We start from the raw sequence: 54,934 nt of genomic DNA on the forward strand, positions 1-54,934 counted from the left end.
CAGCCGAAGCCGATGAACAGCAGCTCCAGGACCAGGAAGACCGGAAGTGCCGTCAGGGCTCCGGCCCACACGGCCCCCCAGTGGAGACCCGTCCCCTCCGGCTCGTCCGGAGCGCGCTGTCCGCTCCTCTCGTCGCCTCCGGGCCGAACCGCGGTCGTCGCGCCCGACCTGTCGTGCGCGATGTGCGTCGTCATGATTCCTCCTCGTGATGACGTCGAATCGTCGTCGTACCGAGGGTAGACCGTTCCTGCCGAATTGGAAAACGTGCGTGATGCACGACATGCACAGCGCGTCGCTCACGGGCGCCGTGGCCATGACCAGCCGGAGCCGGTCCGGGTCGCCGTGGATCTCCAGGTGCTCCGCGCCGTTTGACGGTCACCGCGACCACTCGGGGCACCCCGAGGCGCCGTCCAGCGGCCGGGGCCCCACCCGGTGCTCCGCCGAGGTGGTGGCTCGGCCGCCCCTCTGTTTGTAGACTGGTGGTCGAACCACCGGTCGAGTAGGGAGGTCGTCGTGAAGGTGCTCGTGGTGGGAGCGGGGATCGCGGGTCCGACGTTGGCCTTCTGGTTGCTGCGGGCCGGTCACGAACCGGTCCTCGTGGAGCAGGCGCCCGCGCCGCGCCGCGGAGGGCACCTCGTGGACTTCTGGGGAGCCGGCTTCAACGTCGCGGAGCGGATGGGTCTCGTCCCCGAGCTGCGACGCCGCGGACACCGCTTCACCGAGGCGCGAGGGGTCACCTCGAGCGGACGGACGTTCGCGTCCTTCGAGCCCTCAGCGGTCATGCGCACGGACGACCGGTACGTCAGCATCGCCCGCTCCGACCTGGCCGCGGCGATCTACGAGGCCCTCGACGGACGCGTCGAGACCGTCTTCGGCGACACGGTCTCGGCGCTGGACGACGACGGCGACCGTGTACACGTGACCTTCGCGAGCGGGCACACGCGCGAGGTCGACCTCGTGATCGGCGCCGACGGGCTGCACTCGCGGGTGCGCCGACTGGCCTTCGGCCCCCAGGAGCGGTACGAGGACCGGCTCGGGATCGTCGTGTCCGCGTTCGACGTCGTCGGGTACGGCCCGCGGGACGAGCTCGTCGCGGTGATGTACGCGGAGGTCGGGTTCCAGCTGGTCCGCCTCTCGCTGCCCGACAACGTCACCATGTTCCTGATCACGATGCGGCACGCGGGGGATCTCCCGGAGCGCGACGTCGACGCGCAGCAGCACCTGCTGCGCGCGGGTCTCGCCGGCCGGGGCGGGGAGACCGCCGGGGCACTCGAGGCGATGTCCGCGGCGAGCTCGTTCTACGTCGACCGGGTCAGCCAGGTCCGGATGCCGACGTGGACCCGCGGCCGGGTCGGTCTCGTCGGGGACGCGGCGGCCTGCCCGTCGTTGCTCGCGGGGCAGGGCTCGGCGCTGGCGATGATCGAGGCGTACGTGCTCGCGGCCGAGCTGGCACGGTCCGGCGGCGACCACGTCGCGGCCTTCGAGCGCTACGGTGCCCGCCTGGCACCGTTCGTGCGGGCCAAACAGGACGCCGCGCGAGGGCTCGGTCTGGCCTTCGCGCCGAGGAACAGGGTGCAGCTGCTGATCCGGAACGCCGCCATGACGATGATGGGCCTGCCCGGCGTCGCCGACCGCGTGATGGGGCGCAGCTTCCACGACACCGTCGAGCTGCCCGCCTGGACGACGTCCGGCTCCTCGATCTGACCGATGGTCCGACCGCGATTCCGCAAGCTCCCCCCGGCGCAGCAGCAGGCGATCGTGCGCGCTGCGGTCGACGAGTTCGCCGCTTACGGGTTCCACGACGGCTCGCTCAACCGCGTCATCGACGCCGCTGGCGTGTCGAAGGGGTCGATGTACTACTACTTCGACGGCAAGGAGGACATCTACGCCTACGTGACGCGTCTGGAGTTCGAACGGCTCGTCGACGAGGTCGGGCCCCTCACTCTGTGGGACGTGGACGGCGAGGACGCGTTCTGGGCGGCGGTGGAGCGCTACTACGACGACCTGATGGCGGCGTTCACCGCTTCACCGCAGCTCGCGGCCCTGACACGGGGATGGTTGGCGGCCGCGGGGAACCCTGCGCTCCGGTCGGCCCAGCAGGAGCTCGAAGAGCTGACGCTGCCGTGGATCGAGCGGGCCCTCGCCACCGGCCAGGCCGTCGGTGCGATCCGCACCGACCTCCCGTCGGGTCTCCTGATCGGCGTCGTGCTCGGGATGGGCCAGGCGATGGATATGTGGCTCATCGCCGAGGAGCCCGGGGACGACGTCCGGCGAGGACTGGTCCACGCGTTCGTGGGGATGATCCGCGGTGCCCTGCGGCCTTGAGGCGTTGCCCCACCCCGCCGACCGAGCCGGGTCGGGCCACCGGCACGTCCGGGAGAGGGAGCGCCAGAGGGCTCGCCCCGGTCGGCCACGGCGACGTGGTGTCAGAGCTTCGCTTCCGGACGTGTCGGCTCGAACAGCTCGACGGGATTGCCCGACGGGTCCTCCACCAGGATCTGCTTGCCGCCCACGCCGACGACGATGTCGTTCCGGAACCGGGCGCCCGCCCGGCGCAGCTCCTCGACGGCGGCCTCGAGGTCGGTGACCTCGAGGACGAACCGGTTCCACCCTCCGGGTCGCGGTGCTCTCCCGTCCGGCGTCGCCTGGCCGCCGCCGGCCCCACCACCGGGAGCGGAAAGGACGAGGCGGAGGTCGCCGCGCGACAGCATCGCGAAGGTGGGAGCGGGGTGCATGTCCTCGTGGAAGCCCAGGTGCCGGCAGTAGAACGTGATCGCCGCACGGACGTCGTCGACGATGTACCTCACACCGACCGTGGCCATGTCTCGTCGGCCTCCACCGCACCGCCGTCGGGATGTCGAGGAACCGGATCAGTCACCGGTCCGGCCGACCTCCGGTTCGGGGATGTCCCGCTCCTCCGCCCGGGCCCGAGCGGCCAGACTCGTGCCGATGAGCCCGTCGTAGACGACGATGCCGACGGCGCCCCCGATCAAGGGGCCGACGATGGGCACCCACCAGTAGTCGTCGAAGTAGGTCCCGGTACCGGGGAACGCGAGCGGGCCCCAGCCCTCGATCAGGGTCCAGAGTCGTGGGCCCAGGTCGCGCGCCGGGTTGATGGCGTAGCCGGCGTTGGTGCCGTAGGTGAGGCCGATCGCCACGACGAGGAAGCCGATCAGCAGCGGGGCCAGGTTGCCGCTCGGTCCCTGGTTGCGCCGGTCGATCAACGCGACGATCAACGCGACCAGCAGGGCGGTCCCGACGATCTGGTCCAGGAGCGGCCCGAGGAGTCCGCCCCCGAAGTACTTGGCGGGGAAGGTCGCGAAGATGGCGAAGGTGTCGAGGGAGTCCGTGCGCGAGGGCACGTTGTTGGTGAGGTTGTAGGCGTTGATGGCGGGCCGGTACACCAGGTAGACGAGCGCCGCAGCGACGAACGCGCCGACGAGCTGGGCCAGCCAGTACGCGGGAACCTTCGCCCAGGAGAACCCTCGCCGTAGCGCGAACGCCAGGGTGACCGCCGGGTTCAGATGAGCTCCGGAGACCCCGCCGCAGATGTAGACGCCGAAGGCCACGGCGAAGCCCCAGCCGAAGGCGATGATCAGCCAGTTGGCGGGACCGAAGGCGTCGGCCTGACGGCCCGAGCCGGGCAGCCCCGCCACCGCCACCGCCACCGATCCGCATCCGAAGGCGATCAGGACGAACGTGCCGAGGAACTCGGCCAGACACTCACCGCCCAACCCGGCGAGGATGCGCGGTACGCCGACAGCAGGAGTCGAGCGGGTCATCGCCGTCCCCCCGTCCCGCGCGCCTCTGCGGTCCCGCACGTCGCCGCCGTCGGCGGGGAGTTCACGATCCGATCTCCGTCGCGGGGAACCCTCGTCGCGGCCTGTGCGGCGCGCACCACCGTGGCGAGCAGCCCGATCAGTCGCTCGTCGCGCTCGTCGGGGGGCAGCGGGGCCAGCACTGTCATCGTGCTGATGACCGCCTCGTGGACCACGGCGTGTGCGGGCAGGCGCAGCCACCTCGACCAGGAGTGGCGGAGCCTGTGGCGGGCACGCGCCCGCAACGCCGTCAGCCGGCGGTCGTGAGGATCGACGGCCAGCCCCGCCTCCGTGCAGCACAGCACCACGACGTCGTCGAGCCCGCGGTGTCGACCCACCGCGCCGATGAGGTCCGGGGCGCAGTGCGTGAGACGCGGCCGGGCGCGATCGGTGACGGCGTCGTTGACCCGACGGGCGACGACCGCCACGCCGCCCGCCGTGCACGCCGGACGGTCGGTGAAGCGCTGCCCCGCCAGCACCGACACGTACTCCATGAGGCACGCGCCCTGCTCGGGGCCCGTGTGCTTGCCGACCTCCAGGTGTGGCAGTCCTGTGACGGCCGGGCGCTCGAGAACCATCGCTGGGCCTTTCCCTCGACGACCACGAATCCTGGGCCCCCAAGGTCCCACACGATGTTCAAATGGGATATCGTGCGGTGCGGATGATACGCGATCGCAACGTCGTGCCAAGGTGGCCATGAGGCACCCGGCCGGGTCCGCGCGGTGATGAGACGGGGCGCCCATCCCGTCGTTGCCAGGAGGGACCTGTCCGGAGGACCGTGTGTCCACGTCGACGTGCCGCGGACGAGGAGGCGGTGGGACATGACCGACCGTGCAGAGCCGGCCACCGGCGTCGTCCCAGGTGTCGGCGGCAACCCCGCGACGTTGCGGGCGGTCAGGTGGGCGGCCCGGGAGGCCGACCGCCGCCACCTCGGTCTCGACCTCGTCCAGGTGTTGCCCCCGTCGCACCACGACCACGTTCTCCGGGCGCCGCAGGGACGCGCGCGGGCCCTGCTCGAGCAGGGCCGCGACGTGGCCGCCGCGGCTGCCCCCGACGTTCCCGTTCGCCTCTCCGTGGTCACCGGCGTCGCGGGCCCCGCCCTCGTCCACGTCGCGGAACGCGCCGAGCTCCTGGTGCTGGGCTCCCGCACCGCCGCTGGGGACCTCGACCTCACGGTCGGGCGCATCGTCGCCCACGCGACCGGGCACGCCACATGCCCCGTCGTGCTGGTCCCGCAGGTCTGGGACCCCGACGCAGCACACGCCGGCAACGTGCTGGTGCACGTCGACGGCACTCGCGAATCGATCGGCGCCGTGGCCTTCGCCGCCGATGTCGCCGACCGGTGGGGGGCGCCCCTCGAGCCGGTGGCGGTGGGAGCCCGTCGCGGCTCCGCGGCCGACGAGCAGCTCCACCGACAGCGGTTGGCGGCGGCCGTCGCAGCAACCCGCGACCAGTATCCCCACCTCGCACTGCACGAGACCGTGGTGTGGGGGAACGCCGCCCAGGCGATCTTGCAGGAAGCGCGCGGGCAGGCTCGGCTCATCGTCCTCCGCTCACGGGGGTTCAGGGCGCTCACGGCGTCGCTCCTGGGCGCGACCACCCAGACGGTGGTCCGCATGGCGTCCTGCCCGACCGCCGTCCTGCCGTCCGAGGTCGCCGGGGTCTGGGCCACGCGCGGGGTCGGGCAGGTGACGGAGGACGTGTGACGATCGGTGCTCCGCGCAGCTGGTCGCGCGGCGGCGGCCTCCCCGCCGACGCCTTCGCTGTCGTCATGGCCACCGGCATCGTCGCGATCGCCGCCCGGGACACCGACCACACGGTGGTGTCGGCCGTCCTCGTGGTGACTGCGAGCGTCGCGCTCGGGGTGCTGGCGCTGTGGTCGGCGATCGGCGTGGCGGCCACGGGCACGGCGGTCGCCGCCGGCCCGGACCCGCTGGCCCGCTCGCTGCTGCTGTTCAGCGCCGTGGCCGCCTGCGACGTCGTGGCGGCCTGCCTCGGGTCCGACCGGGTGGTGTCCGCGGTGCTCGGGACGGTGGCTGTGGTGCTGTGGCTGGTCCTCGTCCCGCGGGCGCTGGCGGCGCTGTGCTCGCGACCTCGCGGGTCGCGGGGCGAGGGCGCCCGTGGAGGATGGTTGCTCGCGGCGGTGGCGACCGAGTCGCTCGCGCTCACCGCCGCGCACCTCGCACGGGCGGGGGTGCTGGTCCCGGTCCTGCTGGGGGTCGCCCTCGCGTGCTGGGCGCTGGGGCTGGCCGTCTACGTGGTGATCGCCGTGCCCGTCGTTCGGCGCGTAGTCGCGTCTCGGGGCGACGTCGAGGTCCTCGGTCCCGACCTCTGGGTGCTCATGGGTGGCCTCGCGATCGCCACGGTGGCCGGGAGCAGTGTCGTCGTCGCGACCCGGGCTGCGGGCGTGTTCCCCGAGGTGCCCGGGGTGCTCGCTCCGGCGCTGGTGGGCCTGTGGGTGCTCGGCACGGCGTGGATCCCGGGCCTGGTCGTGGCGGAGGTCCGGCGCGTCCGGCGGGTGGGGTGGCACTACGAGCGCGGGCGATGGGCGACGGTGTTCCCGGTGGGCATGTACTCCGCGTCCTGCTCGTGGCTGGCAGGCGTCCTGGCCGGACCTCGTGCGGCCGACGACCTCGACGAGACGACCGCCGTCCTGCCCCCGCTGCTGCGGGGTGCCGGCCACGTCGCCTTCTGGGTGGCGCTCGTGGCGTGGTGCGTCGTCACCGTGGGGCTCGTGCGACGGGCCCGGCGGCACCCGTCGTCGCTGCCGTGACGTGCCCGTGCCGTCGCGGCTGGGACGGGTGGAGATCGGCCCCGGACCTGCCGGCCCGACCTCAGGGGCGCCGGCCGAGCTCGGCGGCGAGGGCCGGCGGCGGGTCGTCGAGCTCCACACGCGCCTCCCGGGTGAGGCAGCGGAGGCGCAGCCGGGCGAGCGCGTGGACGAGGAGCGGGTCGTGCCCGGCGAGGCCGGAGAGGTCGACGACCAGTTCACGGCACGCCACGGACGGCAGTTCGTCGGCGAGGGCCCGCAGGAGGTCCCGGGGGCACTGCTCGAAGCGCCCGTGCAGGGCGAGGGCGACGCACCCCGGGCCGTAGCGGCGCACGCCCATCGCCCCGCGACCGTCGGGGGTGACGGGCTCGACGTGGGTGCGGGCCTCGGCGACCGCGGCGCGCCGCCGCGCGGTCAGGTGGGCGGGCAGGTCAACGTCGCCGAGCACGAGCTCGTCCCACGGGCGGACGAGCGCGTCGGGGTCGAGGGTCATGGTCGGTTCCTTCTCGCGTGCAGTGATCTCACTCGCATATCGCTATTACTGTACGTCGTGCACAGTGCACGACAAGCGGCTAGCGTGAGCTACACGGGACGAGGCGGGAGGACGCGGATGCACCCCCGCGATCGGGGGCGTGTCCTCGACCTCGGCTCGGCGATGTCCCACCGCTCCATTACGCGTACTCGGCCTACTGCGGCGCCGAGCACGCCGTCCAGGGTCCACCGAGTCGCGTCCGCGGTCGCCCCTCGGAGGTCGATGGGCGTGCGCCGACCGGTGAGCCGTTCGGACCCGCGCTTGGCGTGCCGCGTGATGATCGTGCATGGTGCACGACAACGATCGGGGGCGGCCTGCGTCCGCGGTGCGGACCACGATGGGACGATGCGGGATGGGTGAGCCAGCCGGGAGGACCGTGGCCGGGGAGCGCGTCGACGACGAGGCGGACGCGTCGTTCGCCGGTCGGCTGGAGCTCGCCCTGCGGGGTCTGCTCGAGCTCAGCGTCGGTGTGCTCAGTGACATGGAGGAGAGCGTCTCCCCGTCGCACCTGCGGGCACTGCAGTCACTGGACCACCTCGGGGGCGCCAAGGTCACCGCGCTCGGCGACGCGCTCGACGTTCCGCCCTCGACGGCCAGCCGGATCAGCGACCGGCTGACCGCCGCCGGGCTGATCACCCGCGAGGTCGCGCCCGACAACCGGCGCGCCACCCTGCTCGAGCTCACCCCAGCTGGCCGCGAGGTCCTGTCCGACCTCGCCGACGCGCGGGCCAAGGCGCTGGAGCGCGTCACCGCCGCGATGACCCCGGGGGAGAGGGACGCCCTGCTGCTGGGGGCGGAAGGTTTCGCGCGCGCCTACGGAGCGCTCGACGACGGCGACGACGAGGAGCCGTCGGGCACCGACCCGTGACGGCTCGTCCACCGTCTCCCCGGGAGATCGCCGCGGAGCTGGCCGACACCGCCCGCGGCGTGCTGACACCACCGACGAGCTCGAGCTGGCCCGGTGCACGTACGAGGACGGCGTCGCCGCAGAGCTCCGGTGACGTCGGATCGTCGTCGTATCGAGGACAGGACCTCCGCCCTGCGAACCGCGGGACCGGATCGGGCGCCGCGATCGACTCGGGGAAGCCGGCTGGAGCGGCCGACTCCGGCCCTGGCTCTCACCGGATTCACGTACGTATCGACGATCGTTCCGGGTGTGCCGGGGAAGCCCGGTGCGCCAGCAGGTCGGCGAGCGGCCTGGGCGCAAGGGACGGGACGGACGATGACGCAGACCGCGGCGGCACACAGCACGACCACGAGCCGGGCGACGGGGGTGCTGCGCGCCTTCCAGGTCCTGGCCGTGCTGACGGTGGTCGAGCTCCAGGGCCGCGAGTTGCACGAGACCGGGGCGGTCGCGCTGCACGTCCTGTCCGGGCTGACCACCGTTGCGGCCATCGCGCTGTGGCGGCTGCGCCGGGCGCCGGTGTGGCCGGCGGCGCTCTCCGCGGTCGTCTTCGTCCTGACGTTCGTGCAGGCCTACCTGGGTGACGACGAGACGCTGTACCTGCACGTCCCGGGCGCGCTGATCCTCTCGGTCGGCAGTGTGTGGCTCGCGGTGTGGGGCCTCGTGGTGCGGGCCGGGTCGAGGAGGTAGGACATCGGCGTGCCCACCCGTGTCCTGGTCGCCGACGACGACCGCGCGATCCGCGAGGCGCTCGCCCGCGCCTTCGACCTCGAGGGCTACGAGGTCACGACGGTCGTCGACGGCGTGGAGGCGTTGACCTGCGTGCGTCGCGCCGCCTTCGACGCGCTCGTGCTCGACGTGGTGAGGCCGGGCGTGGACGGGCTCGGCGTCTGCCGCGTCCTGCGCGGCGAGGGCGACCGCACGCCGGTGCTCATGCTCACCGCACGCGTCGAGACCCCGGACCGGGTGGCCGGCCTCGACGCCGGCGCGGACGACTACCTGCCCAAGCCCTTCGAGCTCGACGAGCTGCTGGCCCGCCTGCGGGCGCTGCTGCGGCGGGCGTCGTACCCACCGGGGGAGGGCGGGGACGGCGACCGCCTGGCGGTCGGGTCGCTCGTCGTCGACCCGGCGGCGCGACGGGTGTGGTGGGCGGACGACGAGCTGGCGCTGTCCAAGACGGAGTTCGACCTGTTGGAGCTGCTGGTCCGCAACGAGGGCATCGTGCTCGACCACGCCACGGTCTACCACCGCATCTGGGGCTACGACTTCGGCGCCGACTCGAAGAACCTCGCGGTCTACATCGGCTACCTACGCCGCAAGCTCGCCGCGGCGGGCGCCCCACCGGTGATCCACACGGTGCGGGGCGTGGGGTACACGGTGCGGCGGCCGTGAGCCTGCGGACCCGCCTCGCCCTCGCCTTCGCGGTCGTCGCCGCCGTCGTGGCGGGGCTCGTCGGCGTGCTGAGCTACCACTCCGCGGGCGAGCGCACCGCCGACGAGACCGACCGGTCCCTCGGAGCGGCGACGACCGCGCTGCTCGAGGGCCAGACCGCGGTCCTCGGCGCGCTGCCGCCCGTCACCCCCACCGACCAGGACGGTCTCGACGGCGACGAGCCCGGCCGACCCGACCCGCGCCGCGAGGGCCCGTCCCTGGTGGCCCAGCAGGTCGCTGCCGACGGCACGGTGACCTTCCTCGGCGGGCCGCCCGGTCCGGCTGCCCGTCGACGACGCCACGCGCCTGCTCGCCGGCCGGGGCGCCGCCGGGCAGACCGCGACGACCGAGATCGACCTCGGCCGGGGCGCCTACCGCGTCCGTACGACCGCGCTGGGTGACGGGCGCGGTGCGGTACAGGTCGGCATCGACATCGACCTGACGCGCCGGGTGCTGGGAGGGCTCGCGACCGAGATCGCGCTGATCAGCGTCGCCGTGACGCTCGTGGCGGCGGGCGCGGGCTGGCTGCTGGCCCGTCGGATCACCCGGCGGCTCGTGCGGCTCGCCGCGACCGCGGAAGACATCGCCGACCACGGACGCATCGACGTCGCCGTGCCGGACGGGGGGCGCGACGAGGTGGGGCGGCTCGCGATCTCGTTCACGACGATGCTGACCCGGCTCGCCGCCTCCCGCGACGCCCAGGACCGTCTCGTGCAGGACGCGGCGCACGAGCTGCGCACGCCGCTGACCAGTCTGCGCGCCAACGCCAGCGTCCTGCGCCGCCTCGACGAGCTCTCCCCGGACGCCCGCGACCGGTTGGTCACCGATCTCCAGGGAGAGACCCGCGAGCTGTCGCACCTCGTCGACGAGCTCGTCGCGCTCGCCCTCTCGCGGCTGAGCGAGGAGCCCGAGGACGACGTCGCCCTCGGGGAGGTGGCGCAGCGGGCCGCCGATCGCGTGGCGCGGCGCAGCGGTCGGAGGGTCACCGTGGACGACGACGGCTCACGGGTCCGGGGGCGGCGCGGGGCGCTGGAGCGGGCTGTCGGCAACCTGCTGGAGAACGCGGTGAAGTTCGACGCCGACGGCACCGAGGACGTCGTCGTGCGCGTCCGGTCCGGGACGACGACGGTCACCGACCACGGTTCGGGCATCGACCCCTCCGACGCTGCGCGCGTCTTCGACCGCTTCTACCGCGCCGACACCGCCCGCGGCCTGCCCGGCTCCGGGCTGGGGCTCGCGATCGTGCGTGACGTCGCCGAGGGCCACGGCGGCAGCGCGTTCGTCGCCACCCCGCCCGGCGGCGGCACGACGGTCGGTTTCTCCGTCGCCTCCGAGCGGCTGTGGCCTGCGTAGGGCTCTTACCGGACTCCGACCCGCGCCACGTCGGCGCTTCACCCCTCGCGATCACCGTGGAATCCGTGACCGCCACCGTCGATCGTCCGGCCGCCCATCGTGCCCCGGCTCGTCGGGGATCGGCGGTGGTCCGTGACCGCCGTGTCCGCACGGTGACGGAGGCGTTGCTCGCCGCGTCGCTGACGCTCGTCGCCTTCTGGTGGGCGACCGGCGGCGGCCTCGCCGACCTCGGTGGCTGGGCGTCGGGGCTGGCCTCGGTCGGCCGCCTGACCGGCCTGCTCGCCTCGGTGCTCCTGCTCGTGCAGGTGGTCCTCATGGCCCGGGTGCCGCTCCTGGAGCGGGCGTTCGGCCAGGACCGGCTCGCCCGGACCCACCGTCTGGTCGGATTCACCTCGTTCACCGGGATGCTCGCCCACATCGGGCTCATCACCTGGGGCTACGCCGCGGGTGACCTCGCCCGGGTTCCCGGCGAGGCGTGGGACCTGACCGTCGACTACCCCGGCATGCTCCTCGCCGTCGCGGGCACCGCGTGCCTGGTCATGGTGGTCGTCACGAGCGTCAAGGCCGCCCGGGCCCGGCTGCGCTACGAGTCGCGGCACCTGCTGCACCTCTACGCCTACCTCGGCGTCGGGCTCGCCCTGCCGCGGGGCTCAGGTCTGGCTGGCGCCGCCCACCTCGACCCCCGATCACCTGCCCGACCAGTAGGCGCTGCGACGCAGCCACTGCGGTGATCGGCCCGCACCCGTCCACAGAGGGCAATTCCACCCAGACGGGCTCGCAGAATTCCTACGCTCTGGCACCTATGGGCAGGCCCAGATCGAGGCACAACGGCGTCCCGCGCGCGAGGCCCCGGCGGCGCCTCGCGCCACCGGCCTCGCGGGGTGGTATGCGGGCACCCTCGTTCCCGATCAACTCGTCAGCGGTGAGTGAAGGGGTCGTCCATGGCGATCAGCCACGTGCCATCGTCCTGCCGGCGCATGAGGACCGTTGCCTGGCCCTCCATCTCCGTCGGTCCCTCGGGGCCGGTGCCCCTGATCGTCCAATCCGAGTAGGAGAGCGCGTCGGTGTCCCGCTCGAGGAGGGCCTTGGGCCGGAACTCCACGGTGGCGTCCTCGATCGGGAAGTTCACGACGAAGTCACGGATGGCTTCCCGGCCGACCAGCGGTTTCCCTCCGGGCTCCGGAACGAAGATGGCGTCCTCCTCGTACAGCGCCAACAGGCCCTCTACGTCGCCAGCGTTGAACCGTTCCCTCCAGGCCTCGTCGCCCTGTGCTGGGCTCATGATCGTCATGCTCGCTCCTCGATTGTTCGTGTGCGTGCACCGGGAACGACGGGTGCCGAGCTCGACGGGCTCGAGGGCGACCGACGTCGCTCGTGTGTCGTGCATCACTCAGCGTGGCACCGATCCTGTGCTGCGGCGCCCCGGACCACACGGACGGCGCAGTGCGGCAGCACGGCGTGAGTGACTCGCTCCGGAGCCGAACCGCGATGAGCAGCGGCCGGGCAAATGCAGACCTTCCGGTGACGCACCCTGGCACCGGAGCGCACGCCTCGTCGCCCTTCCACTTTCACGACCTGCGCCACACGCTCGCGTTGTCCGCGATCGTCTCGGGTGCCTCCTGCCGTGCTTGGCGTTCCTCCTCGGCGAGCGCGTCGAGCAACGTCTCGGCATGCAGGGGCGCCAACTCTCGGAGCGGCCGCATCGACGCATGCGACGTCGAACTCGCTGCAGCGGCGACACGGCCCCGTGATCCGTCGCCGAGGTCCTCGCTTCGAGGACGCGCGTGTTGTTCCCGGGGGCCAAATCTCAGTTCGAATGTGTCCGCAGGCGACTAACCGGTCCCACGAGGCGAGAGCCATCCTGGGCGTACCGAGGGTCGGTCCGTCGGGCCTGGAGGTGGCGGCGGGTACGCCGACGCGAGCGTCAGCGGCTCCACGATCGTGAACACCTCCCGGCCCTCCGAGCCTCGGGAAAGCCAGGCGCGACCAAGAGCATCGTGTTACGATATTTTAAGAGTCGGCACGTCGTTGCAGCTGTTGCCGGTCCAGGGAGGTCGGTCATGCTCCATGACCGTGAACGCGAGCCGCTGACGTGGCTGGCGCGGTTCGTCCTTCGGGTGCGATTCGTCCTTCGGCCCTCCCCATCGCTGCGGACGTCTGCCGGCGCGGCGTGATGAGGATGTGACGCGGCGATGTCTTCGCGACGAGTTGTCCGACGCTCCGTCGAATCCCCGGCGGGGTGGGCGGGAAGATCGACGAACGGGCGCTGGTCCATCGGCGAGCCGTTCGGGGGCGACGGGGAGTCCGCTGTACACCCGCTCCGGCCGTGCTTCGCGGACGCGACGACCACGAGCGCAGCACCGGTGGTGTGTGCGGCGGGAGCGCTCGACCGCCGCGCGATCGACGAGTTGCGCGACACGCTGCTGGCTCATCTGCGCCACTGCGTCGAGGGCGCCGCGATCATCTGCGACCTCAGTCAGGCCCGGTTTTTCGAGCCCCCGCTCGTGACCCGCATGCTCTCCCGCATGGCGGTTCGCGCCGCGGGGCGGGCGGTCTGCCTGTTCGTGCTGCCGTGCCCGGGGCTGCGTAGGTCCTCCACGGCGACCGTTCCCGGTACCGGCGCTGCCGGGAGCTTCATATGGCTCGACGACATCGACGACGGGGTACGCAAGACCGGCGATCCCGAACTCCAACGCGACGAACACCAGGTGCGCCGGATCCTCGACCGGACCATCAGACACTGCTTGCGTGACCTGCGCGGCCAACCGCCCCACGACACCCTCGACCCGGCCACCCGCCAAGCGCTGCGGTGGCGACTCACCGATGCCGCGCACGCGGGCGTCAGCGCCGGTCCACGTCTGCTGTCGGTGGCTGCGGGGGTGCACAGGGCACTGACCTCGTTGAACGCCCGACAGCACCGGGACGCCTACTTCGCCGTGCTCGACGCCGAGGACCTCCTCGCCTGCCGTGCCGACCCGACCCCGGGCGAACCCACCCCGGGCGAACCCACCCCGGCCGAGTCCACCCCGGCCGAACCCACCCCGGCCGAGCCGACCTCGCTCGCATCCCCGAGCTCGGTACTCCTCACGCCGAGGGTGCCCGCACCCCGCGCGGCGAGCGCCCGCGAACTGCGGACGGGTTCCGGCCCGGTCGGTGGCACGCGGCGTCGCGTGGTCATCGCGACGCGGCCGTCGCGGCGACCCCAGCCGGCGGGAGGCAGCCGGTGACCAGGGTCGTCCCACAACCGGTGGCGCTGCGGGAGGCACCACCGCGCCGCTCGCTCCGAGGCGGTTCGGTGGTGCGCTACCTGCACACCACCGACCCGAAGGACATCGCGATCCTGTACCTGGTCACGTCGTTCGCGTTCTTCATGGTCGGTGGGCTGATGGCGATGCTCATCCGTGCGGAGCTCGCCCGGCCGGGGCTGCAGATCCTGTCCGTCGAGCAGTACAACCAGCTGTTCACCATGCACGGCACGATCATGCTGCTGCTCTACGCGACGCCGATCCTGTTCGGGTTCGCGAACTATATCGTCCCGCTGCAGATCGGCGCGCCGGATGTCGCGTTCCCGCGGCTGAACGCCTTCTCCTACTGGCTGTTCCTCTTCGGCGGCATCATCGTCGTCTCGGGGTTCTTCACCCCGGGCGGGGCCGCCTCGGCGGGCTGGTTCGCCTACACACCGCTCTCCGACGTGACCCACACCCCCGGCCTGGGTCAGGACCTCTGGAGTCTGGGCCTCGCGGTGGCCGGCCTCGGCACGATCCTCGGCGCCGTCAACTTCGTGACGACGATCGTCTGCCTGCGTGCCCCGGGCATGACCATGTTCCGGATGCCGATCTTCACCTGGAACATCCTCGTGACGATGTTCCTCGTCCTCATGGCGTTCCCGATCCTCACCTCGGCCCTGCTCGCGCTGGAGGCCGACCGGCACCTGGGCGCCCAGATCTTCGCGCCCGAGAACGGCGGGGCGATCCTGTGGCAGCACCTGTTCTGGTTCTTCGGCCATCCCGAGGTCTACATCGTCGCGCTGCCCTTCTTCGGCATCGTCACCGAGGTCTTCCCGGTCTTCAGCCGCAAGCCGGTCTTCGGCTACAAGACTCTGATCTACGCGACCGTCGCCATCGGGGCGCTGTCGATCGCGGTGTGGGCCCACCACATGTACGCCACCGGCGCGGTGCTGCTGCCGTTCTTCGCGTTCACCTCCTACCTGATCGCGGTACCGACCGGCATCAAGTTCTTCAACTGGCTCGGCACCATGTGGCGCGGCCAGCTGACGTTCGAGACGCCGATGCTGTTCTCCGTCGGTTTCGTCGTGACGTTCCTGTTCGGCGGCATCACGGGTGTCCTGCTGGCCAGCCCGCCGATCGACTTCCACGTCACCGACTCGTACTTCGTGGTGGCGCACTTCCACTACGTGCTCTTCGGCACGATCGTGTTCGCGACCTACGCCGGCATCTACTTCTGGTTCCCGAAGATGACCGGCCGCATGATGGACGAGCGCCTCGGCAAGCTGCACTTCTGGCTGACGTTCATCGGGTTCCACACGACGTTCCTGGTGCAGCACTGGCTGGGCAACGAGGGCATGCCGCGCCGCTACGCGGACTACCAGGCGAGCGACGGGTTCACGACCCTGAACACGATCTCCACGATCGGAGCGTTCATCCTGGGGGCCTCGACGCTGCCGTTCGTCTGGAACGTGTTCCACAGCTACCGGTACGGGCGTCCGGTGGAGGTCGACGACCCCTGGGGTCACGGCAACTCCCTGGAGTGGGCGACGTCCTGCCCGCCGCCGCGGCACAACTTCACCGATCTGCCGCGCATCCGCTCGGAGCGTCCGGCGTTCGAGCTGCACTACCCGCACATGGCCGACCGGATGCGGAGGGAGGCCCACACCGGCTCCGGCGCACCGAGCGTGGGCGAGGCCGCGGCCGGCGCCACGGGCCAGGAGCACTTGCCCGGGGGCGACCCCCGCAACCGTTGAGCTGACCGTCGGTCGTCGGGGCTCGGTCGCGGTGTCACGTGGCCAGCAGCAGGGCGCCGGTGACCAGCAGGGCGAGGACCTTCGCGATCTCCAGGCCGATGTAGGCGTGGTGCCCTCGCGATCGGGGCGGATCCTCTCCCGCGAGGACCCGGTCCGTCCGGCGGGACAGCGCCGGGCGCACGGCCCCCACCTGCACCGCCAGGATCACCACGGCGATGGTGCCGCCTGCCGCGACGCGGCCGGTGACGCCCCCGAGAACGCCCGCGACCACCAACACGACGGCGAGGGCGACTTCGGCGGCGTTCAGGGCGCGGAAGACCATGCGTCCGATACCCAGCCCGACGCGAAGGGTCACCTCGGGCGCGCGGAACTTCAATGGCGTCTCCAGGAACGAGATGGCCAGCACCATCCCGAGCCACACGAACGTCACCGCCGTGGCCACCGCCAGCGGCGGATTCATTGCTCGCTCGCGCCCGTGTCGGCGGAGGCGTCCTCGGGTCCGTCCAGCCGGCCGGGGGCGGTGGTGGCGAGATGCGCCACGCACAGGTCGGGTTCGACGAACGGCTCGAGCCGCTCGACCGTCACCGGCGCACCCAGGACGGCCATCGCGCCCTGCATCAGCCCCAGGTGCAACGAACAGACGAGCTGGGCCCCGCACTCCACCAGCTCCAGGAAGGGGCAGTGGCGCAACGCGAGCCGCCGGTCCGCGAACGAGGCTTGCTGCTCAGGCGCGAACCCCAGATCGTCGAGCAGGTCCACGAGTCGAGCGATCGCCTGCACATCGGTGAACCGCTCCGACGGAGCCGGCTGCTCTACCAGCTCTGCGCCCCAGGCCCGTCCGGCGTCCCGGGCCCTGGCTCCGGCACCGGGTTCGGCGCCGAGTTGGCCGGCGAGAATGCCGGCCAACAGTCGGTAGCTGCGAGGCCCAGCCGGGTCCATGCCGCGTCGAGCCCGGAATACCAGCGGCGGTCGGCCCGGTCCCACCACGGTGCCGTCGACCTGCTCGACGTGACGGCTTCGAAGCAGGGACTCGAGGTGGAAGCGCGCCGTGTTCGGGTGCACCTCGAGCCGATCCGCGATCTCCGCGATGGTCATCGGGGACCCCGACACCCGCAGCGCCGTCACGATCTCCCGTCTCCGTCCGCTCAGCGGTTCGGTGGCGCCGGCGTCGACAGACCTCCACCCGCTCCCCGTCGGGGACCCGCCGTCGGCTTCCGCGCGCCGCCCCGGGCTCGGCGGGATCACGCGAGCTGGGGCGGCAGGGCTGCCACCATCACCGTGTCGGCCCCGACGGCACCCAACTTGGCCGCGCCGCCCGGCGACCCCAACGGTCCACGACCGTTGACGAGGGGCTCGGTGAAGAACCGCTCGTTGTCGGCCCGGTATCCCGCCAGATCGCCTGGGAGGTCGTCCTCGTAGTAGATGGCCTCCACCGGGCACACCGGCTCGCACGCTCCGCAGTCGACGCACTCGTCGGGATGGATGTACAGGCTGCGCGCTCCCTCGTAGATGCAATCCACCGGGCACTCGTCGACGCACGCCCTGTCGAGCACGTCGACGCACGGCAAGCCGATCACGTACGTCATGAGGCCCAATTTACACAAGTTGCCCTAGTATCAATAGGGCGTAAGCGACGAGAGGAACCCATGTCCGACCCAGAGCTCGACGTCCGCCCGATGCGCAAGCCCGACAAGCACCCAGCCGTCTTCCGGACCTACGACTCCCTCGCCGCCGGCGAGTCCTTCGTGCTGGTGAACAACCACGACCCGCGCCACCTGCGTGAGGAGTTCGAGACCGAGCACCCCGGCGGCTACGCCTGGAACTACCTCGATCGCGGGCCCGCGTCCTGGCGTATCCGGATCAGCAAGCTCACTGCCGCCCCGTTGCCCCGCGTCCTGTGCGACACGATGGCCGCGGCCGGGGACGATTCAGACACTGCAGGGCCCGTGTGGTCGCTGCCGATGCGCCGTCGCGACCTCGACTCCAACATCATCCGACTCCGCGCGGGGTCCGGCATCGACCCCCACGTCGGTCCGGATCTCGACGTCCTGATCCTGGGCCTTGCGGGCGCCGGCCGGGTGCTCACCGAGACCGATCCACTCGAACTCCGGGCAGGAATCCTGGTCTGGCTCCCGCGCGGTTCCCGACGCGGCTTCACGGCCGGTCCGGAGGGTTTGAGCTACCTCACCGTGCACCAGGCACGGAAGGCCCTCGTCCTCGAACCGCCACCGGCTGCGGGCTGATAAGCGTCGAAGCTCATTCATCCATTCGTCGCCGTCGACAAACACTGGGTGGCTATTTGTATCGGTGGGACAAGTGGTGGCGGAACGGTGAGGTCCAGGCTAGGGCGCAGCGGATGGAATCTCCGTGAGGGGTGTCAACGGACGCCGCTGGACGGCCGTGTGAAGAATCTATCCGGACGCTGGAGGTGTCCCGTGTTTCACCGTCATCGTTCTCCCGGCGATCCGACGCGAAAGAGTCACGACGTCGAGCCCGGCACTCGTAGCGCCCTGGCTCGGCTGGGGGCGGCCGAGGCCAGTTGGGAGAACGAGGGCGGGCGCCTGCTCAGGTCCGTGGCGTCTCGGAGGACGCGGCACCGGGTCGGCCCGTGCGAGAAGCAACAGTGACTCCTCACCACGACGTCGAACGGCCAGGGAACACTGGACGGAGAGGACCTGGACATGACGACACGGTTCGGCGTGCGGGTGGGTCGGGTCTACGAGGACCGCACACTCGACGGCGAGGTCAGGGTTCTGGTCGATCGCGTGTGGCCGCGCGGGTTGGCCAGGGACGCGGCGGACCTCGACTGGTGGTGCAAGGACGTCGCACCCTCGAACGCGCTGCGCAAGTGGTACGGACATGACCCGTCGCGGTTCGACGAGTTCGCGCGCCGCTACCGGGTAGAGCTCGACGAACCGGGGCGGGCGACGGCATTCGCACACCTGCGCGGGCTCGCGGCCCAGCAAACGCTGACATTGCTGACTGCCACGCGCCGGCCCGAGATCAGCCAGGCCTCCGTCCTGGCAGAGCTGCTCGAGGGCGAGAACAGCACCGGCTGATGGGCGCGACGCCGATCGAGGACTTGCAGTTCGATGCTCATCTGGTGGACCCCACAGTGCGCGTGGGTTGGCCCTGACGGAGGTGGATGAGGCACTCCTCCGGATTCCTGACATACTCCTCGGCGCTGCGAGTTTGCGTGCCGCCCGTGGTGGTCGGCGCATTCATTGAATCGTCTCGTCGGGAACGCATGACCAGAAATATCGTGATACGATATGTAGGAGTACGGCGCGTCGGTCCGGGTGTGAGCGTCACCGGTCCGCGCGCTCGGCGAGGACATTCGGAGGAACGATGAGCGAGCGCAGCGATCCGGCCCCGGTGGTCGTCGGAGTTGATGGGTCTGAGTCCGGGCGAGACGCCCTGGACTGGGCGGTGGCCGAGGCCGCCACGCGGGTCCGACCCCTTTGGATCGTGCACGCCTGTCCAGCCCCGATCGACTCCGGTCCGCTCGGGCCGGTCCCATCACTCGTGCCGTGCACCGGCACCTCGGACGTCCTCCAGGAGGCGGCGCGACGCGCCCAGCTCATCGCACCCGAGGTCGAGGTGACCACCCGCCTGGTGTTGGGCGGTCCGGTACCGGCGATCCTCGGCCAGCGAGCTGGTCTGATCGTCCTGGGCAGTCGTGGCCAGCGCGGCGTGCGCCGTGCCCTTGCCGGCTCGGTCGGTGTCGCGGTCTCAGCACACGCCCGGTGCCCGGTGGTGGTGGTCCCCCCGTTGCACGACGTTGCCTCCGGCCCGTCGCGAGCCCAGGTCGTGGTCGGGGTCGACGGCTCGGATCTCTCGAGCCCGGCAATCGGCTTTGCGCTGCACGCCGCGGCGCAGCGCGGGGTCGGTCTCACGGCCCTGCATGCTTGGACCCCGCGGCCGCCGGCCGACATCGGTGCGCTCAGCGACGACTGGATCGCGTCCCAGGTTGCAGAACGTCGTGCGCTCGATCGCGCGCTCGCGCAGTGGCGTCTGCGGTTTCCCACCGTGGACATCACGCCCAAACTCGTTTGCGGCGACCCGGCGCACTGGCTAGCTGCGGAGTCGGCCGGGGCGGCGCTGCTGGTGGTCGGTTCCCGAGGCCGCGGCTGCATGACCGGGGTCCTGTTCGGCTCAGTCAGCCAGGTCGTGTTGCACGCCGCTCATTGCCCCATCGCCGTGGTCCGGCCACAGGCAGTCAAGGTCGGTCGGACCCGAGCAGCGTGACGGGCGCGCCAAACGCGCCCGCACGATTCGGCGACTGTCGGTCGCCGAGCACGAGGCCACCATTATCCCACGAGGAGGTAGCAGCGATGGCTCAACCGTTCTATCCGCAGCCCACACCGGAGCTCTCCGAGCGGCGCAAGGCTCTCGCCCCGGATATCCACTCCGCGTTCGAGGCGTTCAGTCGCGCGGTGTTCGCCGATGGCGCCCTGCCGCAGAAGACCAAGCAGCTCATCGCGGTCGCCGTCGCGCACGTCACCCAGTGTCCCTATTGCATCGAGGGTCACACGCGAATTGCCCACCGGAAGGGAGCCAGCTCAGAAGAAGTCATGGAAGCGATCTGGGTGGCTGCGGAGATGCGGGCCGGCGGTGCGTACGCGCACTCCACCCTCGCCCTGCAAGCGTCGGGCGAAGCCACCGCGCACGGGCATTCGGTGACCTGAGCCGCGCAGGCCAGGCTTCGGACCCGTCGGATCGACGGTGTGGCGCCGCGTCCGGCGGGCTTCGTGGTCGGTGGGCTCAGGTCTCGACGGACCTGTAACGGTATGTCGGCACATACCGGGCCTGGGGCGTGCCCTCGGTGTTCCGGTTCGTCGGCGGCGTCGACCACGACACCTACGACACCGCCGCCCGCGAGGGCCGGCCCTCCGACCTGTACACCAACCACAGCCCGCAGTTCGTGCCGGCGCTGCACCCCACGCTGCCCACTGGCGTCGAGACCCAGCGACGACCGCTGGAGCGACGCCGAGCATCGAGACCCAGATCCAGTGGATTACCGAGCTCGTCGGCACGGCGAAAGCAACGGCCTCCGGACTGTCGAGCCCGCCCAGGAGGCCGAGGACGGCTGGACCGCCACCCGCCAGGAGGTTGCCGAAAAGACGTTCTCGCCCCGGGCCGGATCGTGGATCTTCGGCGCGAGCATGCCGAGCAGGAAATGACCCGTGATCGTGAGAATGGGCCGGGATCTATCGCGAAGCCTTCCACTCCTCCCGGCCCGTGCTTCCCTTGCCGGCGCGTGCGGGAGGGGTGGGTAGTCGCACCACAGCGCCCGACTCCGCTGAGGGCGGGCATTCCGCCCTTGCCCGCCCGAGCCACCAGCGCGAAGCTCATGCCCAGGATTAATCGGACGGACCGAGGAGCGCGATCATGGTCGACACGCAGGAGGGGGCCGCGGGGTTGATCGTCGTCGGTGTGGACGGCTCGGAGCACGCCGAACATGCCTTGCGGTATGCCTTCGCGGAGGCGACCCGCCGCGTCGCGAAGGTACGCGCCGTGACGGCGTTCGAGCCGCCGGAGGCGTGGGCGTTCGCCTGGGGGCTGCCCGGCCTCCCCGATTCCGGAGAGGCGCGCCGCGGGGTCGAGGAGAAGGCGCGCGAATGGGTCGAGGGCGTGCGTGCCTCTCTGCCTGAGCGCCTGCAGGCCGTGCCTTGTGACGTGGAAGCCACGACCGGGCCACCGACGGTCGTGCTGGTCCATGCCGCGCGGGACGCAGACGTCCTCGTCGTCGGTAACCGGGGGCGGGGCGCCCTACAGAGCGCGATGCTCGGCTCCGTGGGGCTCGGATGTGTCGTGCACGCTGACTGCCCGGTGATCATCGTCCCCCCTCCTCGGGCCTTTGCGGATTCCTCTGTGTCCAGCGCGCCGAGCGACCGCGGTTGACCGGTGTCGCGAACGTCCTTCCGTTGTGGTGCTCCGTCACCGAGCGACTGATCCGATCACCGGTCGGCGGTCTTGCTGGAGGTCGCGGCGGAGGGGCTCGGAGCAGCCCTGTCCGCGCCGTCGTGTTCGTCGTGCGCGCGGCGCAGCAGCGCCACGAGCCTCCCCTCCTCGCGAAACCGGGCTCGATACTTCTCCGGCAAGTTCCTGAGCTGTTCCTCCCTCGTCGAGCAACTTGGAGAACAGCTTCTCCCGCTCGGAGCAGTCCTTCTCGACGTCCAGGTACTCGGTGGCGTGGCGGCGGGCGGCGGCGACGGTGTTCTGGGCTCGCCCTTTCGGGCTGAACAGCGAGGCGAGGACGGTGACGACGAGGCGCCGATGATGACCGTCAGGGACAGCCCGGTACTGATCTCGACGACGTCGACGGGCTGGCGGAGTTCATGAAAGGCACGTTGTACTCGTGGAGGGCGTGGAGAATGAGCTTGACGCCGATGAAGGCGAGGATGGCCGCGAGCCCGTAGCTGAGGTAGATCAAGCGGTCGAGTAGCCCGTCGATGAGGAAGTAGAGCTGGCGTAGGCCCAGCAGCGAGAACGCCGTGGCGGTGAAGACCAAGTACGTGTTCTGGGTGAGACCGAAGATGGCGGGGATCGAGTCCAGGGCGAACAGGACGTCCGTACCGCCGTCGCGACCATGACCAGCGCCATGGGTGTGAGCAGTCGCTTCCCGTCGACCATGGTCGTGATCCGGTCGCGGTCGTAGTGGTCGGAGGTCGGGAGTAGTTTCCTGGCGAGGCGGATGATCCCGTTGTCCGCCGATCGCCCTTCGGACTCGTCGGGTTTGATCAGGTTACCTGCCGGCGATCCGCTGCACGACCCCCCCGCGTGCTGCGCGAACTCATGATCCTGCGCACGGCGAATGTCATGCGCTCGGACTATGAGTGGCACCAGCACCGGGACATGGCTCACCGGGCCGGGGCGTCGGTCGAGCAGGTCGATGCGGTGTCGGCGTGGCAGACCTCCGAGTGCTACTCCGAGCGGGAACGGGCCGCGCTCATGCTGACCGACGCGATGTTGACCGGACACGTCAACGACAGCGTCCAGGAGGTGCTCGCCCGGCACTTCTCCGACCAGGAGCGGGTCGAATTGGTCGTCACCGCGGGCTTCTATGCGATGGTCCCCAGGGTGCTCGACGCGCTGCGGGTACCGATCGAGGACGCCCGGCCTTCCCCACCCACGGGCTGAGCCACACCGCGGAACCGCACCGCGGAACCGCACCGCGGAACCGCACCGCAGCGACCGGCTTTCGGGTAAGCACCGTGTATGGCGCTGCCGGACGACGACGACCGTGAACAAGAGACGCAGACGCTGCTCGTCCTCGGCGCGGCGGGGGACCTGACGGAGCGGCTGCTGCTACCGGGACTGGCCACACTGCTGGCCGACGGCGGCGCCCGTGACCTGGTCCTGATCGGGAGCGACCGCCAAGAATGGGACGACGAGCATTGGCGCCAGCGGGTCGCGCGTTCCTTCGCGACGGCTGGTGTCGAGGGCGGAGCCACCGCCGCGGTCATTGAACACACGCGCTATCGCCCCGCGGACGCGAGCAGCGCGGCCGACCTGCGCGGGCTGCTCGAGGAGGCGGAGGGACGGGTCGCCGTCTACTTCGCCCTACCGCCGGCGGTGACCGCCCGAGCGTGCAGCGCCCTGCGCGAGATCGGGGTGCCGGATGGCACGCGGCTGGTCATGGAGAAGCCGTTCGGCACCGACTCGGCGAGCGCGCAGGCGCTCAATGCGCTCGTCGGCGAGCTCGTCCCCGAGGACCATGTGCACCGCGTCGATCATTTCCTGGGCATGTCGACGGTGCTGAACATCCTCGGCGTGCGGTTCGCCAACCGCATGCTCGAGCCGGTCCTCACGGCCGAGCACGTCGCCAGCGTGGATGTCGTCTTCGACGAGAGCCTGGCGCTCGAGGGCCGGGCCGGCTACTACGACCACGCCGGCGCGCTGATGGACATGCTGCAGAGCCACCTGCTGCAGGTACTGGCTCTGGTGGCGATGGAACCTCCGGCGACGCTGCACGGTCGCGACGTACGCGAGGGCAAGACGCAGGTCCTGCGCTCCACCCACCTCTGGGACGACGATCCGATCGCGTCGAGCCGTCGGGCCCGGTACACGGCCGGGAAGCTGGACGGGAGACAGCTGCCCTCCTACGCCGACGAGCAGGGCGTCGTGCCCGACCGGCAGACGGAGACGCTGAGCACCGTCGAGCTGGCCGTCGACACGTGGCGCTGGGCAGGCGTGCCCTTCCGCCTGCGATCGGGGAAGGCGCTCGGAACGCCGCGCCAGGAAGTGGTCATCAACTTCAAGGACCCGCCACGTCTGCCGACAGGTCTGAGCGGATATCAGCGATCGGACCGGCTGCGCCTCGGCCTCGTCGCCCACCGCCTGGCGCTCGACCTCAACGTCAACGGCGAGGGTGACCCGTTCACGCTGGAGCCGGTCACGCTGGAGGGCGTCTACGGGCGCGGCGACCTGCTGGAGTACGGCCAGGTGCTGCGCGGCGTGCTCGGGGACGCTGCCCAACTCTCGATCGGGGGCGACGCCGCCGTGGAATCGTGGCGCATCGTCGAGCCCGTGCTGGCCGCGTGGCGGGAGAACCAGGTACCACTCGAGGAGTACCCCGCCGGCAGCTCAGGACCGCCGAACTGGCCGATATGACTCATCGCTGCGGACCGATCAGCCGATGAAGGCACGCACGTCGCACCGGCGACCGCGGCGGCGGCCCGGCCCGCGACCCGGCCCCTTGCCGCCCGCGTGGCGGGGACGGGACGCTGCGTGGGCTGAGGACTTGCCGGACCAGCGATGAAGCCGGGTCAGTCGAGCTCGAGGACGGGGGTGCCGTGCAGCCGTTGACTGACGTGTCGCTGTGGGTGCGTGGCGACGGCCTGGAGATCGTGCTGTTGTTCACGGGTGCGATCCTGCTGAGCCGCTTCGTGCGCTGGCTGAGTCAGCGCATCACACGGCGTCTCGACAGGCACGCGAATCGCTCGAGCGAGGCCAGCTCTGAAGCCGCCAAGCACCGGCACGCGCTGACCCAGGTGCTGAGCTGGAGCACGGTGGTCGTCGTCTACTGCGTCGCCGGGATCATGATCCTGGTCCGGCTCGGCGTGCCGTTGGCCCAGCTGGCCGCCCCGGCGGCGGTCGTGGGCGCCGCTCTGGGTTTCGGCGGCCAGAGCATCGTGCGCGACGTCCTGGCCGGGTTCTTCATGGTGGCCGAGCGCCAGTACGGCGTCGGCGACGTCGTCCGTCTCGAGATCGCCGGCACCGCAGGCAAGACGGTCACCGGGACGGTCAAGGACGTCACGCTCAGGGTGACCGAGCTCCGCACCTCCGACGGCGAAGTCGTGATCACGCCGAACGGCGAGATCATCCAGGTGACCAACCTGTCCCGGGACTGGGCGCGCAGTGTCATCGACGTCCCGCTGCCGCGCGAGGTCGATGTGGCCCGGGCAACCACCATCCTGCAGAAGGCCGGCGAAGCGGCCTACGCGGACGACGGGCTGTCGGCATTGCTGCTCGACCAGCCTTCAGTGATGGGTGTGGAGAGCATGGAGGTCGACCAGATCGTCATGCGCGTCGTCGCCCGCACCCTCCCGGGCAAGCAGCACGACGTCGGACGCATCTTGCGGGCGCGGGTGGCCGACGCGCTCCAGCAGGAGGGGATCGTCAGCACTCCCGCGCTGGACACCGAGGCGCCGAGCGGCCACTCATGACGGTCGTCGGCGTCCGGGGGTCCACCATCGCCCTTGCTGTGTTCTTCGCGTGCGTTCTCACCCTGTACCTCCTCGTGCGCCCCCCGCAGGCGTCCTCGACGTCCAGCGCGACCCCGAGCACAGACGCGACGACGAGCACGACCACCAGCACCAGGCCCTCGTCGACCGCCCCGTCGACGACCAGCGCCACCCCGCCCACCACCACCGCCGGGACGACGAGCTCACCGAGTCCGACGTCCCCACTCGCGCCCCCGGCGACGACGGCATCGAGGTCGGGGCCGCCTTCCGGGCCGTCGTCGCCGCCCGAGCCGTCGTCGCCGCCCGTCCTGCCGTCCTCGCGTTGACCCCACATCGGAACCGCGCGACGTGGCCGCGGCGCTCGCCGGGAGGTTGTTGAAATGAGCACACGGGTCGAGCAGGTGACCGACGTGGTCGCCTATCACGGGGAGGGGCCGGTGTGGTCGCCGCGCTGGGGCGGTCTGCGCTGGGTGGACATGCTCGCCGGCGACGTGCTTTCGATGGGGACCGACGGCTCGATCGAACGCCGCCACGTGGGCGAGATCGCGGCCGCGGTGCGCCCCCGGCGGGGCGGTGGCGCGGTCATCGGCATCGAGCGGGGTTTCGCGCTCGAGGACCCGGACGGACGGGTTCGGCCCCTCGGCGAGGTCTGGAGCGACCCGTCGGTGCGCATGAACGAGGGTGGTTGCGACCCCGACGGGCGCTTCTACTGCGGTTCCATGGCCTACGACCAGCAGGAGGGAGCGGCCTCGCTGTACCGCCTGGACCCGGACGGCAGCGTCCAGGTCGTGCTCGAGGGACTCACCATCTCCAACGGCCTCGAGTGGAGCCCGGACGGGTCGCTGGCCTATCACAACGACACGGCGACGCGAGTGATCGCCGTCTACAGCTACGACCGCGAGGCCGGTCTGACCGACCGGCGTGTGTTCGCCTCGTTGGATCGTTGGCCCGACGGGTTGACGGTCGATGCCGAGGGCGGCGTCTGGACGGGGCTATACGACGGCGGCGCGGTGCACCGCTACACACCCGAGGGCGATCTCGACGCGGTCATCGAGGTGCCGGCACGCAAGGTGACGGCATGCACCTTCGGCGGCGTGGGCCTCGACGAGCTGTTCATCACCACCTCCCGCGAGGGCCTCCAGCCCGGTGATGATCCACTGGCCGGAGCGCTGTTCCGGGCGGTGCCCGGTGTGCGGGGCTTGCCCGTGCGCGAGTTCGCGGGGTAAGGGAGAGCCCGATTGCGGGTTCTCCACCCGGGGGTGCCGGGACCAGGTGGACTACGGCCCTCGCCGGTCGCAGCGTCCACCGCGGTCCTGTGTGTGGCGTGTCACGCCCGCGGAGCGGGGGAACCCTGGACGGGCGTTGACGTGAGGAACGTCGCGTGTCCCCGCGATCGAGCGCAGTCGCGGCGCGACCGGTGGCCCGGGCAGGAGCACAGATGAGCGAGCACCGCAACGAGATGCCGAGCGGGGCACCGGCATCGAGCGTGGCACCGCACGGGCTGCACCACGTGACGGCCATCGCGACCGACCCGCAGCGCAACGTCGACTTCTACACCACGGTGCTCGGGCTGCGGCTGGTCAAGACCACGGTCAACTTCGACGACCCGGGCACCTACCACCTTTACTACGGCGACGAGGCCGGGCGTCCCTCGACCATCCTGACGTTCTTCCCCTGGCGCGGCGTGCCGGCCGGACGTCAAGGCGTCGGGCTGACCACCGCGACCGCGTTCAGCGTGCCGCCGGAGTCCCTGGGGTGGTGGCAGCAGCACCTGGACGGGCTCGGCGTGGACATCGACTACCCGCGCGCGCGTGACAGCGGCAGGCAGGCCGAGGAGGTGCTGACGCTGCGTGACCCCGATGGCCTGGTGGTGGACCTGGTGGCCTCCCCGGGCGATGCCCGCTCGGGGTGGGACGGGCAGGGCCGGGTCCCGGCCGAACACGCCGTGCGCGGGCTGCACTCGGTGACGTTGACCGAGCAGCTGCTCGACCCCACCTCGACCCTGCTGACCGGGCTGCTGGGCATGGCCGGCGACGGTGAGGACGGGGACCGGGCCCGGTTCACCATGTCCGGCGACCAGCCCGGGTCGGTGGTCGACGTCGCCGCGAGCACCACCGCCGAGCGTGGCCTGCAAGCCGGCGGCACCGTGCACCACATCGCGTTCCGCGCCCCGGATCGAGCCACCCAGGAGCGCTGGCGCGGGGAACTGGTCGACGCGGGCCTCGAGGTGACGCCGATCCTCGACCGCCAGTACTTCACCTCGATCTACTTCCGCGAACCCGGCGGCGTGCTCTTCGAGATCGCTACCGACCAGCCCGGCTTCGACGTCGACGAGCCCCTGCTCGAGCTGGGTCGCCACCTCAAGCTGCCGCCCTGGCTGGAGCCCAGCCGCGAGCAGATCGAGCAGGTCCTGCCGGCGTTGCGCGTCGATGACGAGCCGGTCGCGGGGAGCTCGTGAGCACCGCAGGCGCCGGCCTCGGTGCCCGGCCGCACGTGTGGCGGCCGGGACTCGGGAGCCCACCCCTGGTGCTGCTGCACGGCACGGGTGGCGACGAGCACGACCTGCTCGGCCTCGGGCGGGCGCTGGTTCCCGGCGCCGCGATGCTGTCCCCGCGCGGCGCGGTGCTCGAGAACGGCATGCCGCGGTTCTTCCGCCGGCTGCGCGAAGGTGTTTTCGACGAGGACGACCTGCGGGCCCGCACCGATGAGCTCGCCGCGTTCGTCGAGGCCGCCGGCGCCGAGCACGGCGTCGTCCCGGGCTCCTGGTACGCGGTCGGGTTCTCCAACGGGGCCAACATGGCCTCGGCCCTGCTGCTGCGCCACCCCGAGCTCCTCGCCGGTGCGGTCCTGTTCGCCGCGATGGTGCCCTTCGCCGACCCGCCCGATGTCGACCTCACCGGCAAGCAGGTCGTGATCGCCAACGGCCAACGCGATCCGATGGCGACCCCCGACCTCACCCAACTGTTGGCTGCGCAGCTGGGCGAACGTGGGGCCGAGACTGTCGAGATCCCGCACCCCGGCGGCCACAGCATCGACCCCGCCGGCGTCGCGCGGATCGCGGAGCTGCTCGCCGAACGTCGTTGAGGACCACACCGGGCACGCGAGGACGAGGAGCCGGAGATGTCAGGAGTCGTAGCCGCGCACGGTCCGTTCGACCCACGCCTCGGGAAGCGCATGCTCGAGCGCCTCGTCCACCGGGGGCCCGACGGTGAGGGGTCGCGGCAGGTCGGCTCTCGTCGCGCCCAGTAGAGCACCACGAGGCGGCGCTGCGCCTGTTCGAGCGCGACGGCATCGACGGCGTCGACCGGCTCTGGGGCACGTTTGCGTTCGTGATCGCCGGCGAGGACGGACGCTTCGCAGCTGTCCTTGACGAGCTCGGCGTCGATCCGCCGCTGCGCACCCGCGAGGAGCTCGCCTACTACCGAATCTTCAAGGAGTACCTGCCGGGGGTGAGGGTCCAACACGCGATCGGCAGGTTCGTCGAGGCCTGATCCCTCCCGGAACTCCGGGACGCGCCCCCGTTCGGGATCACCGTGAACGCGTCCTTCGCGGGGAGCGTCGGGACCGGGATGTGGGACGATATCGACCCGAGGCTCTCCGACTACGACGGTGCGGCCCGCGGTCAGAATTCAAGAAGTACGTCGAGGGCATCGCCCTGGGCCGGCCGGAGACGCCGGAGGACGTGGCCGCGTTCGTCTCCTACCTGGCCGGTCCGGGCTCGGACTACATGACCGGCCAGACACCGGTGATCGACGGCGGGATGCGCTACCGATGAGCAGAGCGAACGGCATCGCCACGGGAGTCGATGGTGGCGAGCGCGACCGTGGACACCCCCGGGTCGTGGTCGTCGGTGGCGGGTTTGCCGGCTTCCACGCGGCAAAGTCGCTGGGTCGCCGGCTTGGCGGCGCGGCCGAGGTCGTCCTGGTCGCCCCCACCGACTACTTTCTGTACCTGCCGCTGCTGCCCGAGGTCGCCGCCGGCATCCTCGAGCCGCGGCGCATCACGGTCTCCCTGGCCGCGACACTGCCCGGTGTCCGGCTGGTCCTCGGGAACGTGGACCGGATCGACGTCGAGGGCCGCGAGGTCAGCCTGGTCAATCCGGAGGGCGAACGGTACGACCTTGGCTACGACCGCCTGGTGCTCGCCGCGGGCAGCGTCAACAAGCTCTTGCCGGTCCCGGGGGTGCCCGAGCACGCCCACGGTTTCCGGGGGGTGCCCGAAGCGATCTATCTGCGCGACCACCTCGTCCGCCAGGTGGAGCTCGCCGCCGGAACCGATGACCCCGCCGAGTGCCGCGCCCGCTGCACGGTGGTGGTCGTGGGCGCCGGCTACACCGGCACCGAGGTCGCCGCGCACGGCAAGCTGTTCACTGACGCGCTGGCCCGCGTCCACCCCTCCCTGGGCCCGCACCCGGTCCGGTGGATGCTGCTCGACCTGGCGCCGCGGGTCCTGCCCGGGCTCGACGAGCACCTCGCGAGCACGGCGGACTCTGTGCTGCGCGAGCGTGGCGTGGACGTCCAGATGGGGGTCTCGATCGACGAGGCCACCCGTGAAGGGGTGCGCCTGACCACCGGGGAGGAGGTGGGGACCCGGACGATCGTGTGGTGCGTCGGGGTCCGCCCCGACCCCCTGATCGAGTCGTTGGGCCTGCCCACCCAGCAGGGACGGCTGACGGTCGGCGAAAACCTGACCGTGCCGGGCCACCCGGAGATCGTCGCGTGCGGGGACGCGGCCGCCGTGCCGGATCGAACCCGGCCGGGAAAGCTCACCGCGATGACCGCCCAGCACGCGGTGCGGCAGGGCACGCTCGCCGGTCGGAACGTCGCCGCCTCGCTGCGCGGCAAGCGCCTGCGTCGCTACCGCCACCACGACCTGGGCTTCGTCGTCGACCTCGGCGGGTCCGACGCGGCCGCCAACCCCCTGGGCCTTCGGCTGTCCGGGCTGCCGGCCAAGGTGGTCACCCGCGGTTACCACCTGCTGTCGATGCCCGGGAACCGGTTGCGCATCGCGGTCGATTGGGCCCTCGACGCCGTGCAAAGCCGCCAGAGCGTGCAACTGGGCCTCCTGCGCTCCTCCGAGGTGCCGCTGGACACCGCTACGCCCGAGCTGACCCGCCACGCGGTGCCGGTCGCCCGGGAACATTCGTGACCAGGGGTTCGGCCCGCGAGAGCAAGCACCCGAAATTCATGCCTCGCTGAATGCTGTCAACCCCGCTCCCGGAGTGAGGGGTCGGTCCCGCGGTGATATCTATGGCTACGAGTCGGCCCGGGTTAAGCGCCTTGTTCCCTGATAACAGATCGCATCCTCGTGCTTGCCCCGCCCGCACAGTTCCTTTCAGCGGCCCCGGAGCCATCCTGGGGGCGCGCCCGGTCTCATCGCTGAAGCGCACGGACGTCTTGTGTGCCGTTACATCGCAATACAATATAACCGGCCCTGCCGGGTCATAGGAGATGCGCGATGCGCGATCACGACCGTGAAACACTGTTCGTCCTGGAGCAACAGCTCCTCGCCGACGACCCGCTGTGGGCCCTGTCTTTCCACGCAGGACAACGACGCCTGCGGGTCCCGGCACAGGAACGATTGTCCGCAGAAGCTCGCCACGAGCTACGACTGGTCCTGTACGGCACCGCGGTCTTCTTCACGGCGATGTTCAGCATGGTGGTGCTGGCCTTGAGTGTGACGGCGGGACTCCTCCTGGTGGCCGTGACCGCCGTTCTGCTCTGGATGATGATCCGCGCCCGACACGACAAGCAGCGGTGGACGACAGCGGGGCCGGCTTCCCGCCCGTAACACTCGATCGCGGTGCAGACCCCAGCCGATGGCCCGCCTCGGGCGTACGGAGCTTCAGGCCGACAGCGAACTGAGGACCGTTGGTCGGCAGGATCGGCAACATCCGTGCTCGTGTCCTTGTCGCAGCTCGTAGGGAGGACGGACGATCGCCGACCCAGCGCCACCGAACCTGCCCGAACGGCCATCGACTCGCCGGGGCGATCCGTGGCGCGCTGGTCGTCGACCTCGAGCCCTTCCTCGTGCGGGTGGCAACTGCGAGACGGTGCGCCGACCGCCCCCTCGCCGGCCGGCGCACCGTCCTTGGTGTTCAACGAATCCGCCCCCCGCTGTCGGTGCTGCTCGTCGCCTTGCGATCACCTGACGACACCCGGAGACCGATGGCGAGGCGGACGCCGCGGGAGTGCACTCGGCCTGGGACATCCGAGCGAGGAGGCACGAGGTGCGGACGACAGGCCCGGCGCGCCGCGGGCTCTCGCGCGCCCTGGTCCGCGCGCCGATCCTCGCCTATCGCTGCGGCCTCGGGGTGCTCCTCGGGGACCGCTTCGTGTTGCTGACCCATGTCGGGCGCACGACCGGACGTCCGCGTCACGTGGTGCTCGAGGTCGTCGGACGTGGCGAGGCCCCGGGTTCCTACCTGGTCGCGTCGGGCTACGGCGGCAGAGCGCAATGGTTACGCAACGTCCTCGCCCATCCCGAGGTCAGCTACCAGGTCGGGCGGCGCCGCCGTGACGGGTGGGCCTACCCACTGCCGTCCCCGGAGTCCGGACGCCGCCTCGCCGACTACGCCCAACGGCACCCACGGACGGCGGCCGCGCTGATGGCGATGGTGGGCCACGACATCGACGGCTCACCCGCCGCCTACGAACGCCTCGGCGCCGACGCCGAGCACGGCGTACCCCTGGTCCTGCTCTCGGACACGCCGCTGCCCCCCGCCGACGCACCATGACAGGGCCCGTTGCCGTCGGGTGCGGACCGTTCCCGTGCACCCCGCCTACGGCGAGGTCGACGAGAACTCCGGACGCGCCGACGGGTCGGCAGTCCTCGCGGGACGGTGCATCCGATCGTTATGACGACCTCGTTCGCTGTCTCCCAGGGATCGAGCGTCCGGGGGAGGGCACGTCGTCCGACATCGGGCAGGTCCGCCGAGGAGATCGCGCAGATTGCCGAGCAGCAGGCTCATTGATGGGCTTCCTCGTCGTCGGGAGTCCGGTCTGAGCGACACCACACAGACGAGTTGAAGCTCGTTGCAGAGATCCCTTACGACGGGCTGCCGGTCAGAGCGAGACGAGAGCGCTCGGGCGCGCCGGCTCCCGACGGATGGAGGTCCCGGGGCGGCCCTCCGAGCTGGGTCCACTCAGGGTCGACTCAGGGTGTCGGCGCGACGGTGCTCGTTGTCCGGGGAGCCGGGGCGGGCGTCGCTGGCGGGGGGATCGACGCGGGTTCCCGGGTGATCGAAGGCGGCAGTACCACCGGGGTCGTGGAGGGTAGGGGCTCCGGCGCGTTCTGGGGCTCGACCCCGCAACTGACGGCCGAGGTCGCGACGAGTGCCACCAACAGGGCGACGGTGCGGCGGCTCATGACGGCACCTCGCGCAGGGCGACCACGAATCGCGCCCCGCCACCGGGGCGGTCCTCGACCCAGACCCGGCCACCGTGACCCCGGACGTGCTGGGCGACCAGCGCGAGCCCGAGCCCGGTGCCGCCGGTGTTTGCCTCGGCGCATCCGGTCCGGGACCCACGGGTGAAGCGCTCGAAGACGCGATCTCGCAGCTCGACCGCGACCCCGGGGCCGGCGTCGTCCACCTCGATCACGGCGTGGCCGTCGCGTCGCCGGACACCGAGGCGCACCAGGCCGCCGCCGTGGTGGCGCGCGTTCTCGCACAGGTTCGCCACGACGCGGTCGAGGCGGCGCCGGTCCGCGGACACGAGCGGCGCGGGCCGCTCGATCTCTCGCACACCCCCCTCGATCAGGGTGGCGGGCACGTTCTCGATGACGACCGACAGGTCCACCGGCTCCACGTCGTGCCCGTCGGGGGCCTGGATCCCGCGGGAGATCTCCAGCAGGTCCTCGACCATGCGATGGAAGCGCCGGACATCAGCGGTCAGGAGGTCCACCGCGCGTCGTGCGGTACTGGGCATGTCGTCGCGGCGACGACGCAGCACCTCACCTGCGTTGATCATCGTCGTGAGGGGGGTCCGAAGCTCGTGGCTGACGTCGCCCGCGAACCGTGCGTCGCGCTGAACCCGCTCGGCGAGGGCATCGGCGGTGGCGTTGAAGCGTCTCGCGATCGGAGCGAGGTCGGCCTCGTGCCGGTCGGGGAGCCGAGCCGTGAGGTCACCCTCGGCCATTCGGCCCGCCGCGTCGGTGAGCTCGGTGAGCGGCAACAGGGCCCGCCGGGCGGTCCACCAGCCCAGCAGGACGCCGAGCAGCCCCGCCAGGACCGTCCCCGCGACGAGGACAGCGGAAACGAATCGCAGTGTCTGGTCGAGCTCGATGAGGGGCGCGATTCGGACGAACAGGTCACCGGCAGGGGTGACAGGTAGGGCGACCGCCAGTACCGGCGCACCGTCCACGACCAGGCGCTGGCGCGCCGGCGCCCCCGCGAGCAGGGCGACGGGGACGTCCTCCACCTCGACCTGCCGGCCTGCGGTGGTCCACGCTCCGCCGCTGCGGAGGAGCACGCTGGTCCCGGTCTCCCCGGTCAGCCCGACGAGCAGGGTGGGCAGGTCGTCCGAGCCCCGCCGGAGGCTGTCGGTCACGAGCCGCGCGCCGGCGACGGCCTGGCTCGTCGTCCCGCGCTCCCGCTGCTCGAGCATGTAGCTCGACGCCAGCTGCCACGTGGCGATCGACAACAGTCCGGCGATCGCGGTGCTGACGAGGCCGAAGGCCAGGGCGACGCGCCAGCGCAGTGACACCGAGCGCCAACGCCGGGCCAGCCGGTCGCTCACGGGCCGGTGCGATACCCGGAACCGCGCACGGTGAGCACCAGTTCCGGGTCGTCGGGATCCCGCTCGATCTTGCGCCGCAGGCGACGGACGTGGACGTCGAGCAGGCGGGTGTCACCGAAATAGTCGTATCCCCAGACGCGCTGCAACAGCTGCTCGCGGGTCACCACGTTCCCCCCTGCGGAGGCCAGTTCCAACAGCAGCCGGAACTCCGTGCGGGTCAGGTGTAGCCGGGTGTCGCCGCGCTCGACCGCCTCCTGTCCGGGATGGATCACGAGCTCGCCCAGGTGCAGGCGATCAGGCCTGTCGTCCTCGGAGGCGCCGGCGGAGGCGGGACGGCGACGACGCAGCAGGGCCCGGATGCGCGCGGCGAGCTCCCCGGCGACCAATGGCTTGGTGACGTAGTCGTCGGCACCGGCCTCGAGGCCGGCGATGACGTCGGCGGTGTCGGAGCGAGCGGTGGCGATGATGATCGGGAGGTCGCTCCGCGAACGCAGCGTCGAGCACACCTCGATCCCGTCGATGCCTGGCAGCATGAGGTCGAGCAGCACGACGTCGAGGTCGGTGTCGACCAGACCGAGCGCCTCCTCCCCGGTGGCGGTCTCGACGACGTCGTAGCCCTCGTCGGCCAGGGCGAGCCCGAGGGCCTGGCGGACACGCTCGTCGTCCTCGACGAGCAGGATTCGAGTCCCCATCACAGGTCCTCCCACGACGACGGTGCGACGACGCTACCCGCCCCCTCGTGGACGGAGCCCCTCGTGAAAGCTGGATGCGCCGTCGTCAGGAGAACGTCAGGTATGCGGCAGCGCTGCGCTCATGACGATCGCGATGATCACGATCCAACGCGGTCAAGAGCCTCGCAGCGGCACCCGAAGGTGCCATCGGGCGCGGGCACCGAGCGGGCATGGGGGTCCGCGGAGCGTCGAGTTGCCAAATCGGACCAGGCCCCGAGCAGAAAGCGGCGATGGGCGACGAGGCGCACATCGCGCTTATCCTCCGCAGTGACCTCGTCTTCAGGTCGAAGATGAGCGACGCGGCCGCCGACAATCTGGAGGTTCGACTCAAGGAGAGGTGGAGAGTAGGCCAAGCCGCCGACCCTCTCGAGTGCGCGTGCCGTTCGGCGAGCAGAGCGCTGCTCGACCTCGACGAGATCGCGGAATTGGTCAGCGGCATCGACGTCTACGACTTCAGCGCGAGCACTAGTTCGCTCCACGTCGTCGGGCTGCCATTTGAGCGCCGACTCTGTGTTCAACTTGTTTTCTCGGTGAGAATATTGGATCGGACCATCCATTGACCCAATCTTCCTCACCGCCTCTTAGGGGGAGGGCCGCTCGAGATAGACGCTCCGCCTCTGGGAGCTGGGCGCAGGAGCCCTCACCGGGGGAGTGTCGTGTGAAGCCTGTGCCCCTCGACCTCCTGCGTCCCAGGGCGCCGAGGCTCGGGTAGACGTCTGCGCAACCAGTCCTGGCAGCGATCACAGCCGTCGAGGCCCGTTCGTCATTCGTCGTTCGTCAGCGTGCAACTGCGCGTGCAAACGTTGCTTGCATCGCCGTCGGGGCCGAAGCTGGCGGGATCGTGAACCGGCTGGAGGAGGTGCCGCCGAGGTGCTGCAGTGCTGCCTCAACGGTGCGCGCCCGCCCGACGCGTATCCAGCCGTGCCGATGACTCCGCGTCACCTCGCCCGGGACGCGCGTGCGGTCTCTGCGCTCGGTGTGTTGAACGTCCACGTGCATCCTCGCGACCGGGACGGTCGGGAGAGCCTCGATCCGGGCGTTGTCGGTGCAGTGACCAGCGCGATCCGCAAGGTGGCGCCGCGCACGGAGATCGGGGTCACGACGGCTCGATGGATCGAGCCCGACCCCGTTGCACGCACCGAAATCATCTGGCAGTGGGGTGGGCTGCCCGCATATGCCCGTCCTGACCTCGCCTCGGTCAATGTCCACGAAAGCGGGTGGCAGCGGGTGTGCGCCGCCCTGGACGCGGTGGGCATCGGGGTGGAGCTGGGCGTTTGGACCTCCGGCGACGCCGTGCAGCTCAAGAAGGCTGGGCTGCCGCGGGGCACGACCCGGGTCCTGGCCGAGGTCACGGTGACCGATCCGGATATCGCGGTCGCCGAGGCGAGGCGCATCCTCACCGCGCTCGGGCCGGTGCCCGCGCCGATCATGCTGCACGGCGAGGACGCCGGGGCGTGGCCCGTCCTGGAATACGCCCAGCGCATCAACCTCGATACCCGAATCGGCTTCGAGGACACCCTTGAGCGCCCGGACCGCACCAGGCGGGCCGTCAGCAACGAGGAGCTCGTGCGCTGGGCGCTCACGCGTTGAGCACCGATTCCCTCCCTGCCGCGGCGTGGCACGTCCCGTAACACGAAATGTAGGCAATAGAAGCAGCTACACGGACATGCCTACGGCTACCGCGAATACAGCGCCCGCGACCCCGAAGGCGGTCTCAGGTCGTTCATGAAAGCCTTGTGAATGAGCGATCTCGCGCAGGCAGACCAAGCGGGAGGCGGAATGAAGGAACGTGCGGAAATGACGGCGCACCGAGCATAAGCCCGCAGCTGTCGAACAACCCGTGTTAACTATGACGCACGGCTGAAACGAGCGTGGTCGGCGCCCGCCCTTGCCAGCTCGCCTCGCGCACCTGGCGCCTATCCGCTCCCGAACCCACAGGGTCTACGGGTGACGATGAGCATGCCCTGGCCGTTCGAAGAGGGATACCGCCGGCTGTGCCGTGGCTGGCACCCGGGACGGGCTGGTGTGGCGCGAGGCGGACCGTTTCGGCCGCCGGCCCCACGCCGCTCCACCGGGCGCCGGCGAGGTCATCCCTCGCCGTGCCCATCAGGCCGGGCCGGCGGTGACTACGGCGGGGCTGGCGCCCGTTGTCGTCGCTGCGCGACCGCTTATCTCCGACACGCAATCCGTGGATGGAGTCCTGCCGTTGCGGCCGCATCTCCTTCGTCCGGTCGTGAGGGGTCACGGTGCGGAGCAGATGGGACCGACCTGGGTACGAGGCGTCACCTGGCAGCCCGTTGATGGCGCGAGCACTGATCGATGACGCTCGGCGCTGGCCGGGATGGCCGCGCGCAGCCGAGCACGCCGCAGGTCGCGGGCGGGAGCGGGTCGGCACGGAGCACCTGCTGCTCGCGCTCGTCCACGGGCCGCCGGGTCCGGCTCGTGCGGCGCTCTCGTCGGTCGGGGTGGTCACGAGCGTCGTGCACCGCGCCTTCGAGGCGATATCTGGTCCCAATGGCGCGCGAGCCGGCGTCGCTGTGACACCGCAGCCCCTCGAGCCGTGCGCCGCGCGACCAGCACCCGCGCTGCCTCGGAGCTGGTCACGCCGGGCTCGTGACCGTCGCCGATGTCGACCTGGCGCACCCAGAGCCGCACCGACTCCACGCCGTACCCGAGCTGGTCAGCGACCCGCTTGACCGTGCCGTGCTCGCTGCCGGTTTCCGCGCGCAACTTGCGCACCATCTGCACCGCCGCGCCCTTCTCCTGCTCGGAGTGCCACCGCGTCGTCGGCTTACCCGCCGACCGCTCCTGGGGCATGAGGACATCCTCGTTTCCAACTTCACGAGCCTCTACCGCACCCAGGGCGGTTCAGCGGCAGGTGCACGGCATCCGCGGGATCGAGGTGCGGACACAGCACAACTCTCTAGAGCAGCACCTATGTCTCGATGGTCTCGCCGTGGCTTAGAGCAACCGTGGCCGAGGTCGGCGAGCGAGAAGAGACCGCGTGAATCCCCTGGACCCTGAGCTATTCGACGAAGTGATTCACCAGGCAGAAGGTGTGCTCGCGGCGCGCCTCTGGGTGTCGGTGGAGGAGGCGGCGATGATCTTGCTCGTTAGCGCGGAGAGCCGCGGACTCTCCCTCGGCTGGACTGCCGACGAGGTGCTCGCCCCACAATTCTCCGCGCCGCCGGACCCGAACATCGCTGGTTCGTGCTGAGCGCGGACCCCGCATTGAGCACGGGTGCGATCGGCGTGACCCCCACCCCCGGTCACGTTGATGCGCCCGGAAGAGGCGTCCCCGTCCGCTTAGTTCCCCCGGCGGGCGGGGACGCCGTTCACCGAGGCCCCTGCTCGCTGACCGGGGTTCACGCCACTTGGTGGGACGTGGCCCTCGTCGATTCTTCGCGCGAGGTGATCCGGAGCGCAGAGGCCCGGCCGGATCGGTGTCATCTCGTCTGCCCTGCAAAGGCTCAGCCTGCAGTGGTGACCTCTGCCGACCGTAGACGTAACGTAGCCGCAGGCCAGTAGCGCGCCCCAGCCCCCGGCGCACCGTCCGTCCGGGCGCTGCGCCGACTGCGGAGGGTGATACCCCCAGATGACCGTGAGCAACAACGACGAGCTGGTCACGGCCATGCGACGTGCTGTCGAACGGCTGGTCGAGCACAGCACGAAGCAAGATCAGGGCGAGATGCTGAAGCGCGTCGTCGAAGCAGCCGTCGAGACCGTTCCCTGCGCCAACGGTGGGGGCATCACCCGCACCGGGGCCGACAAGGTCTGCTCGAGTCACTCCTCCGACGGCCAGAGTCGCCGCATCGACGACCTCCAGGCCGAGCTCCACGAGGGGCCGTGCGTCAGCGCCGCTGAGGAGCCGCCGCCCAGCGGCATCTTCGTGACCCACGACCTGGCCGGCCCCGACGCAGAACGATGGCCGTTGTTCGCCCCGCGCGCGGTCGAGCTCGGCGTCCGATCGGTGCTGTCCATCTCGTTGTCGGTCTCCCGCGGCTGGCGCGCGTCGCTCAACCTCTACTCGGCGAGGCCCGACGTCTTTGATGACCACGCCTGCCTGACCGCCGGACTGTTCGGCCTGCAGGCCGCCACCCTGCTCTACGGCACCGACCGCGCAGCCGGCCTCAACCAAGCCCTGCAGACCCGCGACGTCATCGGACAGGCCAAAGGCATCCTCATGGAGCGCTTCGACATCACCGACGACGCCGCCTTCCAGATGCTCGTCAGCTCCTCCCAGGACACCAACATGAAACTCCACGACGTCGCCCACTGGCTGGCCCACGAGAGAGGCCGAGGCAAGACCAACACCTCCAAAGTCAGAGCTCCGGGCTGAACCCGCTCCGGTTTCGGCGTCGCGAACCTTCGGGCCGCTGGCTTCTCGACGGACCAGTGGACCGGTGCGCGAATCGTGCCCCCATCAATCGCGGCGTCGAACCGGTACTCGGTCAGCAGAGCCGCCGTGCGGGTCGGCCCATCTGGCAGCAGACGTGACCGAATCGGATCAATCGGTCTCGACCCAGACCCACCGGCAGCTTCTGCACAGCGGCTCCTCCGGCACAGCCACGACAGCCCGCGAGGGCTGGGCGCGGATGCGCAGCGCGAGGAAGACACCCGACGGCACGCTCACGGCGACGCGCTTGGTGAGCCCGATGACTGATCGCGCATCCGTCACGAACGCACCGTCGGCTGGCCGGCCGGTTCGGGGTGCCGACTTGGCTGCCCGCGAACGCGACCGTGTCGGGGCCCGCCGAGGACGCTCTCGACGAGCGCTCTTTCCGCCACGGTTGGCGCTATCCGCGGCCCGCGATCGGGCCGAGGCCGCCGCGCTGCGACGCGCCCAGCGTCGTGGGCGATGGGCCCACGATCAGCGAGCTCGAGGCCACCGCCGTCTCGTACGGCACCTCCACGGCGCTCGAGATGCTCCGGGACCGATCGCGGCCGCTGCTGATCAGAGCTTCGCCTCCGGACGCGTCGGCTCGAACAGCTCGACGGGATTGCCCGACGGGTCCTCCAGCAGGATTTGCTTGCCGCCCACGCCGACGCCGATGTCGTTGCGGAACCGGGTGCCCGCTCGGCGCAGCTCCTCGACGACCTCCTCGAGGTCGGTGACCTCGAGGACGAACCGGTTCCACCCTCCGGGTCGCGGTGGTGTCCCGTCCGGCATCGCCTGGCCGCCGCCCGCCCCGCCGCCGCCCGCCCCGCCGCCGCCCGCCCCGCCGCCGGGAGCGGACAGCACGAGGCGGAGGTCGCCGCGCGAGAGCATCGCGAAGGTGGGAGCGGGGTGCTTGTCCTCGTGGAAGTCCAGGTGCCGGCAGTAGAACATGATCGCCGCACCGACGTCGTCGACGATGTATCTCACACTGACCGTGGCCATGTCTCGTCGCCCTCCGCCGCATCGCCGCCGGGATGTCGAGGAACCGGGTCAGTTCCCGGTTCGCCCGACCTCTGGTTCGGGGACTTCTCGTTGCTCCGCTCTGGCTCGCGCGTCGAGGCTCGTACCGACGAGCGCGTCGTACACGAGGATGCCGACGGCGCCGCCGACCAGGGGTCCGACGATGGGCACCCACCAGTAGTGGTCGAAGTAGGTCCCGGCGCCGCGGAAGGCGAGCGGTCCCCATCCTTCGATCCAGGTCCAGAGCCGTGGCCCCAGGTCGCGCGCCGGGTTGATGGCGTACCCCGCGTTGGTGCCGTAGGTGAGGCCGATCGCCACGACCAGGAAGCCGATCAGCAGCGGGGCCAGGTTGCCGGTGGGGCCCTGGTTGCGCCGGTCGATCAACGCGACGATCAACGCGACCAGCAGGGCGGTCCCGACGATCTGGTCCAGGAGAGGCCCGGCGAGTCCGCCGCCGAAGTACTTGGCGGGGAAGGTCGCGAAGATGGCGAAGGTGTCGAGGGACGTGGTGCGCGTGGGCACGTTGTTGGCGAGGTTGTAGGCGTTGATGGCGGGCCGGTACACCGCGTAGACGAGCGCGGCGGCGGCGAACGCTCCGACGAGTTGCGCTGCCCAGAAGGCAGGCACCTTGGCCCAGGAGAAGCTGAAGCGCGCCGGGTCTGGTGGAGGCTCTGCGGTGCCCCGGGTTCGCCACCAGGAACGGCAAGAACCCCGATCCCCTCGCCAACGGCCACATGGCCGCGCCCGACCCGGTCTACGACGGTCTCCGCCGGCGCCTCGCCGGGCTCGTGGGGAAGCAGCCCGCCGGCGATCCCGCCGCCGCTGCCCAGGCACTCCTCACGATCGTTGATTCCGACAACCCACCCCTGCGCGTGCTCTTCGGTCTGGGCTTCTACCCAATGCTCCAGCAGGTCTACGCCGACCGGCTCAAGATCTGGGCGGACTGGCAGGACCTCTCCGCCGCGGCACAAGGGGCGCTCGACCACGGAAGTCGATGACCCGGTCGCCGACCCTCGACAACGGGAAGAACGGAGGAATCTCATGAACCTCGCACTCTGGATCGCTGCCGGACTGCTCGCCGCCGTGGCTCTGGCCGGTGGCATCACCAAGACGTTCCTGCCCAAGGAGAAGCTGGCGGCGCACGAGGGCGGGCGATGGACCGCGGACGCCAGCGTCCGCTTCGTCAAGACCCTCGGGATCCTCGAGCTCCTGGCTGCGGTCGGCCTGGTCCTGCCCGTCCTGCTCGACATCGCACCGGTCATGGTGCCGGTGACCGCCGGCTGCTGGGTCGTGCTCATGGTCGGCGCGATGATCACCCACGGCCACTACGGCCAGTTCAGGCACGTGATGGTGAACGCGGTCTATCTCGCCCTCGCGGCATTCATCGTGTGGGGCCGCCTCGGCCTCGAGTCCTTCACCGTCTGATCCACCGAACGACGCCGCGATCAGGTTCCACCCGGCGGCCGCCCTGCGCCGGGTCCGCGCGACGTCGCCGACGGGTCGTGCCGCACCATCCTCGTCCCACCCCGGGACGTCGCGGCGACAGGAACGCCGTCCCGGTGGGGCCCCATCCGCTCGTGAACGGGAGAAGCAGTGGTTGATGTCGGCCGCAGTGCGGAGATGACTGGCTCGTCCGGCCGCGTCGTGCTGCCTTTCGGGGAGATCGATCGGAGCCGGGTCCGCGACGTCGGGGGGAAGGGTGCGAGCTTGGGCGAGCTCTCTCGGATCGCGGGCGTCCACGTACCCGCCGGCTTCTGCGTGACCACCAATGCGTTCAGGCGGGCCGTCGCGGAGGTGCCGTCGCTCGAGGACCGCCTCGATCAGCTGTCGGGCCTGGACCCCGACGACCGGGACGAGATCGCCGCCGTCAGCGCGGAGATCCGCGAGGCGATCGCCGACCAGCCCGTCCCCGCGGACCTGGCGGCGGCGATCACGCGGTCGATCGCCGGAGCGGGCGAGGGCGCCGCGTACGCCGTGCGGTCCAGCGCGACGTCCGAGGACCTGCCCACGGCGTCCTTCGCGGGGCAGCACGACACGTTCCTGAACGTCGTGGGGCCGGCGGCGGTCCTCGAGCACGTCAGGGCGTGCTGGGCCTCGCTGTTCACCGAGCGGGCCGTGAGCTACCGCTTGCGCCACGGCGTCGACCACCGCACGGTGCACATGGCCGTGGTCGTGCAGCAGATGGTGTCCCCGGATGCGTCGGGGGTCCTGTTCACGGCCGACCCTGTGACGTCGAACCGCGAGGTCACGACGATCGAGGCCGTCCTCGGACTCGGCGAGGCGCTGGTGTCCGGTCTGGTGAGCGCGGACAGCTACACGGTGCGCGAGGGCGAGGTCGTCGAGCGGGCGATCGCGGCCAAGGAGCGGGCGGTCCTCGGTTCACCGGGTGGCGGTACGCGGGAACAGGCCGTGGAGGAGGAGCGGCGGCGCCGACCGGCGCTGACCGACGCGCAGGCGGTGGGCCTCGCACAGCTGGGCCGGCGGATCGAGGCGCACTTCAGCCGTCCCCAGGACGTCGAGTGGTGCCTGGTCGACGGTGAGTTCCGGATCGTGCAGAGCCGGCCGATCACGACGCTGTTCCCCGTTCCGGTGGCCGAGGACGGGGAATTCCACGTCTACGTCTCGGTCGGCCACCAGCAGATGATGACCGACGCGATGACGCCACTGGGCCTGTCCGTGTGGCAGATGACCACACCGCGGCCCGTGGCCGAGGCCGGCGGGAGGCTGTTCGTCGACGTCACCCCGTACCTGGCCTCGCCCGCCGGCCGCGAGTGGTTCCTGGAGGCCGCGGGCCGGTCGGACCCGCTGATGCGAGACGCGCTGCAGACCCTCGTCGACCGCGACGCCATCGCCCCGGCACCGCCGGAGGAGGGTGCCGGCGGCCCGCCAGGGGACGGCGGACCGGCGATGATCGACGCGGATCCAGGCCTCGTGGAGGAGCTGATCGCCGCCAGCGAGGCATCGGTCGCCGCCGCCGCCCGCGCCATCCGGACCCATCACGGCCCGCACCTGCTCGACTTCATCGTGGAGGACTTCCAGGAGCTGAGGCGACTGCTGTTCGACCCGCGCAGCCGCCAGGTGTTCACGACGGCGATGGACGCGGCGTGGTGGATCGACGAGCACCTGCGCGCCTGGCTGGGGGAGGAGAACGCCGCCGACACGCTCACGCAGTCGGTCCCGAACAACGTCACGTCGGAGATGGGGCTCGCCCTCCTGGACGTGGCCGACGTGATCCGGCCGCACCCGGAGGTGGTGGCCTACCTGCGCGGCGTCTCCGACGACGACTTCCCCGACGACCTGGCCGGGGTCGCGGGCGGCCGCGAGGCGCACGACGCCCTCTGCGCGTACCTCGACCGCTATGGCATGCGCTGCGTCGGGGAGATCGACATCAGCAGACCGCGGTGGAGCGAGCGCCCCGCCGCCCTCCTCCCCGCGATCCTCGGCAACGTCGAGAACTTCGAGCCCGGCGCCGGCCGACGGCGCTTCGAGCAGGGCCGACAGGAAGCGTGGGCCAAGGAGCAGGAACTGCTCGAGCGCCTGCACGCACTGCCCGACGGAAACCGGAAGGCCCACGAGGCCAAGGCGATGATCGACCGCCTGCGGACCTTCATCGGGTACCGGGAGTACCCCAAGTTCGCCATGGTGAGCCGCTACGCCATCTACAAGCGAGCCCTGGTGGCCGAGGCCGAGCGCCTCGTGCGGGACGGTGTGCTCCGTGACCGCGACGACATCTTCTTCCTCCGGTTCCCCGAAATCCGCGACGCGGTCCGGGCCGGGCGCGTCGACGATGAGCTCATCCGCGAACGCAGGGAGGCGTTCGTCGAGTACCAGGCGCTGACACCTCCCCGCGTGCTCACCTCCGACGGCGAAGCCGTTGCCGGGGCCTACCGGCGCGCCGGCCCACCGGCCGACGCCCTGGTCGGCTTGCCGGTGTCGACGGGATCCGTCGAGGGGCGCGCCCGCGTCGTCCTGGACATGTCCGAGGCCGATCTCGTCCCGGGCGACATCCTCGTCACGGCCTTCACCGATCCCAGCTGGTCGCCGTTGTTCGTCACGATCGCCGGCCTGATCACGGAGGTGGGCGGCCTGATGACCCACGGCGCGGTGGTGGCGCGGGAGTACGGCCTGCCCGCCGTCGTGGGGGTGGAAGGCGCGACCCGACGCATCCGGGACCGGCAGCGGATCCGTGTGGACGGCACGAACGGATACGTCGAGATCCTCTCCTAGAGGCGCCGATCACCTCCCTGCGCAGCCCTGGTGGCAGCGCCCGCGTCGTGGCAGAAGGACCTTGTGCGCGCGGATAGCGTCGTCGCTGTACCCATCGACGGCTCCCGCGCCGCGCCGCCGGGAGGCTGGAAGAGGCAGGACCGTGGCCCACACTGTGCTGACCCCGCGGGCGGAGAACTTCTCCTCCTGGTACCAGGACGTCGTCGCCCGGGCGGAACTGGCCGAGAACGGGCCGTCGCGGGGGACGATGGTCGTCCGGCCGTGGGGTTACGCCATCTGGGAGCTCATGCAGGCGGACATGGACCGGCGGATCAAGGCGACCGGTGCCCAGAACGCCGCGTTCCCCCTGTTGTTCCCCATGAGCTTCCTGGAGAGGGAGAAGCAGCACGTCGACGGCTTCTCCCCGGAGCTGGCCGTGGTGACCCACGGTGGCGGGACCGCGCTGCCCGAACCGCTGGTGGTGCGCCCGACGTCCGAGACGGTCATCAACCACTACTTCGCCAAGTGGGTGCAGTCCCACCGAGACCTGCCGTTGATGCTCAACCTCTGGAACAACGTGGTCCGGTGGGAGCTGCGGCCGCGGCTGTTCCTGCGGACCACCGAGTTCCTCTGGCAGGAGGGCCACACCGCGCACGCCACCTACGCGGACGCGGTCGAGGAGACCCGGCGCATGGTCGAGGTGTACCGGCAGTTCATGGAGGAGTCGCTGGCCATCTCGGTGGTGGTGGGGGAGAAATCGGCCGGCGAGCGGTTCGCCGGCGCCGACCACACCTTCACGTGCGAGGTGCTCATGGGCGATGGCAAGGCGCTGCAGATGGGAACCAGCCACAACCTGGGACACAACTTCGCGCGCGCCTTCGACATCCGGTTCCTGGACGCAGCAGGCGTGCAACGCCACGTCGCCAGCACCTCCTGGGGCACGTCCACGCGGATGATCGGCGGAGTGATCATGGTCCACGGTGACGATCACGGGCTGCGGCTACCGCCGACGATCGCGCCGCACCAAGTGGTGATCATGCTGCTGGACGACCAGCCCGAAGCGGACGAGGCGGCCGGGCGCATCGAGGCAGCACTGCACGCCGCCGGCGTCCGCACGCACCTCGACGCCCGCCTCCACACCTCGTTCGGACGGCGCTCGGTCAACTGGGAGCTGAAGGGGGTGCCCGTCCGGATCGAGCTGGGCGCGCGGGAACTGGCCTCCGGCCGGGCCACCCTGGCACGGCGCGACATCCGCACCAGGAGCTCGGTCCCGCTGGAGGACGCCGCCCCCGCAGCCGCGAGCCTCCTGGACCAGATCCAGCGTGCGCTGTTCGCGGCGTCGCGCGACTACCGGCAAGAGCGCACCTCTCCGGTCACCGACTACCACGCGTTCAAGCAGCGCATCGGCGACGGCGGGTTGTTCGTCGCGGCCTGGTCCGGCACATCGGAGTCGGAGCGGGCGCTCAAGGAGGACACCGGCGCGACCATCCGGTGCATCGTCGACGCGCCTCCACCCGCGCCCACCTGTCTGCTCACCGGGATGCCCACACAGCACACCGTGATCATCGGCCGGGCCTACTGATCGTGTGCCGCGCTGGTGGCTGCGGCCTGCCCGCGTCTCCCACCTCTGATGGTGCCGATCGGGGGCTCGATCGATCCCGGGGCAACGGATCCTGCCCGGCAACTCGGTCCCGACGGCCCTGTACAGGCCGGACCCGTGCCGTGGACGATCCAGCGCGCCACACATCGTTCGTCGAGGTCTGCCGCCCTGGTCGTGGCGCTCCTCCCGGTCAGACAGCGGACTACGCCGACCCACGGGAGGGATCCATGTCGTCGTCGAGTCCCGACCGCCCTGGACGTCCGACGGGTGCGCCCGCCAGCGATGCCGACGAGGGCGTGGCCTTCGCGCTCGTCGACGTGTTCGGGGACGGGCCGCTCACCGGCAGTCCCGTCGCCGTGGTCGACATGACGGAACTCGCAGCGCCGGAGTCGCAGCGGGTGCCGTGGATGAAGGCCGTGGCGCGGGAGTTCAACCAGGCCGAGACGATGTTCGTGCTGCCTCCCACGGATGGGCGCGCCCACCGGCGGCTGGCACCCGACGGAACACTCACCATCCGGCGGGGGAGACCATGGAACGGCCCAGCACGGTCCGTGCGGCGGCGGCTCCCGGCTGCTCCGTCGCGATCACGGGCACCGCGACCTTGACTGCGCGGGGCTGGTTGGCCACGGCACCGGGAACGCTCTCGGAGCGACCTCCTGATCCCGGGCGGCCCTTCACGACGGACCGCCCCGGCCCCCGGGTCGCAGGTCCCCGAGCGATCGAGCTCTGCTGCCGGCCCCCGTACGCCGATCCCCATAGAGAACCTGCGGATGCCACGGTGAGCGGTGCGCTCCGGAGAGGCGTTGCGCGAAGATGGTGGTCATGCCCTTGTCGGTGGAGGACGTCGACCGATTCGAGCGGTCGAGGCCCCATCTGCAGGCCATCGCCTACCGGCTCCTCGGCTCCGCGGTTGAGGCAGAGGACGTCGTGCAGGAGACGTTCCTGCGCTGGCAGGCCACCGACGTCGACCGCATCGAGGTCCCCGAGGCCTGGCTGACGAAGGTCCTCACCAACCTGTGCCTCAACCAGCTCACCTCCGCGCGAGCACGCCGCGAGACCTACGTGGGTCAATGGCTCCCCGAGCCGCTACTCGCGGGGGACCCGATGCTCGGTCCGGCCGACACCGTTGAGCAGCGCGAATCGGTCTCGTTCGCGGTTCTCACCCTCATGGAGCGACTGTCCCCCAGCGAACGGGCCGTGTACGTGCTGCGGGAAGCCTTCGACCGCGCGCACCGGGAGATCGCCGAGATCCTCGACATCACCGAGGTCGCCAGCCAGCAGATCTTCCACCGCGCCAAGCAGCATGTCGCGCAGGGCAAGGCCCGCAACGAAGTGGACCAGGCCGCCGCCCAGCGGATCGTCGAGGAGTTCCTCGCGGCCGCCACCGGTGGCCAGACTGATGAGCTCGTCCGGCTGCTCACCAAGGACGCGATCTCCGTCGGCGACGGCGGAGGGAAGGTTCCGGCACGCACCAAGGCCTTCGAGGGAGCCGTCGCGGTCGCGAAGTTCGTTTGGGCGATGTTCAAGCCCGCCCAGGCCAAGCGCGCCATCGTCGGCGGCTCACCCGAGATCTACGCCTGGGCAGCCAATGGGGAGCCCGCCGTCGTGGCCGTCGTGGGGAGCCGGGTCGTGGCGATCATGTGCCTGGAGGTCACCGCCGAGGGCATCACGGCCTGCCGTACCCAGGCGAACCCCGACAAGCTCGAACGCGCGACCGAGCAATGGGCGGCGGCCGGCCATGGGGAGCCCCTGCTCGTCATGTGACCCAGATCACTCTGATCCCTGTCAGGCATCGGTCGGTCATCCGGTTCGGGTGACATCCGAACCGGGACAGCAAGGGAGCCGACGATGAGAGTGCTGGTGGCAGGAGCGACCGGAGCAATGGGCAGGGAGCTGGTGCCGCGTCTGGTCGATGCGGGACACGAGGTGTTCGCGATGATCCGAAGTGAATCTAAGAAGGCCCGGGCATCGCAGCTGGGCGCGGTACCGGTCATCGCCGATGCGCTGGATCGGGTCCAGGTCGAGACGGCCGTGCGCCGGGCCGCCCCGGAGGTGATCGTCCACCAGTTGACCGCGATCGGGCAGATCGACACCCGCCACTTCGACCGCAGCTTCGCCGCCACGAACCGGGTGCGGATCGAGGGCACCGACAACCTGCTCGCGGCCGCCCGCGCCACAGGCGTGCGACGGTTCGTCGCCCAGAGCAACGGCGCGTTCACCTATACGCGGACCGGCGGGCCGGTGAAGGACGAACACGACCCTCTGGATCGCTCGCCGGTCAGCCAGATGGCCCCGATGATCGCCGCGATCGAGCACTTGGAGAAGGCCGTGCTGAGCGCCGGCTGGACCGAGGGGATCGTGCTCCGCTACGGCGCGTTCTACGGACCCGGCACCTCCATGGCGGCAGGCTCCGAGCAGCTCGAGATGATCCGCAAGCGCACGTTCCCGGTCGTCGGTGAGGGCAGCGGCCTGTGGTCGTTCGTCCACATCGCCGACGCCGCCGAGGCCACGGTCGCAGCGGTGGAGAACGGCGGCCGCGGTGTCTACAACATCGTCGACGACGAACCCGCCCCGGTCGCCGAATGGCTGCCGGAACTGGCAGCGATGCAGGGCGCCAAGAAGCCCATGCGCGTACCGCGATTCATCGGGCGGCTGGCCGCGGGACGAGCCGGCGTCGTGCTCATGACCGAATTGCGGGGCGCATCCAACGCCAAGGCGAAGCGCGAGCTGGGCTGGGTGCTGCGCTACCCGTCGTGGCGTCAGGGCTTCAAGGAAGAGCTGGCGTGACGGCGGAGGGGATGCCATGAGCCGCACCGAGGGGTTGGAGAAGTCGCAACCCTTGGACTCCTCCAACTCCTCGGTGCGAACCCGGGTCGTCCCCCTGCGGGCCGTCGAGACGTTCGAGGCGACCAGGTCTCGGCCTGGACCGAAGCGATGGACTCCGGCTCGGGCGGGCTACTGTCCTTCAACGACGGCGTTGCAGTGCGGACAGCGCGTCGGTGGGTCCTCGTCCGTGACCCGCCCGCAGGCCGGACACAACCGGTGCATGAGACATGCCGGTTCGCCGCCGACGGGCCCCGGACCCAGGTGGTGGCCACGGCTGCTCGCGCGATCGTCAAGGCTCGGATCTCGGTCCATCGGTAACCTTCCTGAACTCTCCCGGTTCACGTCGTTCTCGCTCGCGCCGGCGCCCGGTGGTGGTCATCGGGTGGATCAGAGCGATGACCTACCGCAACGAGAGCTGCGGGGATCACGTGTGTCCTGGGGGCATGTCCCTGGCGGTGGATCCGAGGCCGGCACCCGGCGAGGCGACGTCCGCCTCGTCGCTGCGGTCGGCGGTCCCCCTGCCGCCGGCCCGCGCGTCGGTGATCGCCCGCCACACGCGGTAGGGAGTGGTCGGCATGTCGATGTCGGTGACCCCGTACTGGCGGACCGCGTCGAGCACGGCGTTGACCACGGCGGGTGGTGAGGCGATGGTGCCGGCCTCGCCGACGCCCTTCACCCCGAGCGGGTTGGTCGTCGCCGGGGTGGTGGTGCGGTCGGTGGTGAAGTTCGGCAGATCGGCCGCGGTCGGGAGGGTGTAGTCGACGAACGTGCCCGAGAGCAGCGTGCCGGACTCGTCGTAGGCGGCTTCCTCGAACAGTGCCTGGGCGATGCCGTGCGCGAGTCCGCCCTGGACTTGCCCTTCGACCAGGGTGGGGTTCACCACCGTGCCGACGTCGTCCACGGCCACGTAGTGGCGCAGGTGCACCCACCCGGTCTCGGTGTCCACCTCGACCGCGCACAGGTGGGTGCCGTGCGGGAAGGAGAAGTTCTCCGGGTCGAAGGTCGCCTCGGCGTCGATCGACGGTTCGATCCCCTCGGGCAAGTCGTGCGCGGTGAACACGGCGAGGGCGATGTCCTGGATCGTGACGCCCGTGTCGGTGCCGCGCACCGAGAACGTGCCGTGTGCGAACTCGATGTCGTCGACGTCGGCCTCGAGCATGTGCGCGGCGATCGGCCGGGCCTTGGCGATGACCTTCTCGGCCGCCTTGACCACCGCGATGCCGCCGACCGACAGCGACCGGGACCCGTAGGTGTCCAGTCCGCGGGGTGCGGACTGGGTGTCGCCGTGAATGATCTCGACGTCGTCGAAACCGACACCGAGGTGGTCGGCGGCGACCTGACACCACGACGTCACGTGCCCCTGTCCGTGGGGCGAGACCCCGGTCACCACCTCCACCTTGCCGGTGGGTAGCATTCGGATGCTGCTGTGCTCCCATCCGCCGGCGCCGTAGTTCAGTGCGCCGAGGATGCGCGAGGGCGCGAGCCCGCACATCTCGGTGTAGGTCGATATGCCGATGCCCAACTGCACCGTGTCGCCGCGCCGCTGGCGCTCGGTCTGTTCGCGGCGCAGCCCGTCGTAGTCGAAGAGCTCCTGCGCTCTGTCGGTCGCGGCCTCGTAGTTGCCGGTGTCGTAGGTCAGCGACGAGGCCATGGTGTACGGGAACTCGTCGTGGGCGATCCAGTTCTTGCGCCGCAGCTTCATCGGCTCCATGCCCAGCTCGACCGCGAGCTCGTCCATGAGCCGCTCGATGCCGAAAGCGGCCTCCGGGCGTCCGGCGCCGCGCACGGCGTCGGTCGGGGTCTTGGTGGTGAACACGTTTCTGCAGGAGAACCGGTAGGCCGGGATCTTGTAGATGCCGGGGAACATGAATCCGCCGAGGATCGGGACGCCCGAGGTGAGGATGCGCAGGTAGGCGCCCATGTCGGCGAGGAGGTCGACCTGCAGCCCGGTGATCGTGCCGTCCGTGCGGGCGGACACCGTGAGGTTCTGGACCTGGTCGCGGCCGTGATGCCCGGACAGCAACGACTCGGAGCGGGTCTCGGTCCACTTCACCGGCTTGCCCAGCTTCTGGGCGATCATCACGAGCAGGATCTCCTCGGGGGTGACCTGGAGCTTTCCGCCGAATCCGCCGCCGACGTCCGGCGCGATCACCCGCAGCCTGTGCTCCGGGATGCCGAGGGTCATCGCGGTCATGGTCTTGAGGATGTGCGGGACCTGGGTGGACGACCACACCGTCAGCTGCTCGGGCTCGGGATCGACCACGACCGAGCGGGGTTCCATGAACGCCGGGATCAGGCGCTGCTGGCGGAAGCGCCGCCTGACCACGACCTGGTCCGGGTCGGCGTCGGCCGTCGCGAACGCCTCGTCGACGTCGCCGCCGATGCCCGCTTCACCGGAGTCGAACCTCCACAGGGCGCTCTGGTTGGTGCCCAGGTCGGGATGGACCAGCGCCGTCCCCTCCGCAAGGGCCGCCTCCATGTCCAGGACGGGGTCGAGCGGGGTGTAGTCGACCTCCACCTTCTCGACGGCGTCCTTGGCGATGGCCGCGCTGCGGGCCACGACCACCGCGACCGCGTCGCCGGCGAAGTTGACCGTCGTGGGGGCCAGCGGATGTGCCACCGGAGCCTTCTGATCCGGGGTGACCGACCATGCGTTCGGCAACGAGATCCGGTCGGCGCCGAGGTCGGTCGCGGTGTACACCGCCACCACGCCCGGAACCTCGGTGGCCGGGCCGGTGTCGATCCCGCTGATGGTGGCGTGTGCGAGCGGGCTGCGGACCACGGCGACGTGCAGCATCCCGGTCAGGACGATGTTGTCGGTCCACCGGGTACGGCCGGTGATCAGTCGCTGGTCCTCCTTGCGCAGCCGGCCGCGGCCGATCTCGGTGACGTGCGGGGCGGACGAGGTGGTGGTCATCAGCTGTCTCCTCCGGGTCGCCCGGCGTGGAAGATGAGTCGGAACTTGCCGATCTGTATCTCGTCGCCGTCGTCCAACGTGGCCATGTCCACGGCCAAGCGGTTGAGGTAGGTGCCGTTGAAGCTGCCGACGTCGACGACGACGAAGGTCTCGCCCTGACGACGGAACTCGGCGTGGCGCCGGGAGACCGTGACGCCGTCGAGCACGATGTCGCTGTCTGAGCGGCCGACGACCGTCGTGTCGCGGTCCAGCACGAACCGGCGCCCGGCGCCCGGCCCGCGATCGAGGACCAGTAGCGCCGACCCGGTGGGTAGTGCCCCCACGCTCGCGGCATCCACGTCGAGATCGACGAACACATTGTCAGTACTCACACTGCGTCACCTCCGTAGTGATCGAGATGCGCTGGGTCAGCTCGTATGGCGGCGCAATGTCAACTGATCACCGAACACGACGCAACCCAGAGAACGTATCTGGGCGTTTCACGAGCGGGCGTGGTTGGTGTACCGATGTACTTCTCTTCCAGTCATATCGTAACACGATATAAAACCCTTACGCCAGGCGCCGAGGGTGGTCGTCGACCTCGGCGACTCCGGGTCGGATCACCACGACGGGGCACGGGGCGTGGGCGGCGAGGTACTGACTGACCGAGGCGAGCAGTGCCCCGATGAACTTGCTGTGACCGCGCGAGCCGACCACCAGCAGCTGTGCGCGCGCGGCGGCGTGCAGCAGCACCTCGGTCGCATGTCCTTCGACGGCGGTCGTCACGGTCTCGTCAGACGGCGATATCCCGATGTCGGCGAGGGCCTTGGCCAAGGTCTCCTCGGCCGCCATCACCGGATGGAAGTCGCCGACGGTGACCATGGCTCCGAAGGTCGATTCGACCGGGACCTCCCACGCGATCACCGCCGAGAGTCGGCGTGCTCGTTAACCTGGCGCGGCGATGAGGTCGTTGGATCGAGTCAGGATATGAAGTGGTCCGCCGCCGCCCAGCCCGTACGCCTCCGCTGTCGTCAACGAACAGGGGATGAGTTCGCGCTTGTCCGGATCGAACAGACCGTTGCGGCGGTGCCGGGGGCATCCTGAAAGCAGCAGAGACAATCCCCGGGAATGGTGGAGGTGTGGCGGGTATGCGCGATGCGCACGTCCGCGGAAACGAAGGGCTCCGGACCAGCCCTGGGCACACTGCACCCGCGCCGCGACCGGATCGATCTCGTGAAGAATCACAAGGAGAACAAGTGACAACGAACCCCACCAGCCTGCCCGCCACCCTCCAGGCCACGAGGCGACGCATCGCCGAGTTGTACCGGGGCAAGTGATTGCCGACCAGGACATCGAGGGATAGTCGGCACCTACGCCGGCCAACAGCGACAGGGAGACACCGCGGCCGGTGTCTCCCCGAGGGCCGTGTGGTCCAGTGCGGTCGGGGAAGTCTCCGGTGCGGCTAGCTTCCGACGACGCCCGGGATCCGGCCGCAAGCTCACTGATCGATGCCGCGGGTCTGTCCGGCGACGGGCGTCCCTACAACGTGGCGCTGCTGGTGCTCAGCTCCGCATCCGGCCAGTCAACGCAGGACCCCCAGTGCGCGCGGAGACGGCCGCGGCCGTCGCCACCGCGAACGCCCGGCTCGCCGAGCCCGAGCGCATCGTGCGCTGGGCGTTGCTGGACGACACCTGGCAACCAGGAGGACCGGAGCGACCCCGACCTTCAAGCGGCGGCGCACCGCCATCGTGCGGCCAGCCCGACGGGCCGCCGACGCCGAGGGCGACCAGCACGGAGCCGATCTGTTCGATCGAGGAGTACGCCAGCATCTCCTGCGCGTCGCCGCGGGACACCGCCGCGCGCCGTAGATGAGCGAGGCGGCCCCCTGCGCGATCACGGCCGGCGGCGAAGCGCAGTTCGGCCCCGAGGATTCCGGCGCCGAAACGCAGCAGGCCGTAGGTGCCGATGTTCGCGACGGCCCCGGAGAGGATGGCCGCGATGGTGGGCTGGGTGGAGGCGTAGACCGTCGGCAACCAGTAGTGGACAGATGCGCGCCGCGATCGGCGCGAAGGTCGCGGCGGCTGGCCGAGGATGCGCTCGGGACACCCATCCGCGATCCGGCCCCTCCAGGTCCCGATGGCCCCGGCGACGCGGGTGAGCGGGGAAGCCCGCTCCGCTCAGCAGTCGATCAGTCGTGGTCCCGAGCTCGCTTTGCTGCTGGGCGGCTGCGAACGATCCACAGCACTCTGCGGCCGACGGGCCCCCTGCAAGGTGCCCGTGGTTGGGCTCACCCCTTGTCCTGCGGCGACCCGGTCGTGAGGGTGGGCGGCACGGTAGATGACGGCCACGACACCATCCAGACGAGCGGCAAGGTCGGGATCGTCGGCGCCGGGGCGGTCGGTGCGGCGACCACGCTCTCGGCGATCCAGCGCGGTTCCTGCCGCCAGATCGTCCTGATCGACAAGAACGCCGACCGGGCGCGCGGCGTCGCCCTGGACATGACCTACGGCGCCCCGCTCTCGCCGGTGGTCGATGTCGTCGCCGGCGACTACGGCGAGCTCGCGGGAGCGCACCTGGTGATCGTCACCGCCGGCGTCAACGAGAGCAGCGGAGGAGCCACCGATCGCGGCGACTCGCAAGGTCGTCTGCGCCTCCTCGACGCCAACGCCGCCGCCTATCACGAGATCGTGCCGCAGATCGTCCAGCACGCCCCCGACGCAGTGATCATGGTCGTCACCGACCCCCCGGATCCCCTGGCCGACCTGACGCTCGAGCTGGCCGGCCACGACCGGGTCTTCTCGGCCGGAACCCTCATCGACAGCTTGCGCTTCCGGGTGCACCTCGCGCGTCGGCTCGGGGTGCGCTCGGCCGACGTGGAGGCGCTCGTCGTCGGGGAGCACGGCACGTCGGAGGTCCTGCTGTGGTCCTCCGCGACCCTCGGGGGCCTGCGCGTGCTCGACCTCCTCGCCGAGCAGGGGATGGACCTCGAGCAGGTCCGCGGCGAGGTGGAGAACGAGATTCGGTACGCCAACATCAACATCATCGAGGGGATCGGTGCCAG

General features: G+C 70.8%; 60 protein-coding genes and 2 pseudogenes (2 of these 62 cut by a window edge). 42 read left to right on the top strand and 20 right to left on the bottom strand.

Annotated features, from left to right (window positions below; genetic code table 11):
• A protein-coding gene (locus tag ACQPYN_RS07740; RefSeq protein WP_433035429.1) for a hypothetical protein crosses the window boundary here: on the bottom strand, window positions 1–71 show its 5' portion. It extends 376 nt beyond the left edge of the window; only the first 71 of its 447 coding nucleotides appear in the window; it begins with the start codon at window positions 69–71; its stop codon lies beyond the left edge, outside the window.
• A gap of 442 nt (window positions 72–513) precedes the next feature.
• Between ACQPYN_RS07740 and ACQPYN_RS07745 the strand changes: the two genes are divergently transcribed.
• Together ACQPYN_RS07745 and ACQPYN_RS07750 are read left to right on the top strand one after the other, a co-directional pair.
• Entirely contained in the window at window positions 514–1,704 is a 1,191-nt protein-coding gene (locus tag ACQPYN_RS07745) for an FAD-binding domain (RefSeq protein WP_433035432.1), read from the top strand.
• Window positions 1,705–1,707: 3 nt separating this feature from the next.
• Window positions 1,708–2,325, top strand: a complete 618-nt coding sequence (locus ACQPYN_RS07750; protein ID WP_433035434.1) for a TetR/AcrR family transcriptional regulator — start codon at window positions 1,708–1,710, stop codon at window positions 2,323–2,325.
• Between the two features lie 101 nt (window positions 2,326–2,426).
• Here the strand turns inward: ACQPYN_RS07750 and ACQPYN_RS07755 are convergent, their stop codons facing one another.
• From ACQPYN_RS07755 to ACQPYN_RS07765, 3 genes are read right to left on the bottom strand one after another with little or no spacing between them, the layout of a single operon-like run.
• On the bottom strand, window positions 2,427–2,822 hold the full coding sequence (locus tag ACQPYN_RS07755; protein WP_433035437.1) for a VOC family protein: 396 nt from the start codon (window positions 2,820–2,822) through the stop codon (window positions 2,427–2,429).
• A 48-nt stretch (window positions 2,823–2,870) separates the two neighbouring features.
• A complete protein-coding gene (locus ACQPYN_RS07760) occupies window positions 2,871–3,782 on the bottom strand; it encodes an MIP/aquaporin family protein (protein ID WP_433035440.1) in 912 nt (303 codons plus the stop codon).
• On the bottom strand, window positions 3,779–4,396 hold the full coding sequence (locus ACQPYN_RS07765; RefSeq protein WP_433035442.1) for a hypothetical protein: 618 nt from the start codon (window positions 4,394–4,396) through the stop codon (window positions 3,779–3,781). The genes ACQPYN_RS07760 and ACQPYN_RS07765 overlap by 4 nt, the downstream gene beginning before the upstream one ends.
• 243 nt (window positions 4,397–4,639) lie before the next feature.
• Here ACQPYN_RS07765 and ACQPYN_RS07770 point away from each other — a divergent pair, with 243 nt between their 5' ends.
• Together ACQPYN_RS07770 and ACQPYN_RS07775 are read left to right on the top strand one after the other, a co-directional pair.
• Complete coding sequence (locus ACQPYN_RS07770; RefSeq protein WP_433035445.1) at window positions 4,640–5,524, top strand: universal stress protein; 885 nt, start codon at window positions 4,640–4,642, stop codon at window positions 5,522–5,524.
• Window positions 5,521–6,591, top strand: coding sequence for a hypothetical protein (locus ACQPYN_RS07775; RefSeq protein ID WP_433035448.1), 1,071 nt, complete (start codon window positions 5,521–5,523; stop codon window positions 6,589–6,591). The genes ACQPYN_RS07770 and ACQPYN_RS07775 overlap by 4 nt, the downstream gene beginning before the upstream one ends.
• A 61-nt stretch (window positions 6,592–6,652) precedes the next feature.
• Here ACQPYN_RS07775 and ACQPYN_RS07780 read toward each other — a convergent pair whose 3' ends face one another.
• Window positions 6,653–7,081, bottom strand: coding sequence for a hypothetical protein (locus tag ACQPYN_RS07780; protein ID WP_433035450.1), 429 nt, complete (start codon window positions 7,079–7,081; stop codon window positions 6,653–6,655).
• Window positions 7,082–7,472: 391 nt separating this feature from the next.
• Here ACQPYN_RS07780 and ACQPYN_RS07785 point away from each other — a divergent pair, with 391 nt between their 5' ends.
• The 6 genes from ACQPYN_RS07785 (at window position 7,473) to ACQPYN_RS07810 (ending at window position 11,539) form a co-directional block, all read left to right on the top strand.
• The gene (locus ACQPYN_RS07785) at window positions 7,473–7,988 is read left to right on the top strand and encodes a MarR family winged helix-turn-helix transcriptional regulator (protein WP_433035453.1); all 516 of its coding nucleotides are present in this window, start codon (window positions 7,473–7,475) and stop codon (window positions 7,986–7,988) included.
• Between the two features lie 354 nt (window positions 7,989–8,342).
• The gene (locus ACQPYN_RS07790) at window positions 8,343–8,714 is read left to right on the top strand and encodes a hypothetical protein (protein WP_433035456.1); all 372 of its coding nucleotides are present in this window, start codon (window positions 8,343–8,345) and stop codon (window positions 8,712–8,714) included.
• A 9-nt stretch (window positions 8,715–8,723) separates the two neighbouring features.
• A complete protein-coding gene (locus ACQPYN_RS07795) occupies window positions 8,724–9,416 on the top strand; it encodes a response regulator transcription factor (RefSeq protein ID WP_433035459.1) in 693 nt (230 codons plus the stop codon).
• Window positions 9,413–9,856 (top strand): hypothetical protein, encoded by a 444-nt coding sequence (locus tag ACQPYN_RS07800; protein WP_433035462.1) that lies wholly within the window; start codon window positions 9,413–9,415, stop codon window positions 9,854–9,856. The genes ACQPYN_RS07795 and ACQPYN_RS07800 overlap by 4 nt, the downstream gene beginning before the upstream one ends.
• 49 nt (window positions 9,857–9,905) lie before the next feature.
• Window positions 9,906–10,808, top strand: a complete 903-nt coding sequence (locus ACQPYN_RS07805) for a sensor histidine kinase (protein WP_433035465.1) — start codon at window positions 9,906–9,908, stop codon at window positions 10,806–10,808.
• Window positions 10,809–10,873: 65 nt separating this feature from the next.
• A complete protein-coding gene (locus ACQPYN_RS07810; protein ID WP_433035468.1) occupies window positions 10,874–11,539 on the top strand; it encodes a ferric reductase-like transmembrane domain-containing protein in 666 nt (221 codons plus the stop codon).
• 185 nt (window positions 11,540–11,724) lie between these two features.
• On the opposite strand, the gene ACQPYN_RS07815 is transcribed toward ACQPYN_RS07810, so the two are convergent.
• Window positions 11,725–12,099, bottom strand: a complete 375-nt coding sequence (locus ACQPYN_RS07815) for a YybH family protein (protein WP_433035471.1) — start codon at window positions 12,097–12,099, stop codon at window positions 11,725–11,727.
• Window positions 12,100–13,171: 1,072 nt separating this feature from the next.
• Here ACQPYN_RS07815 and ACQPYN_RS07820 point away from each other — a divergent pair.
• Together ACQPYN_RS07820 and ctaD are read left to right on the top strand one after the other, a co-directional pair.
• Window positions 13,172–14,035 (top strand): hypothetical protein, encoded by an 864-nt coding sequence (locus ACQPYN_RS07820; protein WP_433035474.1) that lies wholly within the window; start codon window positions 13,172–13,174, stop codon window positions 14,033–14,035.
• Window positions 14,032–15,789 carry an aa3-type cytochrome oxidase subunit I gene (gene ctaD / locus ACQPYN_RS07825; RefSeq protein WP_433035477.1) on the top strand — a complete coding sequence of 586 codons (1,758 nt, stop codon included), beginning with the start codon at window positions 14,032–14,034 and terminating at the stop codon, window positions 15,787–15,789. Before ACQPYN_RS07820 ends, ctaD begins: the two co-directional genes overlap by 4 nt.
• A 34-nt stretch (window positions 15,790–15,823) precedes the next feature.
• Here the strand turns inward: ctaD and ACQPYN_RS07830 are convergent, their stop codons facing one another.
• The 3 genes from ACQPYN_RS07830 to fdxA form a co-directional block, all read right to left on the bottom strand.
• Entirely contained in the window at window positions 15,824–16,249 is a 426-nt protein-coding gene (locus ACQPYN_RS07830) for a hypothetical protein (RefSeq protein ID WP_433035480.1), read from the bottom strand.
• Complete coding sequence (locus ACQPYN_RS07835; RefSeq protein WP_433035483.1) at window positions 16,246–16,914, bottom strand: helix-turn-helix transcriptional regulator; 669 nt, start codon at window positions 16,912–16,914, stop codon at window positions 16,246–16,248. The genes ACQPYN_RS07830 and ACQPYN_RS07835 overlap by 4 nt, the downstream gene beginning before the upstream one ends.
• 116 nt (window positions 16,915–17,030) lie before the next feature.
• Window positions 17,031–17,375, bottom strand: a complete 345-nt coding sequence (gene fdxA, locus ACQPYN_RS07840) for a ferredoxin (protein ID WP_433035486.1) — start codon at window positions 17,373–17,375, stop codon at window positions 17,031–17,033.
• A gap of 60 nt (window positions 17,376–17,435) precedes the next feature.
• Here fdxA and ACQPYN_RS07845 point away from each other — a divergent pair, with 60 nt between their 5' ends.
• The 5 genes from ACQPYN_RS07845 to ACQPYN_RS07865 all read left to right on the top strand — a co-directional run bounded on the left by ACQPYN_RS07845 (window position 17,436) and on the right by ACQPYN_RS07865 (window position 21,693).
• Complete coding sequence (locus ACQPYN_RS07845; RefSeq protein WP_433035489.1) at window positions 17,436–18,032, top strand: DUF2249 domain-containing protein; 597 nt, start codon at window positions 17,436–17,438, stop codon at window positions 18,030–18,032.
• Window positions 18,033–18,470: 438 nt separating this feature from the next.
• Entirely contained in the window at window positions 18,471–18,848 is a 378-nt protein-coding gene (locus tag ACQPYN_RS07850; protein WP_433035492.1) for a DUF488 domain-containing protein, read from the top strand.
• A 289-nt stretch (window positions 18,849–19,137) separates the two neighbouring features.
• Window positions 19,138–20,037 carry a universal stress protein gene (locus ACQPYN_RS07855; RefSeq protein WP_433035495.1) on the top strand — a complete coding sequence of 300 codons (900 nt, stop codon included), beginning with the start codon at window positions 19,138–19,140 and terminating at the stop codon, window positions 20,035–20,037.
• 86 nt (window positions 20,038–20,123) lie between these two features.
• A complete protein-coding gene (locus ACQPYN_RS07860) occupies window positions 20,124–20,477 on the top strand; it encodes a carboxymuconolactone decarboxylase family protein (RefSeq protein ID WP_433035498.1) in 354 nt (117 codons plus the stop codon).
• Window positions 20,478–21,180: 703 nt separating this feature from the next.
• Window positions 21,181–21,693 (top strand): universal stress protein, encoded by a 513-nt coding sequence (locus tag ACQPYN_RS07865; protein WP_433035501.1) that lies wholly within the window; start codon window positions 21,181–21,183, stop codon window positions 21,691–21,693.
• A 385-nt stretch (window positions 21,694–22,078) separates the two neighbouring features.
• On the opposite strand, the gene ACQPYN_RS07870 is transcribed toward ACQPYN_RS07865, so the two are convergent.
• On the bottom strand, window positions 22,079–22,507 hold the full coding sequence (locus ACQPYN_RS07870; protein ID WP_433038776.1) for a TerC family protein: 429 nt from the start codon (window positions 22,505–22,507) through the stop codon (window positions 22,079–22,081).
• 65 nt (window positions 22,508–22,572) lie between these two features.
• Here ACQPYN_RS07870 and ACQPYN_RS07875 point away from each other — a divergent pair, with 65 nt between their 5' ends.
• From ACQPYN_RS07875 to ACQPYN_RS07930, 12 genes are all read left to right on the top strand, one after another.
• Entirely contained in the window at window positions 22,573–22,932 is a 360-nt protein-coding gene (locus ACQPYN_RS07875; protein ID WP_433035504.1) for a carboxymuconolactone decarboxylase family protein, read from the top strand.
• A gap of 78 nt (window positions 22,933–23,010) precedes the next feature.
• Window positions 23,011–24,405: a glucose-6-phosphate dehydrogenase gene (locus tag ACQPYN_RS07880; protein ID WP_433035507.1), complete on the top strand. Its 1,395-nt coding sequence runs from the start codon at window positions 23,011–23,013 to the stop codon at window positions 24,403–24,405.
• A 182-nt stretch (window positions 24,406–24,587) separates the two neighbouring features.
• Window positions 24,588–25,460, top strand: coding sequence for a mechanosensitive ion channel family protein (locus tag ACQPYN_RS07885; protein WP_433035510.1), 873 nt, complete (start codon window positions 24,588–24,590; stop codon window positions 25,458–25,460).
• Between the two features lie 49 nt (window positions 25,461–25,509).
• Complete coding sequence (locus tag ACQPYN_RS07890) at window positions 25,510–25,857, top strand: hypothetical protein (protein ID WP_433035513.1); 348 nt, start codon at window positions 25,510–25,512, stop codon at window positions 25,855–25,857.
• Between the two features lies 1 nt (window position 25,858).
• Complete coding sequence (locus ACQPYN_RS07895; RefSeq protein WP_433035516.1) at window positions 25,859–26,704, top strand: SMP-30/gluconolactonase/LRE family protein; 846 nt, start codon at window positions 25,859–25,861, stop codon at window positions 26,702–26,704.
• 212 nt (window positions 26,705–26,916) lie between these two features.
• Window positions 26,917–27,936, top strand: a complete 1,020-nt coding sequence (locus tag ACQPYN_RS07900) for a ring-cleaving dioxygenase (protein WP_433035519.1) — start codon at window positions 26,917–26,919, stop codon at window positions 27,934–27,936.
• The gene (locus ACQPYN_RS07905; RefSeq protein WP_433035522.1) at window positions 27,933–28,562 is read left to right on the top strand and encodes an alpha/beta hydrolase; all 630 of its coding nucleotides are present in this window, start codon (window positions 27,933–27,935) and stop codon (window positions 28,560–28,562) included. Before ACQPYN_RS07900 ends, ACQPYN_RS07905 begins: the two co-directional genes overlap by 4 nt.
• A 245-nt stretch (window positions 28,563–28,807) precedes the next feature.
• Complete coding sequence (locus ACQPYN_RS07910) at window positions 28,808–28,969, top strand: hypothetical protein (protein ID WP_433035525.1); 162 nt, start codon at window positions 28,808–28,810, stop codon at window positions 28,967–28,969.
• 191 nt (window positions 28,970–29,160) lie between these two features.
• A complete protein-coding gene (locus ACQPYN_RS07915; RefSeq protein WP_433035528.1) occupies window positions 29,161–29,253 on the top strand; it encodes a hypothetical protein in 93 nt (30 codons plus the stop codon).
• A complete protein-coding gene (locus ACQPYN_RS07920; protein WP_433035531.1) occupies window positions 29,250–30,626 on the top strand; it encodes an NAD(P)/FAD-dependent oxidoreductase in 1,377 nt (458 codons plus the stop codon). Before ACQPYN_RS07915 ends, ACQPYN_RS07920 begins: the two co-directional genes overlap by 4 nt.
• A 309-nt stretch (window positions 30,627–30,935) precedes the next feature.
• Window positions 30,936–31,268 carry a hypothetical protein gene (locus ACQPYN_RS07925; RefSeq protein ID WP_433035534.1) on the top strand — a complete coding sequence of 111 codons (333 nt, stop codon included), beginning with the start codon at window positions 30,936–30,938 and terminating at the stop codon, window positions 31,266–31,268.
• 439 nt (window positions 31,269–31,707) lie between these two features.
• Complete coding sequence (locus ACQPYN_RS07930) at window positions 31,708–32,214, top strand: nitroreductase family deazaflavin-dependent oxidoreductase (protein WP_433035537.1); 507 nt, start codon at window positions 31,708–31,710, stop codon at window positions 32,212–32,214.
• Between the two features lie 628 nt (window positions 32,215–32,842).
• On the opposite strand, the gene ACQPYN_RS07935 is transcribed toward ACQPYN_RS07930, so the two are convergent.
• Both ACQPYN_RS07935 and ACQPYN_RS07940 read right to left on the bottom strand, forming a co-directional pair.
• Window positions 32,843–34,216, bottom strand: a complete 1,374-nt coding sequence (locus ACQPYN_RS07935) for an ATP-binding protein (protein ID WP_433035540.1) — start codon at window positions 34,214–34,216, stop codon at window positions 32,843–32,845.
• Complete coding sequence (locus ACQPYN_RS07940) at window positions 34,213–34,908, bottom strand: response regulator (RefSeq protein WP_433035543.1); 696 nt, start codon at window positions 34,906–34,908, stop codon at window positions 34,213–34,215. Before ACQPYN_RS07940 ends, ACQPYN_RS07935 begins: the two co-directional genes overlap by 4 nt.
• 269 nt (window positions 34,909–35,177) lie before the next feature.
• Between ACQPYN_RS07940 and ACQPYN_RS07945 the strand changes: the two genes are divergently transcribed.
• The 3 genes from ACQPYN_RS07945 (at window position 35,178) to ACQPYN_RS07955 (ending at window position 37,643) form a co-directional block, all read left to right on the top strand.
• Window positions 35,178–35,507 carry a hypothetical protein gene (locus ACQPYN_RS07945; protein WP_433035546.1) on the top strand — a complete coding sequence of 110 codons (330 nt, stop codon included), beginning with the start codon at window positions 35,178–35,180 and terminating at the stop codon, window positions 35,505–35,507.
• Between the two features lie 310 nt (window positions 35,508–35,817).
• Window positions 35,818–36,537 (top strand): 3-keto-5-aminohexanoate cleavage protein, encoded by a 720-nt coding sequence (locus ACQPYN_RS07950; protein ID WP_433035549.1) that lies wholly within the window; start codon window positions 35,818–35,820, stop codon window positions 36,535–36,537.
• A 710-nt stretch (window positions 36,538–37,247) separates the two neighbouring features.
• Entirely contained in the window at window positions 37,248–37,643 is a 396-nt protein-coding gene (locus tag ACQPYN_RS07955; RefSeq protein ID WP_433038778.1) for a Clp protease N-terminal domain-containing protein, read from the top strand.
• Here the strand turns inward: ACQPYN_RS07955 and ACQPYN_RS07960 are convergent.
• A pseudogene (locus ACQPYN_RS07960) lies at window positions 37,525–37,764 on the bottom strand (IS3 family transposase); the annotation flags it as partial. The gene ACQPYN_RS07955 and the pseudogene ACQPYN_RS07960 sit on opposite strands and share 119 nt — an antisense overlap.
• Window positions 37,765–37,951: 187 nt before the next feature.
• On the opposite strand from ACQPYN_RS07960, the gene ACQPYN_RS07965 reads away from it, so the two are divergent.
• Together ACQPYN_RS07965 and ACQPYN_RS07970 are read left to right on the top strand one after the other, a co-directional pair.
• A complete protein-coding gene (locus ACQPYN_RS07965) occupies window positions 37,952–38,164 on the top strand; it encodes a hypothetical protein (protein ID WP_433035552.1) in 213 nt (70 codons plus the stop codon).
• Window positions 38,165–38,542: 378 nt separating this feature from the next.
• The gene (locus ACQPYN_RS07970; protein WP_433035555.1) at window positions 38,543–39,286 is read left to right on the top strand and encodes an ANTAR domain-containing protein; all 744 of its coding nucleotides are present in this window, start codon (window positions 38,543–38,545) and stop codon (window positions 39,284–39,286) included.
• A 168-nt stretch (window positions 39,287–39,454) separates the two neighbouring features.
• Here ACQPYN_RS07970 and ACQPYN_RS07975 read toward each other — a convergent pair whose 3' ends face one another.
• From ACQPYN_RS07975 to ACQPYN_RS07985, 3 genes and pseudogenes are all read right to left on the bottom strand, one after another.
• Window positions 39,455–39,625, bottom strand: coding sequence for a hypothetical protein (locus tag ACQPYN_RS07975; protein WP_433035558.1), 171 nt, complete (start codon window positions 39,623–39,625; stop codon window positions 39,455–39,457).
• A 276-nt stretch (window positions 39,626–39,901) separates the two neighbouring features.
• Complete coding sequence (locus ACQPYN_RS07980) at window positions 39,902–40,327, bottom strand: VOC family protein (protein WP_433035561.1); 426 nt, start codon at window positions 40,325–40,327, stop codon at window positions 39,902–39,904.
• A gap of 48 nt (window positions 40,328–40,375) precedes the next feature.
• Window positions 40,376–40,978: pseudogene (locus ACQPYN_RS07985) on the bottom strand (MIP/aquaporin family protein); the annotation flags it as partial.
• A gap of 29 nt (window positions 40,979–41,007) precedes the next feature.
• On the opposite strand from ACQPYN_RS07985, the gene ACQPYN_RS07990 reads away from it, so the two are divergent.
• From ACQPYN_RS07990 to ACQPYN_RS08020, 7 genes are all read left to right on the top strand, one after another.
• Window positions 41,008–41,343, top strand: a complete 336-nt coding sequence (locus ACQPYN_RS07990; protein WP_433039186.1) for a hypothetical protein — start codon at window positions 41,008–41,010, stop codon at window positions 41,341–41,343.
• Window positions 41,344–41,386: 43 nt separating this feature from the next.
• The gene (locus ACQPYN_RS07995; RefSeq protein WP_433035564.1) at window positions 41,387–41,770 is read left to right on the top strand and encodes a DoxX family protein; all 384 of its coding nucleotides are present in this window, start codon (window positions 41,387–41,389) and stop codon (window positions 41,768–41,770) included.
• Between the two features lie 195 nt (window positions 41,771–41,965).
• On the top strand, window positions 41,966–44,572 hold the full coding sequence (gene rph, locus ACQPYN_RS08000) for a rifamycin-inactivating phosphotransferase (protein WP_433035567.1): 2,607 nt from the start codon (window positions 41,966–41,968) through the stop codon (window positions 44,570–44,572).
• Window positions 44,573–44,714: 142 nt separating this feature from the next.
• Window positions 44,715–46,133 carry a proline--tRNA ligase gene (gene proS, locus ACQPYN_RS08005; RefSeq protein WP_433035570.1) on the top strand — a complete coding sequence of 473 codons (1,419 nt, stop codon included), beginning with the start codon at window positions 44,715–44,717 and terminating at the stop codon, window positions 46,131–46,133.
• A 245-nt stretch (window positions 46,134–46,378) separates the two neighbouring features.
• A complete protein-coding gene (locus ACQPYN_RS08010; protein ID WP_433035573.1) occupies window positions 46,379–46,756 on the top strand; it encodes a PhzF family phenazine biosynthesis protein in 378 nt (125 codons plus the stop codon).
• Window positions 46,757–46,985: 229 nt separating this feature from the next.
• Window positions 46,986–47,915 carry an RNA polymerase sigma factor SigJ gene (gene sigJ / locus ACQPYN_RS08015; RefSeq protein WP_433035576.1) on the top strand — a complete coding sequence of 310 codons (930 nt, stop codon included), beginning with the start codon at window positions 46,986–46,988 and terminating at the stop codon, window positions 47,913–47,915.
• An 84-nt stretch (window positions 47,916–47,999) separates the two neighbouring features.
• Window positions 48,000–48,938 (top strand): NAD-dependent epimerase/dehydratase family protein, encoded by a 939-nt coding sequence (locus ACQPYN_RS08020; protein WP_433035579.1) that lies wholly within the window; start codon window positions 48,000–48,002, stop codon window positions 48,936–48,938.
• A gap of 463 nt (window positions 48,939–49,401) precedes the next feature.
• Here ACQPYN_RS08020 and ACQPYN_RS08025 read toward each other — a convergent pair whose 3' ends face one another.
• The 4 genes from ACQPYN_RS08025 to ACQPYN_RS08040 all read right to left on the bottom strand — a co-directional run bounded on the left by ACQPYN_RS08025 (window position 49,402) and on the right by ACQPYN_RS08040 (window position 54,011).
• Window positions 49,402–51,894, bottom strand: coding sequence for a xanthine dehydrogenase family protein molybdopterin-binding subunit (locus ACQPYN_RS08025; RefSeq protein WP_433035582.1), 2,493 nt, complete (start codon window positions 51,892–51,894; stop codon window positions 49,402–49,404).
• Entirely contained in the window at window positions 51,894–52,265 is a 372-nt protein-coding gene (locus ACQPYN_RS08030; RefSeq protein ID WP_433035585.1) for an FHA domain-containing protein, read from the bottom strand. The genes ACQPYN_RS08025 and ACQPYN_RS08030 overlap by 1 nt, the downstream gene beginning before the upstream one ends.
• A gap of 178 nt (window positions 52,266–52,443) precedes the next feature.
• Complete coding sequence (locus tag ACQPYN_RS08035; protein WP_433035588.1) at window positions 52,444–52,755, bottom strand: universal stress protein; 312 nt, start codon at window positions 52,753–52,755, stop codon at window positions 52,444–52,446.
• Between the two features lie 680 nt (window positions 52,756–53,435).
• Window positions 53,436–54,011 carry a proton-conducting transporter transmembrane domain-containing protein gene (locus ACQPYN_RS08040; protein WP_433038780.1) on the bottom strand — a complete coding sequence of 192 codons (576 nt, stop codon included), beginning with the start codon at window positions 54,009–54,011 and terminating at the stop codon, window positions 53,436–53,438.
• A 183-nt stretch (window positions 54,012–54,194) separates the two neighbouring features.
• Between ACQPYN_RS08040 and ACQPYN_RS08045 the strand changes: the two genes are divergently transcribed.
• A protein-coding gene (locus ACQPYN_RS08045; RefSeq protein WP_433035591.1) for a lactate/malate family dehydrogenase crosses the window boundary here: on the top strand, window positions 54,195–54,934 show its 5' portion. Its footprint extends 247 nt past the window's final position; the window shows 740 of its 987 coding nt (coding positions 1–740); its start codon is at window positions 54,195–54,197; the stop codon falls past the right edge of the window.

This window comes from Actinomycetospora sp. CA-053990 (assembly GCF_050948445.1).
GTDB lineage: Bacteria > Actinomycetota > Actinomycetes > Mycobacteriales > Pseudonocardiaceae > Actinomycetospora > Actinomycetospora callitridis.

Coding starts and splice junctions, on each gene's coding strand:
- fdxA (WP_433035486.1), bottom strand. CDS start 17,375: ATGACGTACGTGATCGGCTTGCCGTGCGTCGACGTGCTCGACAGGGCG.
- ACQPYN_RS07945 (WP_433035546.1), top strand. CDS start 35,178: ATGGGCGACGAGGCGCACATCGCGCTTATCCTCCGCAGTGACCTCGTC.
- ACQPYN_RS07900 (WP_433035519.1), top strand. CDS start 26,917: ATGAGCGAGCACCGCAACGAGATGCCGAGCGGGGCACCGGCATCGAGC.
- ACQPYN_RS07770 (WP_433035445.1), top strand. CDS start 4,640: ATGACCGACCGTGCAGAGCCGGCCACCGGCGTCGTCCCAGGTGTCGGC.
- ACQPYN_RS07755 (WP_433035437.1), bottom strand. CDS start 2,822: ATGGCCACGGTCGGTGTGAGGTACATCGTCGACGACGTCCGTGCGGCG.
- ACQPYN_RS07860 (WP_433035498.1), top strand. CDS start 20,124: ATGGCTCAACCGTTCTATCCGCAGCCCACACCGGAGCTCTCCGAGCGG.
- ACQPYN_RS07760 (WP_433035440.1), bottom strand. CDS start 3,782: ATGACCCGCTCGACTCCTGCTGTCGGCGTACCGCGCATCCTCGCCGGG.
- ACQPYN_RS07830 (WP_433035480.1), bottom strand. CDS start 16,249: ATGAATCCGCCGCTGGCGGTGGCCACGGCGGTGACGTTCGTGTGGCTC.
- ACQPYN_RS07790 (WP_433035456.1), top strand. CDS start 8,343: ATGACGCAGACCGCGGCGGCACACAGCACGACCACGAGCCGGGCGACG.
- ACQPYN_RS07750 (WP_433035434.1), top strand. CDS start 1,708: ATGGTCCGACCGCGATTCCGCAAGCTCCCCCCGGCGCAGCAGCAGGCG.
- ACQPYN_RS07815 (WP_433035471.1), bottom strand. CDS start 12,099: ATGACGATCATGAGCCCAGCACAGGGCGACGAGGCCTGGAGGGAACGG.
- ACQPYN_RS07995 (WP_433035564.1), top strand. CDS start 41,387: ATGAACCTCGCACTCTGGATCGCTGCCGGACTGCTCGCCGCCGTGGCT.
- ACQPYN_RS07955 (WP_433038778.1), top strand. CDS start 37,248: ATGGCGCGAGCACTGATCGATGACGCTCGGCGCTGGCCGGGATGGCCG.
- ACQPYN_RS08025 (WP_433035582.1), bottom strand. CDS start 51,894: ATGACCACCACCTCGTCCGCCCCGCACGTCACCGAGATCGGCCGCGGC.
- ACQPYN_RS07865 (WP_433035501.1), top strand. CDS start 21,181: ATGGTCGACACGCAGGAGGGGGCCGCGGGGTTGATCGTCGTCGGTGTG.
- ACQPYN_RS07855 (WP_433035495.1), top strand. CDS start 19,138: ATGAGCGAGCGCAGCGATCCGGCCCCGGTGGTCGTCGGAGTTGATGGG.
- ACQPYN_RS07765 (WP_433035442.1), bottom strand. CDS start 4,396: ATGGTTCTCGAGCGCCCGGCCGTCACAGGACTGCCACACCTGGAGGTC.
- rph (WP_433035567.1), top strand. CDS start 41,966: ATGACTGGCTCGTCCGGCCGCGTCGTGCTGCCTTTCGGGGAGATCGAT.
- ACQPYN_RS07850 (WP_433035492.1), top strand. CDS start 18,471: ATGACGACACGGTTCGGCGTGCGGGTGGGTCGGGTCTACGAGGACCGC.
- ACQPYN_RS08020 (WP_433035579.1), top strand. CDS start 48,000: ATGAGAGTGCTGGTGGCAGGAGCGACCGGAGCAATGGGCAGGGAGCTG.
- ACQPYN_RS07880 (WP_433035507.1), top strand. CDS start 23,011: ATGGCGCTGCCGGACGACGACGACCGTGAACAAGAGACGCAGACGCTG.
- ACQPYN_RS07970 (WP_433035555.1), top strand. CDS start 38,543: ATGACCGTGAGCAACAACGACGAGCTGGTCACGGCCATGCGACGTGCT.
- ACQPYN_RS07785 (WP_433035453.1), top strand. CDS start 7,473: ATGGGTGAGCCAGCCGGGAGGACCGTGGCCGGGGAGCGCGTCGACGAC.
- ACQPYN_RS08035 (WP_433035588.1), bottom strand. CDS start 52,755: ATGGTCACCGTCGGCGACTTCCATCCGGTGATGGCGGCCGAGGAGACC.
- ACQPYN_RS07925 (WP_433035534.1), top strand. CDS start 30,936: ATGCGCGATCACGACCGTGAAACACTGTTCGTCCTGGAGCAACAGCTC.
- ACQPYN_RS07845 (WP_433035489.1), top strand. CDS start 17,436: ATGTCCGACCCAGAGCTCGACGTCCGCCCGATGCGCAAGCCCGACAAG.
- ACQPYN_RS07920 (WP_433035531.1), top strand. CDS start 29,250: ATGAGCAGAGCGAACGGCATCGCCACGGGAGTCGATGGTGGCGAGCGC.
- ACQPYN_RS07895 (WP_433035516.1), top strand. CDS start 25,859: ATGAGCACACGGGTCGAGCAGGTGACCGACGTGGTCGCCTATCACGGG.
- ACQPYN_RS07980 (WP_433035561.1), bottom strand. CDS start 40,327: ATGGCCACGGTCAGTGTGAGATACATCGTCGACGACGTCGGTGCGGCG.
- ACQPYN_RS07780 (WP_433035450.1), bottom strand. CDS start 7,081: ATGACCCTCGACCCCGACGCGCTCGTCCGCCCGTGGGACGAGCTCGTG.
- ACQPYN_RS08010 (WP_433035573.1), top strand. CDS start 46,379: ATGTCGTCGTCGAGTCCCGACCGCCCTGGACGTCCGACGGGTGCGCCC.
- ACQPYN_RS07940 (WP_433035543.1), bottom strand. CDS start 34,908: ATGGGGACTCGAATCCTGCTCGTCGAGGACGACGAGCGTGTCCGCCAG.